Source organism: Candidatus Methanomethylophilus sp. 1R26 (assembly GCF_001481295.1).
In the GTDB taxonomy this organism is placed as follows: domain Archaea; phylum Thermoplasmatota; class Thermoplasmata; order Methanomassiliicoccales; family Methanomethylophilaceae; genus Methanomethylophilus.
On sequence record NZ_LOPS01000049.1, the window covers coordinates 1 to 57,671 of the forward strand.

Consider the following 57,671-nt stretch of genomic DNA (forward strand, 5'->3'; position numbering starts at 1 on the left):
GCCTCCCTGCCGCAACCTTCCCCGGAGGCCTGCCGAGGCGCCAATCTTTATCTCAGGTCGGCGATATTCCTCTCGGCCTGCGGTTTTTGTTGCAACTATGAATCAGCAGGTCGCTTTTGAATGGGGCGGTCTTTTCTAAGAGTTGTACATATCATCCAACTATGAAGATGAGAATCGTCGTCCTGTCGCTGCAGACGGCCGACGCGAAGGTGCTTGCATCCCCGGCGGAGAAGCTCAGGGAGCTGGGGATTGAGCCCGACGTCTATGCGATCAACGCGGAGGAGGCGGATGACGATGTCCTCGCCTACAAGGAACTGGAGGACCGCACGGAGCAGGCGGACTTCGTCTACTTCCGGTGCATGTCGGACACCTGCCGCTTCAAACGCTTCGACCGCTACAGGAAAGCTCTGGAGAAATGCCCCGGCTGGGTGCTGCTGTTCAGCGGCAACGCCGAGGTCACGCTGATGAACCGCGGCCTCTTCAGGGGAAGCGACGGTGAGTATCGGGAGATCTGCCGGTACGCGGCCTCCCGCGGGCCGGAGAACGACTGGGGCATGGTGCTGTACGCCGCGCACGGCCTCGGTAAGACAGATTCCGTTCCCCCGGAGCCCAAGTCCCAGAGGAAGGACGGGATCTACCATAAGGGGATGGACAGGAACATCCCGAAGGAGGAGTACCTGAAGACCCTCGACCCTTCGAAGATGACCGTGGGGATCCTGTTCGCCAGCACCCTCTGGGTCTATGACAATCTCGCTGCGATAGACGCCCTCACAGATGAGATCGAGCGCAGGGGGATGAACGCGCTCCCCGTCTTCTTCTCGGCGGTCTCCTACAAGACCGAGGGCGAGGAAGGCACCAAGGCGACGTTCAGGAAGTACTTCCTCAGGGATGACGGCAGCCCGATGCCCGACACCGTCCTGGTCCACACCTCATTCTCCGTGATGTACAACTCCAGGGACGGGGAGGGGGTCAGGATCGCCGATGCGACAACTATTACGCCTCGCTGCTGGGCGTCCCCATGATCCACACCATGACGATAACGGGGGACTACGCCGACTACGAGACGGAGAAGGTCGGCCTCGGCAAGCACGAGATAACCAACAACGTCGCCTTCCCGGAGATCGACGGCGACATCATCGCTGTGCCGATAGCCTACACGCCGAAGAAGAGCGGGATGAAACGGAACATCCCCATCCCCGACCGCATCGAGGCTGCAGTGGACCTTGCATACCGCTGGGCGCGCCTCAGGCACATCCCCGAGAAGGACAAGAGGGTGGCCATCCTCCTCTGGCAGTCGCGCGCGAACTCAGGGGTCATCGGGAACGCCGCCGGCCTCGACTCCGTGGAGAGCATCGCCGGGCTCCTCCGGAGGATGAAGGATGAGGGGTACACCGTCGAGAACGTCCCGGAGAACGGGAAGGCGCTCATCTCCGAGATTCTGGACAACGTCACCAACGACCTCGATTCCATGTCCTTGGAGACGGTCAGGAAGAAGGCCGCGGCCCTCATGGACAGGGATGACTACCTCAAGGAATACTCCGAAGTGCCGGAATGGGACCGCTCCATGATGGAGAAGGACTGGGGAGCGCCTCCAGGGGAGATCTGCACCGACGGCAGGAAGATCATCATCCCCGGGCTCGTCAAAGGCAACGTCTTCATCGGCTACCAGCCCCTCCGCGGCATGGCCGACAAGTTCGAGCAGAGCATCCACGACCCGCTGCTGTTCGCCCAGCACCAGTATCTGGCATATTACCGCTGGATCAGGGACGTGTTCAAAGCGGACATCATCATCCACGTCGGGACCCACGGGACCCTGGAATGGCTCCCCGGGAAGAACGTCGGGCTCTCGGCCAAATGCGACCCAGATATCGTGCTCGGGAATGTGCCGAACCTCTACATCTACATCATCGATGACCCGGGCGAGGGGATCCAATGCAAGCGCCGCGCCGAGTCGGTGCTCGACGGGCACATGCCGCCGTCGATGGCGCGCGCCGGCAGATACGACGACATAGCCAAGGTGGAGGTCCCGCTGCAGGAGTACTTCCGGAACAAGGGCACGAACGACGCCGAGCGCCGCCGGGAGATGGTGAAGAACATCTACGAGGCCGCCAGGGACGCCAAGATGCTGAACGACCTGGGCCTTGCCGATTCGGATCCGGGGCCGGAAGGCTTTGAACCGTACATCGTGAAGCTCCACGACTACATCTCGGAGGTGAAGGACGCCCTGGTGAGGGCAGACCTGCACGTACTCGGGAAGGCCCCTGAGGGGAAGCACTTCCTGGAGACCGTCTACTCGCTGATGAGGCTCGACAACGGGGACGTCAGGAGCCTCCGCGACGCCTTCGCGGAGGACGAGGGCACGGATATCCAGAAATGCATCTCGGATCCTTCCGGAAGCCTCCCCTCGGGAGAATTGAACTCCGCTGCGTCGACAGGATCGACGCCGAAGTGCAGGGCTTCATATCCTTCTGCGATTCGGTCTCGTTCGATGAGGATCAGTGCCTGGCACATCTCAGGGAGCTGCACGGGAAGGTATCGGATGATCTGAAGGGCTCGGTGCATTTCATGTGCTCCTCGGCGGTCCCCAACGTCCGCCGCATGAGCGATGAGATGCAGTGCCTCCTCGACGGCATGGACGGGAAGTACATCCTGCCGGGCCCTTCTGGTGCTCCGACCCGCGGCAATGCCGACATCCTCCCGACCGGGAGGAACTATTACTCCCTGGACCCGGACACCGTCCCGACGAAGGCGTCCTGGGAGATCGGGAAGCGGATGGCCGACGAGATGATCGACAAGTACGTCGCCGAGAAGGGGGAGTATCCCCGGGAGGTCGGCTTCATCATCTGGGCGACGGACACCATGAAGACCGGCGGGGATGATATGGCGTACATCCTCTGGCTCATGGGCGTGAAGCCCGTCTGGTCATCCGCCGGCGGGCAGGTCGTCGGCCTGGAGCCGGTGCCCCTGTCCGAGCTCGGAAGGCCCAGGATCGACGTTACTGTGAACATCACCGGGCTCTTCCGCGACACCTTCCCCAATCTCATCGACATGATCGACGATGCGGTGAAGATCGTGGCCGCCCTCGACGAGGATGACGAGGACAATGCCCTCGCCGCCAACCTGAGGAAGGACATCGTGGACGGCATCGCCGCCGGCCTGACGCCGGACGAGGCCCGGCGCAGGAACTCGGTGAGGATCTTCGGCGCTCCGCCGGGAGGCTACGGCACGGGAGTGAACAAATCCATCGAGACCGGCGCATGGAAGGATGTCAAGGACCTTGCCGACGTCTACATCGATTGGTGCTCCAACGGCTACGAGAAAGGCAATTACGGGCAGAAGATGAGGGACGAGTTCGTGAAGAGGTTCTCCAAGGTCGGCGTAACAGTGAAGAACATGCCTGACAGGGAGATAGATCTCCTGGACTGCGACGACGTCTACGAATACCTGGGAGGGATGAACGCCTTCGTCCGCGCCTACGGGCGGAAGGATGCTGTGACCTTCATGGGCGACGGCTCCGACCCTAAGAGGACCAAGGTCCGCAGCACCAAGGACGAGCTTAGGTTCGTCTTCCGCTCGAAGGTGCTCAACCCGAAGTTCATAAACGGGCTGAAGGAGCACGGGTACAGGGGAGCGGCCGAGATGGCGAACATTACCGAGTACACCATGGCCTGGGGAGCAACATCGGATGTTGCCGAGGACTGGATGTACGAGGGCCTTACCGACAAGTTCCTGGACGAGGACACCAGGAAATGGATGGAAGAGGTCAATCCGTACGCCGAGATGAACATCCTGAACAGGCTGCAGGAGGCCATCGACAGAGGCCTGTGGAACGCTTCCGAGGAATACCGCCAGAAGATCAAGGACCTCTACCTCGAATCCGAGGAGAGGATCGAGGAACTGACCGACAGATGAGTGCGCTTCGAGAGAAACACATCGTCGAGATTCCCTCCGGAACAGAGGCCGGCGGCCGGGCACGCTTCACGGCCGTTTGTTCCAGTCCTCTTTCTCTTCGTCGGAGAGCTTATCGCCGTACCTGCGGCGGTACTCGTCCGAAGCGGACCCGCGGTAGACGAAGACCGCGAAGATCAGGGTGAAGAACACCAGCGCGGTCGATACCGAGTACATGCCCATCATCCTGGTATCCTCATCGTCCGTCGCCATGTACACCGCGACTATGGCCAGCACCATCAGCAGGTAGACCCCGAACCCGATGGCCAGCAGCTTCTTCTGGCGGGAGTCCATGGGCTCCGCCTTCTCCGGTTCTTTGCTCTTATCGATCCTTTTTCCGTCCGCCATGTTGAGCCTCCATTGCAAAAACTCATAAGAAGGATGCCTATACTGGATTATTAATCCAATCGATATAGGTCGTTGAAATGTCCCAGGAACCTTCAGTATTCCCATTCACTAGGATCGTCGGCCAGGAGAGCATGAAAAGGGCGCTGCTGCTCAATGTGGTCGATCCGGGCATCGGCGGCGTCCTCATCAAAGGCGAGAAAGGAACAGCGAAGTCCACCACAGTCAGGTCGCTGGACGCCGTCCTCCCTTACCGCACCGTCGTGGAAGGCTGCCCTTTCCGCTGCGAATACGGCCGGCCGGAACGCTACTGCCCCTACTGCCGCGAGAGGCTGGAGCGCGGGGAGGAGCTGAAGCCCGTGCAGAGCCGCATGAGGGTCATCGACCTGCCCCTGTCCGCCACCGAGGACAGGGTCGCCGGGACGCTCGACCTCGAGCATGTCCTCAAGACCGGGGAGCGGCGGTTCGAGCCCGGGGTACTGGCCTCTGCCAACGGCAACATCCTGTACGTGGACGAGGTCAACCTGCTGGACGATCACCTGGTGGACCTGCTCCTGGACTCCGCGGCCATGGGCGTGAACTACGTGGAGAGGGAAGGCGTGTCCTTCTCCCACCCGGCGAGGTTCGTTCTCGTCGGAACTATGAACCCCGAGGAAGGCGACCTCAGGCCCCAGCTCCTGGACAGATTCGGCCTTTCGGTGGACATCAAAGGCGAGAGGGACGTGAAGAACCGCGCCGAGGTCGTCAAACGCAGGGTGAAATACGACTCGGACCCCGAGAAGTACATTGAATCGTGCAGACAGGAGCTTGACGATACATGTACCAGGCTCACCCGCGCCAGGGAGATCCTCCCCGAAGTCGAAGCAGGGGACAGCATCGTCGACATGGTCGTCTCTGTGATGATCCATTTCGGAGTCGACGGGCACCGCGCCGACATCACCCTCCTGAAGGCCGCCAAGGCCAATGCGGCCCTCGAAGGCAGGAAGTCCGTGTCCAAGGACGACATCCGCGCCACAGCCGAGCTGGTGCTGGCGCACCGCCTCAAGAGGCGCCCCTTCGAAGAAGCAGGTCTCGACACTGCGGAGCTCGAGAAATGCCTTCAGGACCTGTGAACGGCCTCCCGTTCACCGCCGTCGTCGGGATGGACGACGCCAAGCGCGCGCTGGAATGCGCGATCGTCAGCCCGAGCATCCGCACCGTCCTGCTCAGGGGCGGCGAGGGGACCGCCAAGACCGTTCTGGCCAGGGCGGCCGCCGGGCTCACGGGGAAGAAGATCGTCAACTGCCCCCTGAACGTCACCGAAGAGCAGCTGTTCGGAGGGCTGGACGTCGAGGAAACGGTCAGGACGGGAGTACCGGCCATGGAGAAGGGCCTCCTCTCCCGCGCCGACGGGAACATCCTGTACATCGATGACATCAACCTGATGGACAGGGGCATGCTGGCCGGCATCATGGACGCCGTCCTCACCGGGACGGTGCGCGTCGAGAGAGGGCCCGTTTCCGGATCCTATCCCTGCGCCACGACCCTGATAGCCACCATGAACCCGGACGACAGCGACCTGTCGGACCATGCGCTCGACCGCTTCGACCTCTGCGCCTACTCGGCGAACTGCACCGGGGGAGGAAAGGAGGCTCATCGTCTCCAGGAACGCAGAGCTTGCGTCGGACCCCGAGGGCCTGGCACAGCGCTTCGCGAAGTCCCAGGAGGAAGAGAGGGAGAAGGTCTCGAGGGCCGCCCTCATCCTGCCGATGGTGACGGTATCGGATGAGCTCATCTCCGTCGTATGCGAACTGTGCCAGAAGGTCGGGGCCGAAGGTTCCCGCGGGGACATCGCCATGGTGGAATGCGCCGAGGCCATCGCCGCTCTCAACGGGCGCGACTCGGTCATGAAGAAGGACGTCGAGGAGGCGGCAGTCCTCTGCCTCCCCCACAGGCGCAGCTACGGCCGGCCTCCCCCCGAACCTCCCCGGGATCAGCAAAATGAAGATACCCGGCAGGACGACGGGAAGAATAATGACGAACAGAACGAGAGCGAAGATCGGAACGGTCAGAAGAACAGCGGGGAACCTCCGCAGGGCAGCGGGGAACAGCCCCCGAACCGGCAGGATCAGGACACCCGGCAGGACGATGGGGAGGACAGGGACAAGAACGAACCTCCTCAGAACGGCATGCCTGACATCGGCGAGATGCTCTTCGAGATCGGCAGGCAGTTCCGTGTCATAGATTATCTTGATTCGCGCGAACGCGTACCTTCGCGTACGAAGGCCCGCAAGGGGCGCCGCGCCGTGGCCGTCTCCGCCGACGGAACCGGAAGGTACGCACGTGCCAAGATCCCATCCGGGCATCCGTCCGATATCGCGTTCGATGCCACCATCCGCGCAGCCGCGCCCTACCAGAGTGAGAGGCACAAAGACGGGCTGTGATAGCCATCGAGGACCGCGACATCCGCGAGAAGGTGCGCGAGAGAAGGAGCGGGGCCACCCTCCTGTTCCTGGTCGATGCCAGCGGCTCCCTCGGGGTCAGGAAGAGGATGGCCGCCGTCAAGGGGGCAGTGCTCTCCATGCTGCGCGACAGCTACGTCAGGAGGGACAGGATCGGCCTGATGGCCTTCCGCAGGAGCTCAGCCGAGATGGTGCTCCCGCCGACGAGATCGGTGGAGTACAGCTACAGGAAGCTCGAGGACCTCCCGACCGGTGGGAAGACCCCGCTCGGGGAAGCGCTCGTCCGCGCCGGGGAGTACATGACCTCGTACGCCAGGACCCACATAGGTGAGAGATGCTTCATCGTCCTCGTGACGGACGGGCGCGCGAACGTCCCGGTGGCTCAGGGAGCGGACGCGAACGCCGAAGCGCTTAAGACCGCCGAGAACCTGAGAATCCCCGGCGTGAGGTGGATCGTAGTGGACGCCGGTGCCGGCTTCCCGCACTTCGACAACGCCGAGAAGCTCGCCGCGGCCCTGGAAGCACGCTATTTCCGCCTGGAGGACCTTGACGCCGACAGGCTGGCGGAAGGTGTCAGGGCTGCCGTGGACAGATGAGAAGATCTTCTCTCTTCGCTGCCGACCATATTATTGAGTATGGAGAAGAATATATCCCAATATAGTTGACATATTCATTTCGATATCTATACAGAGCATTCTTGTCAAATAATTCTAGTCTGTTTTATCTACTGCAATTGCCCTCTGTTCACTCATGTCAGCATTCGTCGGAAGAGAAAAGGAGCTGGGTGAGCTCGGGGACATCTACAGGTCCGACCGCAGGATATGCCTTGTCACCGGAGAATCGCGCACCGGGACTTCGAGCCTGGTGCGCCGCTTCTGCACCGGGAAGGAATGCATAAGGGTGCAGCTCCCGGAGGGGAGCCCCTCGGAGACCGTCTCCTGCATCACTGAGGCCATCCGCGCCTGCACCGGAGAGAGCGTTCCCGAGGCGGCGACGCTCGCGCAGGCGTTCGATCAGTTGTCCACATATCTTGACGGCGCCCGCGTGATCGCCATCGACGGTATCGGCAACCCCAAGGCCGAATGGTTCGCCCCGGAGCTGGCCAAATTCGCAGAGAAGGCGGCCGAGAAAGGCGACATGCTCATCCTCTGCGGATGGCCGGCCCATGCGGCCGAGCGCACCGCGAAACTCGCTGTGAAAGACATCAGGGTCATCACCATCTGGCCTCTCGGCCGCGAGGACGCCGCTTCCCTCCATCCCAAGATGGAGCCTCTCGACTCGTGCATGACCTATCTGACTGTGGGGGGCGTGCCCGTCTACAGCGCGCTGATGAACAAAGGCACCTATGAGGCGTCTGTCGAGAAATGCTTCCTGGGCCCGTACCCCAGGCTGTGCATGGAGGCGGAGAACCTCGTCAGGAGGTCGTCCGTCCCCTATGATTACTGCTCCGCCATACTCTCCGACATAGCTCACGGCGAGGGAAGGCCGATCGACATCGCAGAGGACGAGGGCATCTCGAGGCAGCTCTGCGACATATACATCAAGAAGATGGAAGCGGAGCATCTCGTTTCCAGGATTGTCCCCATGGGAAGCGCCCCGAAGAAGCCTGTTTACATGGTAACCAGCAGCCTGCTCGCCTTCTACCACGGTGTCATAAGGAACAATCCCAACCTCATATACGCGGACAACCCGGACTTCAGGAACATTTCCGCCGAGACGGGCATGTTCCTCGAGCTCAGGTTCCGCACATTCTGCGCCAAATACCTCAAGCACAAGATGGGCTGCACCAAGACCGGCGGATGGTGGATCGTCGGGGAGGATACCGCGAACATCACCCTTGTCGGGACCGACGGAGAGACCAACTACATCTGCGACTGCAAGTTCAGGAACGGGAAGGTCGACTCCGGCGCTCTCGACATGCTCATAGAACGGTCCGAGCGCATGCGCGGCCTGAAGAACAAGAAGATGACGCTGTTCTCGATTTCCGGATTCGACAGCGAACTGGTGAAAAGGGCCAAGAAGGAAGGAGTAATCCTCATCGGGCCCAAAGAACTGCTCGTCTGAGAAAACATGACCGGCGGAAGGCCCGGCCGCCGGATCAATCCTTGTTTATCGCTGTGTGCTTATTTAGCCGGTCCTGCGAACGCTGTGATTCGGGCACTGCAGCACCGCTCCCAGACAGCCGTCCGGACCCTATTTCGGCTGTCTCCGAGCCTGTTCTCCGGCTGTTCGCGGTCCGCTTTAAGGTCCCCGCGCCTAGGTTGTTATACCGAGGTGCGGGAAATGGCAGACAGCATCGATAAATTCGAGCAGAGGACGGCCGAGACCCCGAGGGAGGTCGCGGACAGGATGCTCCCGGAGGACCCCGTCTACCGGGAACTGGCCGAGAAGGTGGTGTTCTTCAAGATCAGAGAGATCGAGGGAGCATCCGAGAAAGCGCTGGAGACCAAGGCCCCCGCCGACGTCATCAACCTGGGGCTGGTGGCCGGCATGCAGATCGTGGCCAAGCTCTATGCCCAGCGCATATACTACCTGCCGGAGGTCATCATGGCCTCCAGGACCATGACCAAGGGGATCGCGGTCGCCGAGGCGAAGATGCCGGGCGGGAGAGAATCCCGCGGGAGGGTCATCATGCATGCGGTCGAGGGCGATCCCCACGACATAGGGAAGAACATCGCCGCGGTGATGATGAGGGCCGCAGGCTACGAGGTCATCGACCTCGGCAAGGACGTCCCGGCGGCCGAGGCGGTGGCCAAGGCCGCGGAGGTGAGGCCGCTCTTCATGAGCGGCACCGCCCTGATGACCACGACCATGGACGCCCTCCCCAAAGAGGCGACCATGCTGAAGGAGAAGGGCATCGGCGTCCCCCTGATGGGGTGCGGGAGCGCAGTCACCAGGGAGTTCGCCAACTCATACGACCTCGGGATATACTCCGAGAAGGCCCCTCAGACGCCGCCCATCGCGGACAGGCTGCTGGAGGGCTGGGACTGGAAGAGGATACGCTCCGAATGGGACGATATCGTGAAGGAGGCGCAGCGATGGAGGACGGCCGCGACGCGATGTCGCACGGTGAGAGGATCAGGTGCGCGATCGACCTGAAGGAACCTGACCGGGTGCCGATGTTCGACACCATGAACTGGTCGATCAACCTGGCGGGGGACAACCTGTCCCGCATGGGGAAGAAGGAGAAGGATGTGAGCTACCCGCAGTGGGTCAGGAACACCGACGTGTTCGTCGAGTCGCAGATACGCGCGCTCGACCGCTTCGGCCATGACTTCGTTCACTCGAGGATGAGCGCCCACATCATGGCGGAACCGCTGGGCTGCAAGGAGCATGAGACCTACTGGGGGGTGCCTGTCGTGGACCCCTGCATCGACGACCCGAAGAAGTGGCGCGACCTGCGCTTCCCGGACCCCGAGAAGGACGGGAAGATGCCGCAGCAGCTGGAGGCGATCCGCAAGCTCGATAAGAAGCTCCACGACGAACGGAAGGACGATGTCTTCATCACCGGCTTCACCCGCGGCCCGCTGACGCTGGCCGGCGTGGTCCTTGGGGTGGAGGACATGATGGCATTCATGTTCGAGGAGCCGGACGAGGTCAAGGAGCTGATAAGCTTCTGCTGCGACGCCGCGATAGAGTTCGACAAGGCGCAGATCGATGCAGGCGCGGACCACATCTACACGCCCGATCCCACCTGTTCCGGCGACATGATCTCTCCGGAGACCTTCAGGGAGTTCGGGCTCCCTTACGCCAAGAGGCAGTCGGAGGCCATCAGGAGGTACAAGGACAGGTATGCACACCACTACCACATCTGCGGGCTCACCATGGACCGCCTCGACGACCTCTGCGAGATCGGCGCGAGCTACATCAGCCTGGACTACGCGGACGACCTGGGCGAGGTCAAGAAGAGGATCGGGAAGAGGCAGTGCATCGCCGGGAACATCAACCCCGCAGGCACCCTGCTGCAGGGGACGCCTGAGAAGATCGAACGCGAAGGGAAGAAGGCGATAAAGGATGCCGCGCCGGGCGGCGGGTACATCTACTGGACCGGCTGCGACTGGCCGCTCGACGTCCCCCTGGCCAATGTGGAGGCGTTCTTCGATACGGCCAAGAAGTACGGCAGGTATCCGATAAACATACCCGAAGAGCGATGAGAACAGAGCGGCGCCTTCTTCGGGAAGAGGGCGCCGTCATATTATTATTTCACACGATAGGTATAATATCAATATATGCGATTGAATCTGCATATGATTTTCACAACCGCTAACGAGATCCCCGGCAGGAACTACGAGATCATCGGCCTGGCCATGGGCAACACCATACAGACCAGGAACATCGGGCGCGACATCACCCAGGGCCTGAGGTCCGTCGTAGGGAAAGAGCTGGTCGCCTACAATGAGATGCTCACCAAGGCCCGCGAGATCGCCGTGGAGAGGATGGGGCAGGATGCGATGGCCAAAGGCGCCGATGCCGTCATCGCCATGCGCATCACCACTTCGATGGTCATGGCGGGGGCCGCCGAGATCCTGGCCTACGGAACGGCGGTCAGGTTCGTCTGAACCGTCCCGGTACAGCCCTCCCCTTCGGATGGAACTTGTCAAAATATTTTGGATATTCCATCCGATTACTATTTCCAGCAGTTCGGCCATTCATGTCCGGATGATCGTAACTACAACCAAAGAGGTTCCGGGGAGGAACTACATGATCATCGGCATAGCGAAAGGAACCGGCGGAGGAGAGGAACGCAAGAAGTCCGTCTCCGAATACTGCGATGAGGCCATTTCCGATCTCGAGGACTGCGCCCGGCAGATGTATGCCGACGCGGTGGTGGCGGTGAGCTTCTCCGTCACCGAGACCGGAGGGGAGAAGCATCGCCGCTGCCAGGTGCTGGCCTACGGCACCGCCGTGTCCTTCCTCGACCGATAAACTTCTTAGAAGAACGTCCGGTTCAGCGGGCTGCGGCCCGGCCAGAAGAAAGATCCGGCCTCGGAGGGCCGGGAAAAGATTTCAGTCCTTCCTCTCTGAAGTCTGCTTCTTCACAAGGGCGATGAAGTCCTCGGTCCTGAACGACCCGAGGTCTCCCTTGTCGCGGCTCCTGACGGCGACGGATGTGCCTTCCTCGGCCTCCTTCTCGCCGATGATCACCATGTAGGGGACCTTCTGGAGCTGAGCCTCGCGGATCTTGTAGCCGATCTTCTCGTCGCGGGCGTCGTTCTCGATGCGGATGCCGGCGGCCTGCAGCTGCGAAGCGACCTTCGCGGCATAGTCCCTGCTCTTCTCGGAGACCGAGAGGACCTTGACCTGCACGGGCGCCAGCCAAACGGGGAACTTCCCCGCGTAGTGCTCGATGAGGATTCCCATGAACCTCTCGACGCTCCCGAAGACGACACGGTGGATCATGATCGGGCAGTGCTTCTGACCGTCGGCGCGACGTACTCCAGATTGAACCTCTGAGGCAGCTGGAAGTCCAGCTGGATGGTTCCGCACTGCCAGGTCCTCCCGATGGAGTCCTCCAGGTGGAAGTCGATCTTGGGGCCGTAGAACGCGCCGTCGCCCTCGTTGACAACGTAGGGCAGGTGCATGTCGTCCAGGGCATGCCTGAGGCCGTTGGTCGCGTTCTCCCAGTCCTCGTCGGAGCCCATCGAGTTCTCGGGGCGGGTGGACAGCTCGACGTGGTACTTGAAGCCGAACTGCTTGTACACCTTGTCGATGATCTTCACGATGGCGGAGATCTCGTCCTCGATCTGCTCGGGGGTGACGTAGATATGGGTATCGTCCTGAGTGAAGCACCTGACGCGGAACAGCCCATGGAGCTCTCCGGACTTCTCATGCCTGTGCACCACACCGAACTCCGCCAGGCGGAGCGGGAGGTCGCGGTACGAGCGGGACTCGCTGGCGAAGACGATGGTGCTGCCGGGGCAGTTCATCGGCTTGATGGCGTAATCCTCGTCGTCGATCTTGGTGGTGTACATGTTCTCCTTGTAGTGGTCCCAGTGGCCGGACTGCTCCCACAGGTGGCGGTTGAGGATCTGCGGGGTGGAGATCTCCTTGTAGCCGGCGGGGATGTGGATCTCCCTCCAGTAGGACATGAGGGTGTTCTTGAGCGTGACGCCGTTCGGCAGGAAGAACGGGAACCCGGGCCCCTCTTCGGACATCATGAAGATGCCGAGCTCCTTGCCGAGCTTGCGGTGGTCCCTCTTCTTGGCCTCCTCCATCATGGCGAGGTACTTGTCGAGGTCCTCCTTGTTCTCGAAGGCGGTGCCGTAGATGCGGGTGAGCATCTTGTTGTGCTCGTCGCCGCGCCAGTACGCGCCTGCGACGGAGGTGAGCTTGAACGCCTTGCACTGCTTCGTGTAGAGCACGTGAGGCCCGGCGCAGAGGTCGGTGAACTCGCCCTGCTTGTAGAAGCTGATGACGGCATCCTCGGGGAGGTCCTTGATGAGCTGGACCTTGTAGTCCTCGTGCCTGTCCTCCATGAACTTGATCGCTTCGGCCCGCGGGAGGGTGAAGGTCTCGAGCTTGAGGTTCTCCTTCACGATCTTCTTCATCTCGGCCTCGATCTTGGTCAGGTCGTCTGCGGTGAAGCCGCCTTCGCGGTCCATGTCGTAGTAGAATCCGTCGCTGATCGAGGGACCGATGGCCAGTTTGGTCTCGGGCCAGAGCCTTTTGACGGCCTGCGCGAGGATGTGCGAGGTGGTGTGCCTCAGCACGGAGAGGCCGTCCTCGGCCTCCTTCACGGTGCCGTCGCTGTATAACGCTTTCATTTGGGTATTCCCTTCCCGCCCATACAACAGGCGTTGGTCTCGGCTATCGGAAGGGCCCATATATTATCTTCGGGGCTGCCGCTCAGATGATTCCCGTGTCCCATCCGCCTAACCGCACAGGCTGGGATACGGCCTCCTCCGCGAACATGCCTCAGGCACCGACCCGATCAGAATGACTTTAACAAGAAAAAGGGCCGGATCCCTCTTCTCCGAGGGAAAAACCTCCGGATTTCCATGCCTGGCTCTGCTGAGGCCGTGATGGATCCAGCCGGCACAGCAGACCGTTTGGGCTCCCGGCCGATTGGGATTGCGAGGGAGAGAATCTCAAAATCGTGTATCGAACCCACTTAGGTTTTTATCTTCGTATTAAAAATTCCAGCGATATTTTCGCATTGTTTATACTTGTATTAAAAATTCGAAAAGCCTTAAGGATGTGTTCGACTATACATGACTGTGGAACCGGAAATGAAACTGATTCAGCGCCCCCTGTACATGGACAGGCTGGCGGCGCACGCATGGAACGGGTTTGCCAAAGTATTGGTGGGCATCCGCAGATGCGGGAAATCATCTGCGCTCAAGCTGTACGCATCCGGGCTGAAAGACTGCAACGTCATCTACATAAACACCGAACTGGCTGAAAACTACGACCTGCGGGATTGGAAGAAATTCCTCGGGGAAGTGAATTCGAGGATCGACGGAAAAGGCAGGAACGTCCTCATCGTAGATGAAATACAGAACATCGAAGGCTGGGACCTGGCACTCAGAGACCTGATAGCCCGCGGAGCATGCGACATCTACGTGACCGGATCGAACTCGAGCCTGCTTTCATCCGATTATTCGACCCATATGGGAGGGAGGTTCAATTCGATCCGCATGTACCCTCTCTCATTCAGGGAATGCCTGGATTTCCGCAGGGAATTCGGCGGAACCGGCGATGTTCTCGAACGTTCATGAGGGTCGGCGGGATGCCGTCCCTCTGGCGCATGCCGGAGGGCATCGATGAATCGATGGGCATCATCAGGGACATCGTGAGCACCTCGATCGCCAACGATATAGAGGAAAGATATTCCCTGAGGGGAAGATCGGCCCTGACCGAAGTGCTGCGTTTCGTGCTTTCCACCATCGGGAGCTATGTTTCGGCAAACAACATCTACAAGTCCATGAAATCGGCCGGCAGCTCGGTTTCGGTGTCCACTGTATACACCTATCTCGAATACCTCGAGAACGCCAACATCCTGATACGTGCCAGCGTATACGATCTGAGGGGGCACCGCATCATCGGGTCCAAGTACAAGTATTATGCCACGGACATCGGCATCAAGCACGCCCTCATCGGATACCGCGTTAACGATACCCCCCGGCCACATGGAGAACATAATCTTCACTGATCTCCTCAGCAGAGGATTCGATGTTTACGTAGGGGATCCCGGCGGAAAGGAGATAGATTTCGTCGCCGTGAAGGATGACCGCCGGATATACATCCAGGTCTGCCAGACGATCCAGTCCGAGGAAACCATGGCGCGCGAGTTCTCCTCCCTGGATTCCGTTGACGATTCGTTCCCCAAATACCTGGTTCTGCTGGAGCCCGGTCCGTACAGCGGATTCACGGACAAAGGGGTAAGATGCTGCGGGCTCGAGGAGTTCCTCTCCAAGGACGACCTGTTCGTCCAATGATTCCGCAATCGATTTCCGATGGAAAGGGCATGGCGCTGCATGGAGAAGCGCGACCTGTCGGCAGCAGCGGCCCTGATGTTCGCCGCGGTGATCCTGGTGGGCGTCTTCATATCGTACGCCGGCGGAGACAATGGAGGAGACGATGATGCGGAGCTCGGCGATGAACGCATCTCGGTGACGGTGAACGGGACTGAGTTCACGGCGACTCTCTATGATAACGAGGCCGCAGGATCTCTCCTGTCCATGCTGCGGGAGCAGCCGATGGAACTGAGCATGGAGGAGCTGAACAGCAGCGGGAAGTATTGCTGCCTGGAAACGGACCTCCCTGTCAGCGACATCCGGCCCGGAACGATCCATGCCGGGGACATCTCGCTGTATCGCGGAAATTGCCTTATGATCTTCTACGCGGACCATGCCAATACCGGGATGCACAGCTATACCCAGATAGGCAGGATCGATGATCTGTCGGGCCTTGCCGAGGCGCTCGGGGATGGCACCGCCTCTGTTGTCCTGGCGCCGATTGCTGTCTGAAAATGAACCTGGATTTGATCATCAGGGTCGGGATCGCTCCGGATTCCTGATGAAATCCTTTACCCTCCACATCAGGTAAAGGGGGACGGAGCGGAGCTTCCCTTCGCCGCCGAGGTTCCTGAACGACGCCAGCACAGCGACGCGCGGATTGTAGAGGGATATGTACTGCTCCATGCTGCGCAGGCGCGGGACACGCCCGGATTTCACTTCTATGGGGATCGTCTCCCCGTCCATATCCAGCAGGAAGTCCACTTCCGAGATGCCCCTGTCGTTCTTCCAGTAATCATACGGTTTCTCGGTCCCGTACGATGATATCATCTCCGTGAGGACGAAGTTCTCCGCCAGGGCTCCTCTGAAAAGGCCGTAGGCTTCCTCCTCTTTCCCGACCGCCTTCGCCGGCACTCCGGACTTGAAGGTCATCAGACCCACGTCGGCCATGTACAGCTTGAAGATGTTCCTGTCCTCCCTGTCGGTGAGCGGAACATCCGGGCTCGATACCCTTGTGCAGCGGTAGACGAGCCCCGCATCGATGAGCCATTGCAGCGCATCCTTGAGCTGTCCCGCCCTCGAGCCTTCGACGGCCTCGTTGAAGAAGAAACGCTCGTTCCCCTTGGCGTTCTGCCTGGCTATGGAATTCCATATGGCGCTGAGCTTGGGGAAATCCTCCGGGGCATGGTTGGAGAAGTCCATGAGGTACGACATGTCGATGTCTTTCTGCACCTTCCTCACCGCCTCGATATCCCTGGTTTCCTTCCAGACCGCGACCGACTCCGGCATGCCTCCCACAAGCCAATACTCGCGGACAGCCTCCTCAAGAACAGACATCGCAGCGTCTGGCACAGTCTCTCCCGCGGATATGTTCTCTGCGAGATCTCCGTACAGGTCCCCTCTGGTCTCGCGTAGGAACTCGGCGAAGTTCATAGGGTGCATGTTCATGAACCGGACCTTCCCGACAGGGAACGAATAATCGCCTGACCTTCCCTCCGTGGATTCGTGAAGTTTGACCCCAAGCAGAGAACCTGCGCAGACAATGTAGTACTCCGGAGCCTCCTCGCAGAAGTATTTGAGCGAGGCGATCGCCCTCATGCAATATTGAATCTCATCGAAGATTATCAGCGTGTCCGGCGTGATCCTCTTCCCGCGTACGTATGAAAGATCGTCGATTATCCTGCTGGTATCGAGCCCTTTCTCGAAGATGCCCTTCAATCTGCCTCCTTCGTCCGATTCGAAGTTGAAATATGCATAATCTGGGAATTCTCTGCGGCCGAGCTCCTTCATCGAGTAGGTCTTCCCGCATTGGCGGACGCCTAATATCATCAGAGGCTTGCGCCTGTGGGAGTCCTTCCACTCCTTCAGGCTCTTCTCGATCAAGCGTCTCATAAAAACGTTATTTGATTTTAAGTTATAAAAATGTTAGAATCGTTGCAAAATATGGTTATGATTTTGTAAGTTTGATATCATTTTTCGAAGTTAAATTAAATTGAGCCTAAAATCGGAGGGGCGTTTCCCCCTCCGTCAGGACCGCCGCTCACTCCTGAGCGAACTTCCCGGCCAGTTCGGCCAGGGGGACCTCGGACTGCTCTCCGGTCTTCATATCCCTGAGGACGACACAGCCCCTGTCGAGCTCTTTCCTGCCCACGATGACGGCACATCTGGCTCTCACCGAGTCCGCGTACTTCAGGGCCTTCGCCATCTTCCTGCCCATGATGTCCACGTCGGCGGAGGCGCCGGCCTCCCTGATGGCGGTGACGATGCCGGCGGCGTCCGCGCGGACATCGTCGGAGACGGGGATGACGTAAGCATCGATCCCCTCCGGCTCGTAGGCGATGCCCTCCCTCTCCATTGCCAGCAGGATCCTGTCGAAGCCGATGGCGAACCCGGTGGAGAACACCTTCTCCCCGCCGAAAAGCTCCGATAGGGAATACGAGCCGCCGCCGCAGATCTGCTTCTCGGCGCCCAGCGAGGGGGCCTCGGCCTCGAAGACCATCCCCGTGTAGTAGTCGAGCCCGCGGACGACGCCGAGGTCGATCTCCACGTCCTTCACGCCCATCTTCTCCAGGATGGATGTCAGGGAGCGGAGGTAGTCCCCGGCCTCTCCGGGGACCTTGGAGAGGACCTCGGTCCCGCCGACGGTCTCGGTCAGCTCGAACAGGCCCGAGATGTCCTCATCCTTCACACCCATGGACTGCAGGAGCGGCCTGCACTCATCATAGTTCTTCTTGTCGAGCTTCTGGAGCACCTCGGCGGTCTTCTCGGCCGGCACACCGATGTCCGCGATCCTCTGCCTCAGGACCCCGATGTGCCCGATGCGGAGCTTGTAATCCTTGAGACCCAGCGCTTTGATCATGGATGCCGCCATGGCGATGGACTCGGCATCGGTCTCGACAGTGGCCGCGCCGATGATCTCCGATCCGAACTGGAAGAACTCGCGGTACCTCCCGGCCTGGGGGCGCTCGTACCTGAAGCACTGGCCGAAGTAGAACAGCTTTATCGGCTTGGGATAGGAGCCCATGCCGTTGACGAAGGCGCGGATGACCGGAGCGGTCATCTCGGGCCTGAGGGCGATCTCGCGGTCTCCCTTGTCCTTGAACGCGTACAGTTCCTTCATCACATTGGGGCCGGACCTGAGTATGAAGAGCTCGGCCTCCTCGAAGATGGGGGTCTCGATCTCGCGGTACCCGAACCTCCGCGCCACTCCGCGCAGTACCGATTCGTAGTGCCTTCTCTTCTCAAGCTCGTCCGGCAGGAAATCCCTCGTGCCGCGGGGACACTGTATCATAGGGCGTCGCACGCCCCACACCGATTAAATAATTGCGCAGGAAGAGAGAAGGGCGGGGCACCGGGCCCCTTCCCTTCAGTACTCCTTCTTCCTGAACGCCAGGTACCCCAGCGCCCAGGCCGCCAGCCCCCATATGACCATCACGGCGGCCGAACGCATCAGATCCACGTCGCGGACGTATTGGGTCCCCATCATGTCGAAGGTGCCGTCGATCGCGAAGACGATATCGTCGGAGCAGTACTCCAGAAGGTACCACGGATCTTCTATCCCTCCGATCTCGAAGACGTTGGTCAGGACGCCGGCGATCAGGGTCAGGAAGATGATGGTCATCACCACCGCGGTGCTCGACCTCCTGAGGACGACACTGAACAGCATGGCTATGCCCACGGACGCGGCGCAGTATGCCAGGGCCAGTCCCATGGAGGCCCAGTGGTTCCCGGTGACCCCTCCGCAGATGGCCGCCGAGAGCACCGCGGAGACGCAGTAGTAGACGGCGGTGAACACCATGGTGACCAGGAGTGCGGCCGCGGTCTTTCCCAGGAATATCGACATCTTGCCGATGGGCCTGGTGAACAGTATCAGCGCTGTGCGGTCCTCGTACTCGCCGGCGACGGCCGGCGCGGCGAAGAGGGCGGCGGCAATTATGACCACCAGATAGGCGAAGGTGGCGAAGGCCGTGCTCACGAACGAGGCGCTCGTATTGTCGGAGAACGCGGCGATGGCATAGGTCATCAGGGCCACGACCGCCGCGACCATCGCGGCGAACAGCAGCAGCTTCTTCCCGCGGAGGAACTTCCGCATCTCGTTGGCGGACACCACGGCCGCCTGCCTCAGACTGTCCCAGATGTCGGACCCCGATACATGCCCGGACAGGGACTTGAATTCAGCCGCCATCATCCCGACTCCTGGATCATCTCGAGGTACCTGTTCTCGAGAGCATTCTCATCCTCGGACACGGAGCAGGGGCGCAGCCGCGGGCCACCAGGGCTGCGATGAGATCCGCTGCGGAGTCATCGTTCCCGCGCATGACCGCCTCGATGGCGGTCCCGCTGACCTCGGCCGATTCTATGCACACTTCGGAGCGCACAGCCTCCAGGGCCTCCGGGGAGGCCCCGCCGGCCAGCCTGATGCTCAGGCGGTGCTCGTCGCCGGAGCCTCCGATGACCTTCTCTTTGTCGTCGTGCACCAGGAGCCTCCCGCGGTTCACCATGGCTATGCGGTCGCATAGATCGGTGACCTCGTGCATCATGTGCGATGACATCAGCACCGTGAGCCCGGGCTTGCCGTTCCTGATGTTCTTCAGGATCTCCCTCATCTCCGCCATGCCGCGGGGATCGAGCCCGGAAGTGGGCTCGTCGAGGATGATCACATTCGGATCGTTCAAAAGTGCCAGCGCGATGGAGATGCGCTGCCTCATCCCCTTGGAGAAGGTCCCTATTCTCTTGTCCTCCCACTCGGACATCTTGACCTCTTCCAGCAGGGCATCGGTCTGGGCTGCGACCGATTCCCTGCGCATGCCGATGACCCCGCCGATGTAGGAGAACGTCTCCCTGGGCGTCAGGTAGGCATAGTATTCCGGGGTCTCGATCACGGTCCCGACGTCTTTGAGCGCTTTCCTGTGCTCAGAGGCCACATCGAAACCGTTCAGCAGCACGCGGCCGGACGTCGGGGGCACCAGCCCGGAGGCGATCTTGAGCGTGGTGCTCTTCCCGGCCCCGTTCGGGCCCAGGAGCCCGGTGAAGCTCCCCTTCCTGACGTCCAGGCTGAGCCCGTCGACGGCTGTGAAGCCGTTCCTGTATGATTTGCGCAGATCCTGAATGGATATCGGCGCTTCCGTTTCGGTCATGAGACCACTTCCTTTCCATGCGGACATCAAGTGAAAGTGTTTATTTAAGGATGCATAAATTACAATAATACAATTCTGTTCTGCACGTTTCCGATGCCTTAGCAGCCGCCCAGATTCGGCCGGACAGGGGGTTCCGCCGACTGTTCCCGCAACAGTATGCGCGATGCGCACACTTTATAGCTTTTCTTATCTGGCACATCATAAGGTGGATTGTAATTCCGTGCATCCTGCCGATTACCATATATATCCAAGCCGAATACGAACACACATTGTCCGTAACACGGGACGCGACCCTGCTGCGGAGGTACATCAATGCTGGTCAGCCTTCATATCACGCATTCTTCCGCCGGGGGGGATGGAGTGCCTTACCGAGATCATACCCGGGCTTGAGGAAGCGGTCACGAAGGACCTCGAGAACGATCCCGATGTATCGGAATATGTGGTCATACGCACGTGCAACCGCCTGGAGGCATACGCCGCGGCAGACGACAACCACGCCGTCCGCCTGCGCATGGAGGAGACGGTCAGGAAGGCCATCCCCTATGAGCATAGGGACTTCTGGTACATCCTGCAGGACGACGAGTGCATAAAGCACCTCTTCACCGTGGTCTGCGGGATCGACTCGCTCATAGTCGGAGAGGACCAGATCCAGCACCAGGTGAAGGACTCATTCGCCAAGGCCCAGAAGGAAGGCCATGTCGGGCGCGTGCTCTATTCTCTGTTCAACAACGCCATCGTCGTCGGCAAGAAGGTCAGGACCGAGACGGAGCTGAACAAGGGGGCTGTGTCGGTCGGGTACGCTTCCATAGAGCTCGCTGAGAAGAAGATCGGCTCCCTCGAGGGGAAGAACATCGCGATCATCGGAGCGGGCGACATGGCCGGGCTCATCGCCAAGAACCTGGCCGGCAAAGGCCCCCGCACGGTCTTCGTCTCCAACAGGACCTTCGAGAGGGCCCGCGAGCTCGCGAAGGAACTGGGAGGGACCGCGGTCGGCATGGACCGCCTGACCGAGATGATAGCCGGCAGCGACCTCGTGCTCGTGGCCACCTCTGCCCACCATGACGTCGTCAGCAGGGAGATGGTGGAGAATGCCATGGCCTCGAGGCCGGACCGCCCCCTGCTCCTGATCGACGTCTCCGTCCCGACGAACGTCGCGAAGGACGCCGGCAGCGTTCCCAACGTCACGCTCTCCACCATGGCATCCCTCGACGCCATCGCGGCGGAGAACGTCGCGCGCAGGAAGAAGGAGATCTCCGCGGCCGAGAAGATCATCCAGCAGGAGATGGCGAAGATCGCCGAGGACCGGAAGACCGAGGCGGCCGATGCGGTCATCCGCGGCATCGGCATGATGTCCGAGCGCATCAGGCAGACCGAGGCCGAGAAGGCCAAGCATGCGCTGTCCAACGGGGCCGATCCAGACGAGACCGTGGACGCTCTCACGCGCGCGATAATAAAACAGTTAAGTGCGGACATCATCAAGAACCTCAGGAAGGCGGCACTGAACGGGGAGGACGACGTTGTGGACGCCGCCTCGAAGCTCTTCTCACCGTCCGGCAAGGAGTGAATCACAATGTTCCCTATCAACAGAGGAAGAAGGCTCAGACAGACACCGGAGATCAGATCGCTCGTGAGGGAGACCAGGCTCGACCCCTCGAACCTCATTCTGCCTATATTCTTCGATGCGAACATAAACGAGATCAAATACACCGCATCGATGCCGGGCGTTCCCACCTACCCGCTCTCCGGGTACAGGGAGATACTCGACGACATCCTCGGCAGCGGCGTCACCTCGGTCCTGGTGTTCGGGGTCCCCGCGAAGAAGGACTCCGTCGGCTCGGACGCTTACTCCGACACCGGAGTGGTGCAGACCGCCATCCGCGGCCTCAGGGCCGCCCAGAAAGAGGGTGAGGGGCTGGTCATCATCGCCGACCTCTGCATGTGCGAGTACACCGACCACGGCCACTGCGGCGTCCTCCGCGAGGACGGGGACGTCGACAACGACCCCACCGTCGAGCTCTACGGGAAGATCGCAGTGTCCCAGGCGAAGGCGGGAGCGGACATCATCGCCCCCTCCGGGATGATGGACGGGCAGATCGACGCCATCAGGAACGCGCTCGACTGCGCCGGGTTCCAGAACACCCCCATAATGGCCTACTCCGCGAAGTACCAGAGCGCCTACTACGGCCCGTTCAGGGACATCGCCAACTCCGCGCCGTCCTGCGCCTGCCACGCCAGGAAGGACCGCGCCACATACCAGATGGACCCTGCCAACAGGCGCGAGGCGCTGAGGGAGATCTCCGAGGACCTCGACGAGGGCGCGGACATCATCATGGTGAAGCCCGCCGGCCCCTACCTTGACGTCGTCCGCGAAGCGGCCGATACGTTCCCCGTCCCCATCTGCGCTTACCAGGTATCGGGAGAGTTCGCCATGATCAAGGCGGCCGCCGCCAACGGATGGATCGATGAGGAGAGGATCATGATGGAATCCCTCATCGGCATCAAGCGCGCCGGCGCCGACATGATCATCACCTACTACGCCAAAGACGCCGCCAGGATGCTCAAGGGGATCCAATGAGGACGTCCAACTCCGAGACCGAGTACGCCCTGCTGAAGAGGATAACCCCCGGGGGCGTCTCGTCCCCCGTCAGGGCGTTCAAGCCCTATCCCATCGTCATGGAGAGCGGCCGGGGATGCCGCATCACCGACATCGACGGCAACACGTACATCGACCTCTGCATGGCGTACGGCCCCCTCATCCTGGGGCACTCCGACCCCCGCGTGGCCAAGGCGGTGCGCGACCAGACCAAGAAGGGCTCCGTGTTCGGATGCCCCTCGCACCCGGAGACCCAGCTCCTCGAGAGGATCACCTCGGCCGTCCCCAGCGCGGCCATGTGCAGGCTGCAGAACTCGGGGACCGAGGCGACGATGCATGCCATACGCACCGCCCGCGGGTTCACCGGGAAGAACGGCATCGTCAAGCTGAACGGCGGGTTCCACGGGGCGCACAACACCGTCCTCGTGGCGGCCGGCTCGGGATCGGCGGAGAACATGCCGAGCTCTTTGGGAGTGCCCCCGGAGGACGTGAAGAACACCTACCTCGTCGAGTACAACGACGCCGGGCAGTTCGAATCGCTCCTCGATAAGAACGAGGACATCGCCGGGATCATCATGGAGCCCGTCATGGGCAACGTCGGCGTCGTCACCCCCGAGAAAGGGTACCTCCAGGACATGCGCAGGATCACCAAGGAGCACGGCGCCGTCCTCATCTTCGATGAGGTCATCACCGGGTTCAGGCTGGGCCCGAAGAGCGCCCAGGGCAGGTACGGGGTCACTCCCGACATGACCACCATGGGGAAGATCATCGGCGGAGGCTATCCGGCAGGAGCGTTCATGGGCAGGGAGGACATCATGTCCATGGTCGCTCCGCAGGGACCGGTCTACGTCGCCGGGACGTTCTCCGGCAACCCCATATCCGCGGCCGCAGGCCTGGAGACCATCACGCTCATGTCCGAGCGCGGGAGGTACGACAGCCTGGAGAAGACGACCCAGGGCCTGGTCGCCTCGATGAGGGACAGGCTCGAGGACAGCGGCGTCCGCGGATGCATCAACTCCGTGGCGTCCATGTTCTCAGTGTTCTTCGGGGTCGACGAGGTCAGGAACGGCGCGGAGGCCCAGAAGATCGACCGCGCCATGTTCGGGAAGATGTTCGAGTTCATGCTCCGCCGCGGCATCTACATGGCGCCGGGCGCCATGGAGGTCTCGTTCCTCTCCACCGCGCATGACGAAGAAGCGTGCAATAAGATCTCCGAGTGCTTCGGCGACTTCCTCGGTAAGGTGAAATCAGAATGAAAGCAGGGAGCAGGACCAGCAGCCTGGCCATGGCCCAGGCAGAAGAGTTCAAAGCGGCCTTCGAGAAGGCCTGCGCAGAAGTGTGCCAGATCGTCGGGATAACCTCCCACGGCGACAAGGACGTGACCACCCACCTGGCCAACATGGGCGGGATCGGCGTCTTCGTCAAGGAGCTGGAGGAGGCCCTGGCCGCCGGGGAGATAGACTGCACGGTCAACTCCCTAAAGGACATACCCGCGAAGATAGACCCCAGGTTCACCGTGGCCGCCGTCCTCCCGAGGGCGGACGTGCGCGATGCCACTATCCCCCTGCCTCTGGACAAGATGGTCTGCGGGACCATCCTCGGGACCAGCAGCGTCCGCAGGGAGAGGATGATCAGGGCGTTCAACCCCACGATCAGGATCAAGACCCTCCGCGGGAACATGAACACCAGGATCTCGAAGCTGGAGGCCGGCGAGTACAACGCCATCGTCATGGCCAAGGCCGGCCTGGACAGGCTCGGCATATCGTACCAGGTGAACCCCGTCGACAAGCGCATCCTCGTCCCGGCCGCCGGGCAGGGCGCCATCGGCATCGAGTGCCGCGCGGACGATGCTGCGACCATCGAGAAGCTCAGGAAGCTCGACGACGCCAGACCCGCACCGAGGTCGGCATCGAGAGGAGCATCCTCCGCGCGATGGGTGCCGGATGCTCCTCGCCCGTGGGCATCAACGCCGAGCTGAACGGCAGCACGGTGTCCCTCATCGCCGTCTCGTTCATACCGGACGTCCCGGTCAGGGTGATGACGTCGTTCGATGTCTCCGAATCCGAAGCGAAGATCGCGGAGATAGCCGCCAGGCTCAAGGGGAATGCATGATGGCGTCCGGCAGGGTCTACCTCATCGGCGCAGGCCCCGGCGACCCCGGGCTCATCACCGTCAAAGGGCTGCAGGCGCTCCGCGAGGCCGACGTCGTCATGTACGACGCCCTCGACACCGAGCAGCTCCTGAAGGAGTGCCGCTGCGATGCCGAGCTCATCGATGCCGGCAAGAGGGCTACGGACCACCACCTGAAGCAATGGCAGACCAACGACCTGCTGGTGGAATATGCCAATCAGGGCAAGACCGTCGTCCGCCTGAAAGGAGGCGATCCCTTCCTCTTCGGCAGGGGAGCGGAAGAAGCGGAGAAGCTAAGGAAGGCCGGCGTGGAGGTCCACGTCATCCCCGGGGTCACCTCCGCCATATCCGTCCCCGAGCTGGCCGGCATACCGGTGACCCACAGGGACCATGCTTCGCTGGTCACCTTCATCACCGGCCACGAGAAGGCCGACCGCGATAAGGACAGGATCGACTGGACCGCGCTCTCCGAAGGGCACGGGACCCTGGTCATCCTGATGGGGCTCGACAATGCGGGGAACATCTCCCGCGGGCTCATCGAGGGAGGGACCTCCCCGGACACCCCGGCGGCGGTCATCTCCAAAGGGTCCCACCCCGACCAGAAGGTGTTCGTCACCACTGTCGGGAAACTCGAGGACACCATAAAGACCCAGCATGCGGAAACTCCGGGGATAATCGTCGTCGGGTCCGTGGTCGAGCTGAGGTCCGTCCTCGGTGACCTCGCATGACGTCGGTCGGTTTCACCCGCCCGAGGGCGAGGCTGCCCGAAGGGGAGAAGGCCGTCCGCGATGCGGGGTTCGAGCCCTTCGGGGCGCCCTCCCTCGATCCCGTCCCGGGAGACCCGGAGGTCTTCGCCGAGGTCGAGAAGGAGCTCGGCTCCGGACAGGTGTACTTCGCAGTTTTCGCATCGGTCACCGCCGCCGAGCAGATGGCCGGCCGCTACGGGGCGGATGGCCTGAAGGCCCTGCTGTCCAAGACCAACGTCGCCTGCACCGGGAGCACCACCGAGGAGGCCCTCCTGAGGCTCTCCGGCAGGGAGACCGACCTCGTGCCCGAGGTCTATTCGGGCGAGGGCGTCGCCCGCGAACTGGCCGACGAGGTCTCCTGCAAGAAGGTCATGCTCCTCCGCTCGTCGGACGGCGGGAAGGGGATCTCCAAGATCCTGAAAGATGCCGGGGCAGAGGTCCTGGACGAACCTGTTTACAGCATGGTCCCGGCGCCGGTGGAGAGATGCACCGAGAGGCTCCTGGACAAAGCATCGTCCGGCACGCTCGACGCCCTCCTCATGACCAGCCCCGAATCGTTCAGGGTTTTCCTCAGCGAGCTTGAGAACTGGTGCGGGAAGGACAGGGCCGCCGAAGCGCTGAACGGCACTTTCAAGGTGGCAATCGGCAGGCCGACGGCGGAATCCATGCGCAGGCAGGGGTTCGCGCCCGACGCGATCCCGGAGAAATCCACATTCGCCGGAATGCTGGATGCTGTTGCAGGCCGCTTCGCCGGCAGCGACTGATACCGGTTTCTTGAAAACAGCGGCCGGCGGCGGCCTTTCCGCCGCCTGTCCGGCCGGAAAATCCCAGATCCGTCTCAGGACCTCTTGACTATGATGCAGAGGATGTCCTCATCCTCCACGACATGATCCATTCCGACGGTCTGCCCGGGGAACTTAGCGCTCTTGCCCCAGACCATGGCATAACGGAACGCGTTCCTGAAGTCCCTGTGGATCAGCTCGCAGACATCGCCGACCGTGTTCCCCCTCTTGACGATGAGGGGCTCCTTCATGTCGGCCTCTTGGCCCTGCGGCTTGAGGTAGATCCTGATCATATCGATCTGGTCATAGATCTCCTGCTTCAGGGCATCGATGTTGTAGCCGGTGGCCGCGGAGACGCCGACGCTCTTGTACGCCTTGTGCATCTCCATGACCGCCTCGAGCTGGCCCGGTTTGGCAAGATCGACCTTGTTGATGGCCATGACCGCCTTGATGTAAACACGGTTGCCGGCGAGGACGTCCAGCATCTGCTCCACATCGATGTCCTCGCGGACGACGACGTGGCGTTGATGTGGCCGTAGGCCGCCACCATGTCCTTGATGGTGTCGACGTCGATCTTGGTCAGCTTGAGCGTCGGCTTGACGATGATGCCTCCGGACTGGGACGTCGTGATGTTGACGTCCGGGGGATACTGGTTGAGCCTGATGGCGGAGTTGTATAGCTCCTTCATCAGCACGCTCAGGTCCGGGTTGAAGATGTCCACGACGAGCAGGATGATATCGGCGGAACGGGCGGCCGCGATTACTTCCCTTCCCCTTCCCTTCCCGCGGGACGCATCCTTGATCAGCCCTGGCATATCCAGGATCTGGATCTTCGCGTGGTTGTACTCCATGACTCCGGGCACGACATCCAGGGTGGTGAAGTGGTATGCCCCCACCTCCGAGTGCGCTCCGGTCAGCTGGTTGAGCAGCGTGGACTTTCCCACGGACGGGAACCCGACCAGCGCGACCGTCGCGTTGCCGGCCTTCTTGACGTAGAAACCCCTGGTCCCTCCGCCTGCCCTCGACTGCTCCAGCCTGTGCTCCCTCTCCATGGAGAGCTTGGCTATCTTCGCCTTCAGCTTGCCTATGTGCGCTTCGGTGGCCTTGTTCTTCTTGGTGTTTGAGATCTCCTTCTCGAGCTCATCGATCTGTTCTTCGATCGTCGCCATCCGTCACGCCTCCTGCCCTGCTGATTGATATCGCATATTAAGGGATTATCGTTTTTAATCATCCGCCGCATATCATGCACCGATATGCCAGAACTTCCGGAGATCGAGACGGTCAGGAGGAACGTCGCCCCTCTGGCCGAGGGACGCCGGATCGTCTCCGTGGAGGCCGACGGCACCCGCATCCTGAAGAACAGGACGCCTGAGGACATGCGGATGCTGGAAGGGAGCACCGTGACGGGGATAGACAGGCGCGGGAAGGCGCTCATCATCCGCCATGACAGCGGGATACGCTCGGTGGTCCGCTTCGGAATGACCGGCCAGCTGTACGTCTGCCCGGCCGGAGACCCGGCCGAGAAGCACACGCACATCGCGGTCACCTTCGATAACGGTTCGCAGATGCGCTTCGTGGACCCCCGGCGCTTCGGGGCCGTCTGGGTCTTCGGGAAGGGAGAGGACGACAGCTGCTCCGGAATCGGATCAATGGGCCCGGAACCGGACAGCCCCTCCCTCAACAGGGACTACCTATACAGGACGCTGTCCGGGAAGAGCATGCCTGTAAAGGCCGCCCTCATGGACCAGTCCGTAGTAGCCGGCCTCGGCAACATATGGTCGGGGGAGGCCCTGTTCCTCGCCGGGATCTGCCCCCTGACCCCGTGCTCCGAGCTGGACCGGGAAGATTGGGACAACCTCGCCCGCTGCATCGCCAGGACCGTGGAGTTCGCCGTGGCCCAGAACGCGGTCACGGCCGAGGAATATGCCGAAGGGAAGGGGCGGAAGTACTACGACGTCGATTATCTGAAGGTCTACGGGCGGGAGGGAGAGCCGTGCACCGTGTGCGGAACGCCCCTGGTGAGTTCCCGCATCTGCGGCAGGAGCTCTTTCTGGTGCCCCAAATGCCAGCCCCGGAGGCCCCGATACCGCCGGCCCGGAGCCGGTCGGGTATCTTTATATGAACAGGGGGGATAACTCCCGACCATGGCAGATAAAAAGGGAGGGAGCATCGATTGGAACAAAACGGTGTTCCGCTCGATCACCACCAAGCAGTTCGTGGCGATGATCATCGCCTTCGCGCTGGGCCTGATAATCCTCTGCATCGGACTGGGAGGATCGGTCATCGGATGGCTGCTGACCGCCGTCATCCTCTACATCTTCCCCAGGCTGACCAAGGTCAGGGCCAGGGACATCGCGGCCTTCGGGGCCGTGTTCGCCGTCGTCGGGATCGTCGTGGGAGGCCTGTCGGTCGCTCCCGAGTTCATCGACGCTAACAGCGACAAGACCCCGAGCGACCACGGCGCATTCTCCAATGTGACGTACACCTATACCGATGACGGGATCTACACCGTCGAGTTCGATTACGATATCGACGGATACGACGGCGACTCCATCATCATGTACACGGCCCACATCAACCAGATCCTGTTCACCTACCCCAGGGCGGATTCGGCCGACGCCTATGTCATCATGACCATCAAGGACGGCGCTGTCGCGCCTGCGAGCAGCAACACGATGACCGTCACCGACAAGACCGCCACCACCGGGCACATTGTCTTCACCCTCAACGAGAAGGCCCTCGGCACCGACACCCTCTGGGAGCTCGACCTGATCGTCGGGACCAGCTTCGATGCGGACGAGACCGCCGGGACCTACACCTACCGGGAAAGCACCTCGGACTGGACCTTCGACAGCAGCTCGGTGTCCACCGCGAGCCTCACCGGCTACACGGGCGCGGACAAGAACGGCCCCAGCTTCGTCGGCTGCGCCGATGCCATGCTGTACGTCATGATCATGTTCTTCCTCATAGTCGGAATGGTCTGGCTCATCAGGGACAGGGTCAACAAGACCAGGACCAAGATGGAGAAGGAAGGCAGGCTGTACCCCCAGGGATACGGCAGGTGCGACAACTGCGGCGCGCTGATCCTCCCGGGAGAGATCAAATGCAGGAAGTGCGGGACCTACATCAACCGCCCCGAATCCATGAAGCCGAAGAAGACCGACTTCTTCCAGTGCTCCGAATGCGGCGCCGAGGTCCCCTCCGATGCCAAGGTCTGCCCCAAGTGCGGAGCCAAGTTCGACGGCGAGGAGCAGGACATCGTGAAGTCCGACGGCAGCATCGAGAAAGTATCCGAGAGGGCTGTCTGCCCCGGATGCGGATGCGAGCTGCCTGACGGCGCAGAGGTCTGCCCCAAGTGCGGCAGGAAGCTCTGAAGCTGCAAAACGGGGGGAGTTTCCTCCCCCCCCCGAAACCCTTTGGCCCCGAACAGGGGCGGTTTTCATTGTTCTATGCTGAGATCTGATGAACAGGGCCCCAGCCCCTCAGCCTCATTACGATGCACGCATCACAGATGGCAGACACCGTTGAATGTGCCTGCCCCGTCGACCGCAAACACCCGCACCATGCGCAGATTTGAAACGATTGCCGGCACACGGCCGTATGCTGGTCCTGCAAGGGTGCACAGCCGGCCATACAGAAGAATGCGGAATGCGGATGCGATGGAAAGATACTGTATGCTCAGAGTGTCGGAGAGCCCTGACTGTCACCCGATCTAACAGCCCTCTGAAGGCACTGCAAGCGCGGATAGGAGGAACAGCCGTGGATAAAGGCACAGAAGACGTCGGTGAAGCACAGCACTGCAGATGGGATTCCTATTAGGGGGGCCGATCGGCGCAGACTTGCTTCCGGAGTATACCCGGCATCACAGAATTATAGAGAAGAAGAAAAAGAGGTTGGGCGCCGAGGGCGCCCGTTTTCAGTTTAAATCGGTTTCACATTCCGAACTTGGCCTTAACGTCAGCGTCGAACATCCAAACGAGCATGCAGATGTAGACGATGAAGTTGAGGATACCGACGATCAGGGAGATGATGAGCCCGACGCCGTCGCCGCCGAACATGCTCAGCAGAGCCGAGATGATGCAGATGATGAAGACGACGATGAGGACGACCCACATGACCTTGTCGAAGGTGGTGACGTTGCCGTCGGTGATCTTCTTGTAGACCCAGAGGATGATGATGCCGATGATCAGGTCGATGATTCCGGTAACGATGCTTCCTCCGATGTCGTCGAATCCGAAGGACCCGATGATGTAGAAGATACCGATAACAACGGTGGTGTATCCGACAACGTGGACGAGCTGGGTCAGGACTCCGAATTTGGAGGAGGTGTCCTCGCCGGAGGTGACTTCGAGCTTGTCGATGATCTTGTTGTGGACCTGCTTTCCACCGCGAATCTGCTGTCCGAATGCGAAGTAGATAATGGCGCAGATGAGCTCTCCGACTCCGAGGATAACCCAGCCAACAACCTCGTCGTTCATGTCGTCATCGACGAATGCTCCGACGAAGAGGATGATGGCTGCGATGATCTCGAGGATACCGATAGCCCATATTGCCGTTCCTACGGTTTTAGTGTCGTCAAGGAATGACATGAGTACGGGATTGCTTTTCCTATATGAATATTGTTGGTCTTACTGATTCCGAAAATGTAGAAGCGCCAATTCTCTGGGTATTATATTCGTACAATTTGATTCCCTGAAAACAGCGTCTGATTGTGGCATGTTCAATTGCACTTCTGGCTATCGCCGCAGGGTTCCTGCATGCCCTCTCTTCTCTGCCCCGTATCGGCCGCAGGCAGACTCCGCCGTATGCTGGCATATGCCATGCCGAAACAATGTGCCAGATGATATACCGCTGATATCCTGGGCAACGATAATAAACTTCAATCCCATTGGAGGTCCGATGGGAAACGACACCGGGACGGCAAAGGCGTCCAGGACTCGGAGGGCTACCGCGGAGGAGCTCGCCGACAAACAGCATGAGATCTCCGTCACCGAATTTTTCGAGAAGAACAAGCAAATCCTCGGATTCGACTCGCGCGCCAAATCGCTCCTGATGGGAGTGAAGGAGGCGGTCGACAATTCGTTGGATGCCTGCGAGGAGGCCGAGATCCTCCCTGACGTGATTGTCAAGATATCGAAGGTCGGCGACGAGGATTTCCATGTCTCGATCGAGGACAACGGGCCCGGCATCGTGCACCGCGCCATGCCGAACGTCTTCGGGCGCCTGCTCTACGGCTCCCGCTTCCACGCCATGAGGCAGTCCAGGGGGCAGCAGGGAATAGGCATCTCCGCGACCGTCATGTACGCCAACGTATCGACGGGGAGGCCCGCCCACATCGCATCCAGGATCGAGGGCGACGACGAGGTCGCCTGGGAGATGGACATCGCAGTCGATACGAAGACCAACCGCCCGATCGTGACCAACGACCACCCGTTCCCCTGGGTGGACAAGGCCCACGGGACGCTCATTGAGTACACGACCAAAGGCCGCTACATCACCGGCAAGCAGTCCATCTTCGAATACCTGAAGGAGACCGCCATCGTCAACCCCCACGCCAGGATCGAGTTCCACGACCCCGACGGCAAAATCTACACCTTCGAGAGGGCGACCGACATCATGCCGCCGAAGGCGTCGAGATCAAGCCCCACCCGAAAGGCATGGAGATAGGCGACATGATGACCTATTCCTCCCTTTCGGAGCAGCCCACGGTCAGGGAGTTCCTGAAGAACGACTTCTGCAGGATGACCGCCCGCATCGCCAACGACATCTGCAAGAAAGCGGGCGTCGACCCCGCATCGAAACCGGCGGACCTCGGCCGCGAGGGCAGCATGAAGCTCATCTCGGCCATCGCGGACACTAAGATCATGGAGCCGCCCGCCGACTGCCTCTCGCCTATCGGCGACATACTGATCAAGAAGGGGCTCATGCACATCCTCGACGGACTGCGCCCCGAATACTACGCGACCCCGGTCACCCGCCCCGCCCATGCGGTGTCCGGGAACCCGTTCACCGTCGAAGCAGGCATCGTCTACGGAGGCGAGATCCCCTCGGACGGGCAGGTGACCATCATGAGGTTCGCCAACCGCGTCCCCCTGCTCTACCAGCAGGGCGCGGACGCATAACCAAGGCCGTCCAGGACTTCGACTGGCGCAGGTACGGCCTGGAGCAGAGAGGCGGGAAGGGCATGCCGTTCGGCCCCGCCATCATCCTCGTACACGTCGCATCCACCAAAGTGCCGTTCACCTCCGAGGGCAAGGAGGCCATCGCCAACATCCCGGAGATCTACGACGAGATCATCAACGCCCTCAGACTGGTCGCCAGGAACCTCAAGTCGCACCTGAACAAGATGGAGCGCAAGAGCAAGACCCATGAGAAGTTCGACATCGTCCAGAAGATCCTCCCGGACCTGGCGAACAAGATCTCCGCCCAGCTCGGCAGGCCGGTGCCTGACCTCAGCCGCACCATCACGAAGATCATGAACGTGGTATGGATAGAGCCGAAGAAGGAGAAAACCGAGAAGGGGTACGCGATCAGCTACACCATCTACAACTACACGGTCCGCCCCCACACCTTCATGCTCCATGCCGCGCTCCCAGCCGACTGCGTCAACGAGCGCGTGACCGGATCGCCGTTCTACGACTCCTCGAACGAGGAAGGGAAGACGCAGTGGGTGGTGAGGGACCTGGAATCCTCCAAGTCCGTGCAGATCTCCTTCGAGCTCACCGGGGAGATGGCCGACACCTTCGACCCGGACGACATCTACGTCTCCGGGATCAATCCTGTCATAGTCATGGGCGCCGAGGCCCTGCCCGGAGATTGGGGCATCAAGGGCATGGAGATAACCGAGACCGAGGAGGATATCCCGGCGGACGACTCCGAGGAAGATACCGAGAAAGAGGAGGAACTGGAAGAAGAGGAATTCGAGAAAGAGGAGGGAGACGAATGAACGACAGGCAGAAGGACGCGATGGAGAAGCTCACGGGGGTCGCCACCGGTGTGTACGATGCCCTGGACAGAGGGGACATCCCCACGATGACCCTCCCGCTGAGGTCGAAGAGGAACATCGAGTTCGACCCCATGACCCAGGTCTGGAAGTACGGCAGCATGAAGACCGTCAGGACCGCGAAGACGACCCAGGGCGCCACGACCATGCTGAGGACGGCCTACACCACCGACTTCATCAACGAGATGATCAGGGAGAACAAGTCCTCCACCCTAAGGGAGATGTACTACATCTCCGAGGGCTGGTACGCGGCCAAGTTCCACACACAGGACGAAGGCAACCTCCTGGCCGAGGACCTGGAGACCATGACCCACTGCATGAGGGAGGACTTCAAGCTCAGGCCCGAGGAGTCCGGCGCGCACGTCTACGGGAACGTCACCTTCCGCACCATGACGAAGAAGGGCATGAAGGACATCAACTGCATGGACGATGTGTCCGAACAGGGCTTCGCCGTGCCCTACAGCGTCGAGAACGAGACCTTCCAGATCAAGAGCCAGGACGTCAAGTTCGTGATGGCCCTGGAGACAGGAGGTATGTACGCCAGGCTGATCGAGAACGGTTTCCCCGAGAGGGCGAACTGCTGCCTCGTCCACCTCTCCGGACAGCCCGCCAGGTCCACCAGGAGGCTCATAAAGAGACTGAACGAGGAGAACGGCCTCCCGGTCGTGGTCTTCACCGACGGCGACCCATGGTCGTTCAGGATCTTCGCCTCCGTCGCCTACGGGGCCATCAAGACCGCGCATATCTCGGATTACCTGGCCACCCCCACCGCCCAGTTCATCGGCATCACCGCGTCGGACATCCTCAACTACGACCTCCCGACCGACAAGCTGAACGACAAGGATATCGGGGCCCTCCATGCGGAGCTCTCCGACCCCAGGTTCAACGACGAGTTCTGGGACAGCGAGATCCACGCCATGCTCGACATGGGGAAGAAAGCTGAGCAGCAGGCGCTGGCGAAGTACGGGCTGGATTACGTAACCGATACGTACCTCCCCGAGAAGCTGAGCGCCCTCGGTCTGCTGTGACGGTGGATGCGGCCGTCCGCTGATATCGGACGGCCGTCATGTCCCGGCATGACCGCCTGACAGACATACAGGCCTTATTTCGGACACCCGCGGGCGATCCACGTCCGCGCATGCTTCGGATGAAATGAGAAAAAAATCGGGGGACCCGGTCCCCCGGGGCCGCTCAGTTGTAAGCGGCTGATTGAACCTATTTATGACGAACTGCTTGTCCATCGAGGCCAGGAAGGGACCGAGCCTCGGCCCCCTGTCCTTGCCGATGATGAGGTTGTAGATGACCTTGTAAGCGTTCTTCATGCCGATGGGCGAGGCCTTCCCGCACTCGGATATGATGTTGACGATGGTGTCAGAATCCCAGTTGCAGTCGTTCATCCTCGCCACCAGGGACTGCAGGAATCCCTTGTCGTTCATCATGAGCTTGGTGCCTGCGGGGATGGTCTTCTGGATCGAGAACTTGACCACGTCGGGAGCGAAGGCCATCAGCCAGAACTCGAGGCACTGGCACCTGACCTTCAGCCTTGCGATGTCGTCGGCAGAGGCATCGGAGAGGTCGACGGTCCTCTTCACGATCTCGAGCTGCTTCTCGAAGTCGCCGGGGGCCATCTGGACGACGTTGCACAGGTGCTTCATGGACACCTCGACGGGCTGCCTCTTGGGAACGTGGTTGTGCTGAGCGATCTCGTAGGCGCGGACGGCGTTCTCCTCCGCCTCGGAGTATTGCTTGGTGAAGTAGGCGACCTCCATGCGGTCGTACTCGTCGGCCATGTCGAGGAGGCCCAGGCCGGAGTCGTAATCGATGGCCCTGGACGGCAGGACCCTGAGGAACAGGTAGTTGAGGACCTCGGGAGGGGTCATCTTGATGGCGTCGAGGCCAGTGACGGACGAGCCGGTGGACTTGTGCATCTGCCCGACGCCCTTGAGCTGGACGAACTCATAGGGCACGGGGTACGGGGGCTCGCATCCGAAGATCTCCTTGACGATCCTCTTCCCGGTGTCGTAGGACCCTCCAGCGGCGGCGTGGTCCTTCCCGAAGGGCTCGGCGGAGGTGCCGAAGATCATCCACTTGGCCGGCCACTCGCATCTCCACGTCAGCTTGCCGTCGTCCGTGCGGATGTCAGCCTTGCCGTGGAACCCGCAGCTGCACTGGTACTCGACGTACGGGTACTCGTACGTGTCGAAGATGGGCTTGGTGTACCTGCCGCACTTCGAGCAGATGGGGTTGTACGGGGCGTAGTTGGGGTCGGCGGGCTTGCCGGAGACCTCGTGCAGGATCTGGATGATCTGCTGCCTCTTCTTGAACGTCAGGTCGATGGCCTTGTCGAACTTGCCCTCCCTGTAGAGGTCGGAGGTCCAGATGATCTCGCAGTGGACCCCGAGGTCGTTGACTGCATCGAGGAAAGGCTGCACGAAGTGGTGGGCGTAGTTCTTGTGCTTCCCGCAGGGGCAGGGTATCCTGCAGATGGGCATCCCGACGTATTTCTCGTACTCCGCCGGAAGGAAATCGTACCTCTTCCTGAGAGGATCGAAGGAATCGATGAGGTAGATGAGCCTGACGTCCTTCCCGAGCCCCTCGACGGCGCTCCTGATGGATTCTCCGGTGATTGCCTCCCTGAGGCTGCCTACATGAATGATGCCGGTGGGACTGATGCCGGTGGCGATGAGGGGATGCTCCGCCTTCTCGGCGATGTCCTTGGCGATTACGTCTGCCCAGTGCATTGCGATCGTGCGCGTCTAGGTGTATCTTATAAAAATTATTTGCCCAAATCCGGGCGTCCGGGAGGATCCGTTTCCGCGCCTATAAGGGAATATATTAAATACGGTCCTATGATACGAAAGCGCAATGGCAAAAGAAGACAAGGGCCAATCCTTCTCATCGTCCGCAGGGCTGATGAGGTACTTCGACTCCGAAGATCAGAAAGGAATCAAGGTAGGCCCCAGGACGGTCGTCGCCCTCGCGATAGCCTTCACCATCCTCATCATCGTCCTGCCTGTGTTCATCCCTGTGAACTGAGCGGGACTGGGGCATCGCCCCTATTTTCCTAAAGAACCGGCGGATGCGCGAAGCATCCGCTGCAATAATTACCATCGGCCTGTTATCTTGCTGGGTCTGTTCCGCCGGAACCTATTCCTTGCGGCTGAAAAAGAAAATAAAAATGTTCCGGGCCGTTAGGCCCGGCGCCCCTTCATCAGATGGGGCAGTTGTTGTCCGTCTCCAGCTCCATGGCCTCGGGCGGGTACTTCTTCGCGTACAGCTTCGAGAGGATCGGAGGCGCGATTATGGTGGTGGCGACCGCCATCAGCACGATGACCGTGTACAGGGAGTTGGAAAGCGCAGGCGCGCCGTCCACGATGGTGTTCAGGCCGATGGAGGCGACGATTATGCCCACCTCTCCCCTGGGGATCATGCCCACGCCGACGATGTTGACAGAGCTCTTGGACAGGCTCCTGTCCGCGGCCTTGGCGCCGAGCCCGCAGCCGACGTACTTGCCGATCACCGCGAGTATTATGACCACCACCGCCTCGATGATGACCTCGGTGTCCTTCAAGTCGCTGATGTTGACCTGCATCCCGACGTGGAGGAAGAAGAACGAGATCATGAAGGTGGTCAGCACGTCCACCTTGTGGCTGAGGTTCCATTTCTCGGCGTAATCGGCGAACAGCATGCCGGCGAGGAAGGACCCGATGATGGCCGCCAGGCCGATGGACTCCGCCAGCCAGGCCATGAACAGGCAGACGAGGATGGCGATGGCGAACACATCGACTCCCTGGGTCTTCTCCTTCCTCCTCGCGTAGCCGGCCGCCTTGTCCACTATCTTCGGCATGGCGTACTTGGCGAAGGCGATGGCCACGAGGACGAACACCGCGGCCACGATTATGACCTCGGCCACTGCTCCGACGGATATGCCCCCGTCGGTCCCTGCGACCCCTTTGACGATCGCGAGGACGATCATGCCGAGAACATCATCGATGACGGCGGCGCCGATGATGATCCTCGATTCGAGCTTGTTCATCATCCCCATCTCCTTGATGACGCGGGCGGTGATGCCCACGGAGGTGGCGACCATGGCGGCGGCGAGGAACATCGCATGGTGGAAGTTCCCGTCGTTGAGCTCGATGTAGGCGTATCCGAGGATGAACGGGACGATGACACCCAGCACCGCGACGTACATGGCGCTCTTGCCCACTTTCAGCAGGTCGTTGACCTTGGTCTCCAGGCCTACCGAGAACAGCAGGAAGATGACGCCGAGCTCGCTCAGAGCATAGAGCACGGAATAATTGGTGTTCGTGGAGTCCTCCCCGGGCTCCGGCATGATCAGTTCCAGGCCGTCCTCGAGCAGCGACCAGTCCCCGAATGTCAGGTTGGCGATGATTATGCCGACGATTATCTCCCCGATAAGGCCGGGGATGCCGAAGTGCTCAACGACACGGTTTCCGATGCGTGCCAAGAAGAAGAGCACTACCAGCATCAGAAGGATCGGAAGCAGTTCCATGGGGAAGAGATATCTGGATTGGGCTTATAAAACGCACGAGTCCGCGCGCGCGGAATGACGGAAAAGAAACAGCGGAAGATGTTTCCGGGCCGGGGAGGCCCGGCAGGTTCAGTGCCTCAGGGACCTCAGGTCGCCGGTGAAGCGGTAGGGGACGTACCCCATCTTCATCAGGACCGGGGGGACCTGGACTGCGGCGCGGGGAGCCTCCCTGGGCTGGGGCTTCATCCTGATCTTGAACCTGCGGTCATAGCCCTCGAGGCCGTCCTCGGGGAGCTCCGAGTCATCGTCGGAGGTGCAGTCCATGGAGAGGATCTCGTCGCTGAGCATGTCGCCCCTGGCCGTGAACAGCAGGTCGCGGTCGAGGTCGACGATCTCGGTGACGGTCCTGGTCCTGACGCCGGACACGGTGCCGGTCATCCTGGTCTCGGCGACATTGAGCGGCGAGGAGGGGACGATGTAGTCTATGTCCTCTCCGGCCGCGATGCCTTCGGAGGACGGCTCCGGGAAGGGCTGGCGCTCGGACGCCTCCGCCTCGAGCTCCTCGAGGGTCTTCTTGGGCAGCCTGGGAACGGCCACCACGGTGCTGGTGACCGGCGCGGATGCGGAAGGAGCGGGCAGGACAGGCACCTCGGCCGCCGCGGCGATGGCAGGCGCGGAGGCTGCAGGCGCACCGAGGGCCTCGACGGAGACCGCGGCAGGAAGTGCCAGCATGCCGGTCTCCGGGATCCTGTACGGATGTGCGGGCTGCTCCGGCTCGGAAGGCGCCTCAGCGGCGGCGGGGACCTCTGCTGCGGGAACCGCCTCAGCGGCCTCGCTGAGGAGGGCCGCGTCTACGCTGCTCTCCTCGTACTCAGACTGCTCGGCCGCGATGGCCTCGGGGCGGACGAAGGCGCTTGCCTCTTCGATCGCGGCATGGAGGGCCTCTGCGTCGGTGCTTGCGATGGCCAGCTGGAACATGATGTCGTCAGTGCTGATCTCGGGCTCGGCAGAGTCCTCTGCAGGTGCCTCGGGGACCTCCGCTGCAGGCTCGGCGGGAACGGATACCTCAGCAATCTCAGGGACCTCCGCCTCGGGAACAGCGGCAGCCTCGGCAGGAGCTTCCGATGCTGCTGCCGCAGGAACGGCGGGGGCCTCCTCGGTCAGGTCGGAGACACTGACAGCCGCTGGAACCTCGGGAATCTCTGTGACGGGAGCCGCCTCAGGCTCTGCAGGCACCTCCTCGATGACGGCGACAGGGGCCTCGGGAACCTCTGCGGAAACCTCGGCAGCGGGCGCTTCCTCGGTCAGATCGGAAACAACGGCAGCGACAGGGACCTCCGGGACCTCCGCTGCAGGGGCTGCCTCGGCGGGCGCGGTCTTCCCTATGTCCATGAGACCGTCGGGGACAGCATCATCGCTGTACTGGTTGATCGGCTCGCCTGTGATGACCTCGGTCTTGGTATAATCGACGCGCTTGTACTCGGGCCTCTTCCTCTGGAACATAAAGGGCATGTCCTCATCGGTCTCGGCGGCGGGGGCCTCGGTGGTCTCGAAGCCCTTCATCTGGTCGTCGTAGACCGGCCTGTACACGGGCGTGTACTCCGGTGTTCCGCCGAAGTCCGCGTCCTCGGACTGCTTCCTGATGTAGACGGGCGAGCCGTTCCCGTCCTTCCCCTCATAGCCTGCTCCGAGCCCGCGGGCCGAAGGAGACGATATGCGGGCCGTGCGCTGAGAGCTGAAGTCCCTGGGCTCGAGCTCCTCGTCCTCGTTCTCGACGGAGAGCCTGATGCGCCGCCCCAGAGTCTTAAGCTTGCCGGCTATCTTCGAAAAAACAGCGCTGACGCTGTCCGCTAATGCATTTCCCGAGTGCATTTGAATCCATCCGCCAACTCTATCGGAAAGTCGATATTTAATAGATTCTCCGAGCATGTGCCGGACGGAGCGCGACGGCCGCGCGGACGGGAAGCCATCGCTTGTGAAAAATTGACATCTGGCTATGTTCTCGGAGGGTCACCCGCTCACGAATCTGACGTAGTCCGCCTTCCCTGTGCGCTCTATCTCCCGGAGCATCTCCTTGAGGTCCTCGGCGTCGCAGGAGATCACCATCACCTCGAGGCATTTCTTATTCTTCAGGTGGGAGTGGAGCTGCGTCTTGATAGCGTCCTGGTGCTTCGCCTGGATTATGCTCATCCACGGGTCCGAATGGTCGCGGCGGATGGTGATGAGGACGCCCTCCGTCAGGCCTTCCAGGTTCTCCATGTCGTCCATCTTCTCTATCTCGGAGGCGATGGCCGCGCGGACCGCTTCCGAACGCCCGCTGAATCCGAATGTATCCTGTATCTTGTCCAATTCAGCAATGTTCTCCTCGCTGAGGGAGACGCTCACGATCGCCATGGCTGCGCTACGCAGATGTAAGTTATTAAGAGGTTGCAATGCAGTTAATAAGAAAGATACTTCACGGAAGCGATTGTTAATAATAAGCCAATCATCTTTTAATAATAAAATCGGAGAATGGGCGGAACATGGACAACGACACTGCGATCATCGTGTTCGCATTGGTCATATTCGCGATCACCCTGGCGGCCGCGAGGATCCCTTTCATAATCGGAAGGGAGAAGCACAGGGACCTGCACCGCTTGATAACATTCAGCGCGGGCGTGATGGTCGGAGTGCTGTTCCTCATGCTGCTCCCGGAAGCCCTCGAGAGGAGCTGGGACAACGGCGTCTCCGAGGACACCATGGCCATCGCCATGCTCTGCGGGTTCCTCCTGCTGTTCGCGGCGGACTTCCTGGTGAAGAAATACCTGATGAAGGAGGATGCCTGCGAGGAGACCGAGCATGACATCACATCGCTCTCGGCCTTCATCGGCCTCGCGATCCACTCCTTCTTCGACGGCCTTGCCCTGGCGGCGGCGTTCATCGCCGGCGAGGATGTCGGCATCATGGTGCTCATCGCCCTGTGCCTCCACAAGTCCGTGGTGGTGTTCTCCCTGTCCTCCACCATGCTCATGTCCCACGGCCACGGCCGCGCCTGGGCCTACCTCGTCGTTTTCAGCGCCATATCCCCGCTGGCGGCCGTCGCGTCGTACTTCGCCATGGATACCGGCGGGCTCGATACCGCCGGCATCGCGCTGTGCTTCTCCGTCGGCATCTTCGCTTCGTGACCATGTGCGACATGATCCCGGAGGCGTTCAGGCATGAGAAGAGGGACAACGCCCAGCTCCTGATCTTCCTGGTCGGGATCGCCGTCTGCTTCGCCGTCGCCCTGCTCAGCAAATCGCTGATGGGCGATGTCGACATCTGAACGGAAGAAAGGGGCTCAGGCCCCTCTCCCGCTGTCTTCTTCTATACGCCGTTCGTCCGGCCGGGCCTTCTTCACGGACCCCCACGCCTCGCATCTTCTCAGGAAGCGGTAGGGGACCTCGGGATTGGAATAATAATAGAGATGGGGGAACCCGACCGATATGTTCCCCTCCTCATGGCCGCAGTCGTAGACCTTGCCGGACGTTTTCACGCCCTTCCACGAGCTGCCGCAGTTGGAACTGTCCCAGTAATGGAACTCATGGCCTTTGACCCCGCCGGCGATGATGGAGTCCGGATCGTCCGATGTGAGGGTGACGTAGCCGAACCTCTTCAGATGCCCCGTGTTCCTCACCTCGCCCTTCACGATGCCGGCCATCGGCCACACCTTCCCGTCGCGTCCTCCATCCTCTCGTGGAGGTACATGAAGCCGCCGCACTCGGCGAGGACCGGCATCCCGGCTCCGATCTTCCTGCGCATGTCCTCCAGCATGGAGGTGTTGCCGCTGAGCTCGGCGCCGTGCAGCTCCGGATACCCTCCGGAGAGGATTATGCCCTCCGCCCCGTCCGGGATGCGGGCGTCCCTCATGGGCGAGAAGGGGACGATCTCGGCCCCGCACTCCTGCAGGAGCAGGATGTTGTCGGCATAGGTGAAGCAGAACGCCTCGTCGGAGGCCAGGCCGATCCTCACCGGCCTGTCCAGCTTCCCGTGGGCGGGGGCTTCGCCGTCGATCTCCGGCGCGGTCCCGGCGATCTCGATGATCCTCCCGATGTCCAGGGACTCCTCGAGGATAGCGGCCAGCCTGTTCAGGCCGTCCCTGAGCTCCTCCACCTCGTCCGGGAGGACCAGGCCCAGGTGCCGGCTGCTGAGCACCATATCTTTCAATCTGGGTATGTACCCGATGACCTCCACTCCAGCCTCCTTCTCGATGACCGGCTTCAGCGCGGCGTAGGTCTGGGCGCTGACGTTGTTCAGTATGCATCCTTTGATGAGGTTGCTCCTGAATTCCTTGAACCCTTTGACCACGGCGGCGATGGAGATTGCCGCCCCGCGGCCGTTGACCAGCAGGACCACCGGGGTCTGGGTCTTCTCGGATATCTCGTAGGACGAGCCGATCACGGAGTCCGTCGACCTGCCGTCGTAGAACCCCATGACCGCCTCGATGACAGAGATGTCCGTCCCTTCGGACCCGCGCACGAACAGGTAGCGGAGCGTCCCGTCATCGGTGAAGAAGCTGTCGAGGTTCCTGGACTTGGTCCCGATGACCTTCTCATGGAACATCGGGTCGATGTAATCGGGCCCGCACTTGAACGACGAGACCTTCATCTTCCGGTTGACCAGCGCCTGCAGGATCCCGCAGACGGCGGTGGTCTTCCCGCTCCCGGACGAGGGGGCGGCGATCATCACGCGGGGACGGACGCTCAGTTCGCGCGCCCCCTGAAGACCGCGATGTACACGGGGTTCTGAGCTGTCATGAGGTTATAGCGGCCGAGGTGCCTAGAGCCCGCGGCGTTGATGCAGACTATCTCCTCCTGGTCGGCCGCGCATGCCTTGGGTATCTCCAGGATCTCGGAGAGGGTCTCGAGGGTGACGGCATTGACCGCGATCCGGCAGGACGGGTTCTTGGCCAGGATGCAGGAGACGATCTCCTTCAGGTTCCCGGACGACCCGCCGATGAACGCGTGGGTGGGGGCCGGGAGGCCTTCCAGGGCCTCGGGGGCGAACCCTTCGACGATCTCGACGTTGGGCGCTCCCAGCTTCTTCCGGTTGGCATCGATGAGCTCCGCCGCCGCTTCCTCCTTCTCCACCGCATAGACCCTGCCGCGGTAGGCCGCCAGGGCCATCTCGACCGATACGGAGCCGGTGCCCGCCCCCACATCGTAGACGACGGAATCCGGAGACAGCCTCAGCTTGGCCACGGACAGCGCCCTGACCTCGGATTTGGTCATGGGGGCGTCGCCCCTGGTGAACTCCGAATCGGGGAGGCCGATAGGGTCCCTGGTGTCGGGCTTGGGATTGAACACCAGCGCGCAGCACAGGCTCCCCAGCTCAGCTTTCATGATGTCGGCGGGACGGCCGCTCACGAACATCTCCTCCGGGTATCCGAGGTCGCAGCCGACATCGACCGATACGTGCTCCAGCCCGTAATCGATCAGCTGCCTGCAGACCTCCCTGGTCCCCTCGGCGCCGTTCAGTATCAGGAAGGAGACGGCATGGGTCCTGACCTCTCCGGCCGCGTTCGCGTCCCTGCCGTGGGCGCTGACCAGGTTCACGTCCTGCCACGGGATGCCCGCGCGGGCGCACATGTACTGCACGGACGAGATGCCGCAGTGGGCCTCGGTCTCGAACTCCTCCGGGTCCGCCTGCTCGATCATCTGCCGGGCGGCGCTGTAGAACCCGACGTCCCCGGAGCACAGCAGGGCCGTCTTCCTGTACTCGGGATGGTCCTTCAGATATGCCAGTATCTTCGGGGCGGCGTATTCCTCGAGCTTCGGCTTGCCTTCGGCCTCCGGTATGGCCAGCATGCGCCCGGCCCCGACGACGAGGTCGCTGGAGCGGACGGCCTCGGCCGCGGCGGAGGTCAGGCCGGTCCCGGGGCCCACGCCGATGCCGACGACGGCGATGCGGCGCTTGGGCATCCGCAGCGTGACTCCGAGCTTCTCCTCCAGGATGCGGACGGTCTCCGCGAAGCCCTGCCCCGGCTGCTCCGGGGGCCTGCCGACGAGGACGACCCTGGCCCCCGCGCGGGAGGCGGCGCGCATCTTCTCGCCGAAGCCGCCGGGGGCGCCGGAGTCCTTGGTCACCAGCCATTTGGCCCCGGTCTGCAGTAGCATACCGTAGTCGAGCTCCTCGCAGAACGGGCCCTGCATCAGGAAGATGTTCTTCCCCTCGAACCCCAGGGCCGCGCACTCCTCGGCCACCTTGGGGAGCGAGAGGACGCGGGCGAACACCCTGTTCCGGTAATCGGGTATGGCCGTGTACTCGGCAAGCTCCTTGGAACCGGTCGTGGCGAGGATGTTTCCCTCCTTATCCTTCAGGTACTCGGCGGCCTCCTTCACCGACCCCACGATGACGGCGTCCCCGGTATCGGACCCGGGGCGGACCAGCCTTATGTAGTCGGCGCCCGCCTCCGCGCAGGCCTCCTTCACATGCGCGGATATCCTCGAGGCATACGGGTGGGTGGCATCCACCACCACGGGGTACTCCTTCATCAGAGCGAGCATCTCATCATGTGCCAGAGGGTGCGCGGAGACTTCGATCCCCTCCGCCTTCCGGACGGATGTCCTGCCGTATTCGGTGGCCACGCAGGCATGCACCTTCACGCCCGCTGCGGCCAGAACCTCTGCTATGTCCCCGCCCTCGGTGGTGCCTGCGAAGACCAGTGCCTTTGCCATGCCCCGGCATATGGGCTATCCCGTTAATAGGATAACGCGCGGAATGCTGGGTTGGATTGATTCTGCGGCCCCTGTCGGCGCTTCCCGAAGGACGGGGAGATCTCCTTTTCGGCAACGGCGACGGTGACCCCGTTGCCCGCCTGCTTCCGCAGGAGGAGCTTCCCGCCTCCGGCGAGCCTAACCGCCGACCTCTCGCAGACGCAGTCCACCCCGATGACCGATCTGACGAACCCGGAGGACGAGAACTCCCCCGGGACCTCCTTCAGCTCCTCCGCGGTGTAGCAGACCAGGGGGAGCCCCCTCCTGGCGGCCAGGGATATCAGGCCCTCCTCGTCCTTCTTCAGATCGATGGTGGCGAACCCGCAGGCGGACTCCGGCGGGAGCCCAATCTTCGCGAAAGCCTCGGAGACCGCGGCGGCGATCGCCTCCTCCGGCGTCCCCCGGCGGCAGCCGATGCCAACGGCGCAGGTCCTCGGGACCAGCCTCAGCGTGGCCGGGAAGGGCTTCGCGGACGTGTCGTAGCCGATGTACACGCCCACGGGCGCATCCTTCCCGCCGGAGAGCTCCGGAGGGACCGCCCCGCCGACGGGGATGTCCGATACCAGGCCGACCGGGGAGCCGGAGAGCACCGCGGACGAGACGTCCTTGATGGCGCCGAGGTTCTGGACCGCCAGGCCGTTGGAGACCGCCCAGGCGTCGATGGATATCTTCCCGTTGATGTCGGTGGCAGTGGTCACGACCGGCACGGCTCCGATCTTCCGAGAGATCTCCAACGCGTACCCGTTGGCGCCCCCGATGTGGCCCGACAGGAGGGGCACGCAGTAATGACCCAGCTCATCGATCCCGATGACCGCCGGGTCTAGGTCCTTCCTCTTCACGAACGGGGCGATCTCCCTGACGGCGATGCCGATCGCCCCCACGAAGACGAGGACGTCGTTCTCCGCGAACGCCTGCTCCGTCCACCTGCGCATGCTGCATTCGACCCTGGGGACCCCCAGGGTGTCCATGGACGTCTTCGCATGCACTTCGGCGGTCCTTCGGGGAACGCCGCCGCCACCTTCTTCGCGGTATCGCAGCCTTTGGTGCTGAACGCTATTATGCTCGCCTTCATTCCTTCGCCTCCACTTTGGCCAGGAGCTCCTTCGCGGACGGGGTCTCCCCGAGTATGCCGAACTCGGAGGAGAACACGACGGCCGCCGTCGCGATTGATCCCCTGACGCGGTGCTGCATGTGGAACTCGATCTTGGGGATCATGATGTCCATAGTGGGCTTGATAAGGCCCTTCTCCGCGAGCGCCTCCAGGGCGTCGTCGGTCGAGATGCATCCCATGATGCGCTTCGCCGTCTCCGCGTCCGCGCCGGCCATGACCGCGTTGGACGCGAGGATCTCCATCCTGGCGTCCGCGTTCCGGGAATGGGTGTTCATGATGCCGCCGGCGACCTTCACCAGTTTTCCCAGGTTGCCCACGAGGAGGACCCCCTCCGCGCCCATCTCGACGGCCATGTCCAGGAAGTCCCCTATGAAATTGCTGCATTCGACCGGCATATCCCCTTCCAGGCCGGGGTACGCCTTGGCGAAGTCCTTGCCGTAGTTCCCCGGCACCGTCAGCAGGTACTTCCTGCCCTGGGCCATGAAGACCTTCATCTCCGCCTTTATGGACCCGAGGAGCGCGGTCTCGCTCATGGGCTCCACGATCCCGGACGTCCCCAGGATCGATATGCCCCCGACGATGCCCAGGCGGGGGTTGAACGTCTTCTTCGCTATGGCCTCCCCTTCCGGCACGTTTATGACCGCCCTCAGCCCGCCGCTGTAGCCGGCATCGGCCGCGGCCTTCCTGAGCGCATCCTCGATCATCTGCCTCGGCACATGATTGATGGCCGCGTTCCCCTCGGGCTGGTCAAGCCCCCTGCGGGTGACACGCCCGACCCCCTTTCCACCGTCGACCTCGAAACCCTCCGGGATGCGGGAGACTCGGCGCAGATCTCCGCCCCGTTGGTGTCGTCGGCGTCATCGCCCCCGTCCTTGCGGACGGATGCACGCGCGCAGCCCGGGGCCGTCTCCGCCGATACTACTTCGACGGTCACGTCTATGCCCTTCGGCGTCGATATGCGCATGTAGGGCGGGGCGTCACCCGTGAGGAGGAGGCGTGCGGCAGCGCCCGCCGCCGCAGCGGCCGATGTCCCGGTCGTGTAGCCCCTTCTGAGCTTCCTGCCCTCCACGTATACGAACGCCTGATCCTCGCCGATAGGTTCCATTGATGGCCTCTGCAGAGGGTATCGGTCCGGCTCATTAATCTTATTCGCAGACCGCCGATTGTTGGATTGATTCAGTGTCCGTCGGAGTCAGCTGTCGTCTTCTCCGCGGTAGATGGCTATGTATGACTCGGGGTCGCGGTAGACGCTTGGGTTCGAGACGATATCATAGACGTCCGGGAGGTTGAACATCATCTGGAAGCTAGTGCGCTTCCTGGGCTTTATGAAATCGCATTTTCTCGGGTCCGCCGCATGGCCGAGGACCCAGCACATCTTCTCGTAATCGTCGAAGAAGTACTCCTGCAGGAGGGGGATGATGTTCTTGGTAAACACCTTGGCCAGGTCATCCATGTTCCTGATGTGTATGAAATAAGCATGACCCAGCGTATGCTCCCTGTCGTACAGGGCCTCGATGCGCTTGTTGATGGTCCTCAGCAGCCGGGAGAGGTCCACGTCCATGATCCTCATGCCCTTTAGCACGTCCGGGTCCGGCATCATCTCGACGAACTGGAACCTCCTCCTGAGAGCGGTGTCGAGCGCGGTCAGGGACCTGTCCGCGGTGTTCATGGTTCCGAGCACGTACACCTTCTGCGGAACTGAGAACTTGACCTTCAGCTGGGGGAGGAAGACCTCGAGGCACTCGGGCATGCCCTGCCTCCTCGAGGATTCGAGCAGGGTGATCAGCTCTCCGAAGATCCTCGAGATGTTGCCTCTGTTTATCTCGTCGATGATGAAGACGCAGTTCCCCGTGTCCTCGAAGACCGGGTACTCCTTCTCCATGGAGGCGAGGAAATCCGAGGCAGTGCAGCTCAGCCGGGCCGGTGCATCGGATTCGATGCCGCACAGCGGGCCCTGCTCCCTCACGATCGCCCATTCGACGGAGGCAGCGGTGCCGGCTACATCCTTCACGATCCCCACTGCATCGGACGAGCCGCGAGAGAACATGGAGATGACGATGTCCCCCCGGCCTTATCCCTTCCGGAAGGCATCCGGCCGGAAGGCTGCCGTCCGAGAGTGCCTTCTCCCTGGCCGGATTGGCGCCGAACCCTCCTGGGGACACCGCCCATACAGCGGCGTCCGGATCGGCGGACAGCAGGTCCTTGGGCACGCCGTCCCCGACATGCACCGGTTTCTTGGAATCGTGGCAGAAGGAATAGAACACTCCGGGGACCGGCGAGTAGATGAGCGACCCGTCGTCGCGGACCTCAGGCCTAATCCCCTCGATGAAGTCGTCGTAGCTGAGGGACTGGTGGAAGGTCATGAAGTCGATCCTCCTGATCTTCGTGTACCGGTCGTACTTCCTCAGTGCCAGGTCGTAGCCGCCGGCGATGACGTCCTTCAGGGGCCTGCCTTCGATGATGGCCACGGCGTAGTTGACGACGTTGTACGTCTTGCCTGTGCCCGGGGGCCCGTAGAGCAGGAGGTTGTTGGAGATCGCTTCCTTCACGTCAGCGCTCATGCTCCGCTCTCCTCGGTCCGGACCTCCTCTGAGGCGGGCACATCCTGCGGATCGAATATCATTTCAGCGTCGATAGGCCCGTCGGAGATGACCGTCTTCCCGCTGTCGTCGATGATGAGATCGAACTTGGCGTCGAGGACCGCCTTCTTCCCGCTGAACTGATAAGAGATAGTAACATCGAACCTCCCGTCGCACAGCGAGGTCTCCTTGAACCTGAACTTGTAGACGCTGTACCCCGGGACGGACTTGGAGCAGACCGTGAGGATAGGCAGGGTGCGGCCGTCTTTCAGGCTCAGATTGACCTCCACCTCGAAGGGGTTGGAGCCGAACAGGCTGTTGATGTAGATCTCCCCGCTGTAGATGTACCCGTCGCCGGTGAGCTTCGAGAAGCCGACCTGGCGGTCCCTGACGTACGGGTTGCCGGCGGTCGCGAATCCCTGGGACTCATAGTACCTGTCCACCGTCTTGGACAGCGATATGGCGGACACGGTCAGCGCGGCCGTCACGGCCCACATGATCACAGCGGCTATGAACAGGGGATCGGACAGGTCTGAGAAGGCAGCCGCCGCGAACGCTGTGGCCGCGGTGGCGAGGACCAGGCAGACGGCTAACGCCGCCCTGAAGGCAACAGGGAGGCCGTTGAGATGGTTCCTTCTCGGGCAGTCGCGCTCGTCTGTGGTGACCGCCCCCTCCGATTTGTATAAGCCCACTCCGCTCTCGTTCTCCCTCCGGTACAGCAGGACGCTGTCTCCCGGAGTTATGTCCAATGCATCCATCACGCCGTTCTCGAGGACGACCCTGTTGAAGTCGTCTACCCTGCTCGTTCCAAGTATCTTCAGCATATCTCCGCCTCCGTTGCGCGGTCTGCAGCCGTCATGATCATACCCTCCTGGTCTGGAGGAGCACGAAAGCAAGTGCCAGCACCGCGATCACTACTCCCAGCATCCCGACGCAAGGGCCGCCGGGTCTATCCCGCTGCCGCTGTCCTCAGGCTCTGCGCTGTACGCGGCCACGACGGCCTTGCCGTCCATGTCGGCGGTCACAGGCAGGGTGCATACCGCATCCGTCCCGACCAGGCTGCCGTCCAGCATCCAGCCGCTGAACCTGAAGCCGGTCATGTCGGGGGCCTCAAGGCGTATCTCCGACCCGGTCTTCGCGCTTATCTCCTGCACCGGAATCAGGTCCACGGATGTCGGGGCCTGGTCTTCGGTTGCGGCCGTCACCGCCATGAACCTGGCATGCACGACCACGCTCGTCTCGGTATCCACCAGCCCGTACAGATTCACGGAAAGGAACCCGTCGAACGGGTCGGAGGCCTCGGACACCCGGTCCGTTACCGTGTAATCCCCGTAGACGTACTTCAGGCCGGCGGTCAGGGGCAGGCTGGCGGTGGCCCTGCCGTCCGACCCGGTGCTGACCTTGGCATACTGGGTTCCGTCGCAGTAGACGGTCAGCGAGATGTTCGGTACGGTGTTGTTCCTCGTCAGGGCACCGCCTTGTGAGGCGTAGGTCACGATCTGCTTCTTCACTATCGCATGCGCAGTGTAATCCGCCCCCGAGGCCGACATATAGTACCCTTCGGAGGAGACGGACAGGCCGGTCACCGCATCGCCCTCCCATCCCAGGATGCTGAACCGCAGGCTGCCGCCGTCGGAGGTGAAGGAAGCCCTGTGGCCGGCGCCTGAGACAGTGTAAGCGAACAGGGCCTCTGCTCCGGACGGGAGCCCCGAGACCGTGTACGCTCCGATGGCTGAGGGGACCGCCCTCTCGAAGGACGAGGGGACCGCGGACACCTCTGAGGAATACGTGAAGTCCGCGAAGGCGGCAGCCGTCGTGAAACGGTCGTTGCTGAAAGCATACCCATCGACGGTTGCCCAGGTGACGGTCGCCGACGTTCCGGCCTTCACATAGAAGGAGAAGGTGCCGTCGGACGCCGGAACGATGAGGTCCGCCATGCTGGACTGCGATGCCCCGTACGATACGGCTGCGGATGCTCCCTGCGGCATGGTGCCGGCGAGGGTGCCGGAGCATTTGTATGCCGCATCATCCGATGCCAATGCGACCCCTGTGAAGGTCCCGGAGAGGACGGCGGTGCCGTTCTTCCCGGAGGCCAGGTCGGGTATGCCGGACGGCGAGGAGTCAGCAGCTTTTATGTCGGCGACCGAGAACGAGTACACGTCCCTGGGGGACCCGGCCGTGAACCCGGCGAACGAGATGACGAGGTATGCTGCGCATCCTGACGGCAGGCCGCTCGGGACCTTGTAGACCACCGAGGTCAGGCCGCCGGCGCCGGTCGGCCCGACAGCGGCGGCATGGCCGGCGGCGATGGCAGTCGATATGGTTGATGGATCATCGGTTATCGCATACGGGCTGCCGCTCCCCGTCTGATAGTACCAGACAGCCGATACCGTCGCATCCCTGAGAGGGCGTCCATTGGAAGATTCCGCGGAGACGGATACAGACGACTCAACGGCGGTCAGGGCAATCTCTGCGGAGGACGAAGGCGACCACAGAACGTTCCCCTCGAGAAGGCTCGACGGGAACGGGCTGCCCTCAGTCTTCGGAAGGCCGTCGAGGATCCCTCCGTCGCCGTCGTTGGCCTGGAAAGTATAGATGCTTCCGCTCACGGCGCGGACATAAAGGTACACCGTATCCCCCTTCGGGACGGTGTACGATATCCCGGCCCTGCCGGAGCTGTCGGTGGCGGATATCACAGAGCACATGCCGGATACGGCCGACTTGTTGTACATCGACGGGTCGTCGGAGGACGCGTTCTGTATGAGCCATACGGCATTGATTTCCACGCCTGCCGCCGGAACGCCCCCTGCATCCGAGACAGTGACCCAGAGGGTCTTCTCGGAAGCGCGCACCTCGGGAAGCGCAGTGTCCGAGATCGCCGTGCCGGGCTGCGGGATGTATGGGAACGTGTACCCGCTGCAGGACACTGAGGTCAGAGATACCGTCGATCCCTTCGGCACTCTGAACGAGAAGGATCCGTCCGATGCTGTGCTGACGGTGCCGGTATCGGTCCTTCCCCCGGCCGATGCGTAGGAAACGGATGCGCCTTCGATCGCGCTCCCGGAGGCATCGGCGACGGTCCCCGATACTTTGACGAAGTCCCTCGCGAAGAATGTCTGGGCCGAGATCGAATATCCTCCGGACTCCACTTCTGCGGAATAGGTGCCGGAGACCGAGCCTGTGCGGATATCGCAGCTCTCCGATGAACCGACCGTGAATATGCATGCATGCTGCATGGCAGTAGACAGGGGTATCCCCCCGCCGACGGTCACGGAGGCACGGTCACTGCCTGAGATCTCCGTCTGCACCCCGTCCTTCTCGACGGCTACTGTCGCGGATGCTCCGTACGACGATGTGAACATTACCTGGAGGATCGCGAACCCGTCGGAGCTTCCGAGACCCAGGCGGGCGCGTATGTCCCCCCTGATGTCCGACAGGGATGCGCCGGTCTCAGAGTAGGTGAGGATGCTGCCCGCCGAGGAACCGGATGACAGGCCGTACCAGAACCCCTGATCGGATAACGTCCACTCCTCGGGCTCCAGCGACCTTGGCAGCTTCTCGTTCATGTAGGCGAGGGACCCATAGTCCTCCGAGTCCTGGTCGTAGACATCGACTGACAGCCCGCCTACGGCGGCCGCCTCCGATCCCTCCGCCGGGAAGAGCGCCAGGACCAAGGCCGCCGATGCGATGACGACCGCGGCCGCAACGGCCGCGCGCTTCCATGCTGCTGACATATGGTTCTGCATCTGCATCACACCTCAGGACCTCATCCTCGCGACGATTACCGCCGCGCACACGAACACTGCCAGCACGCCGGCCAGCACCCAGATCAGGCTCTGGTCGACCTTCTCGAACTCCGGGGATATCACTATGTCCGAGTTCACCGTGCCGCTGGTGCGGTTCCAGCCCTCGAAGTGGTACCCGTCCTTGGACAGGGATGCCCCGTCCCAGTCGGAAAGTATCTCCTTCAGGTCCGATGAGCCGTCGACCGTCTTGGTGTAGACTCCGTCAGCGACCGTCCAGTCGGAGGGGGCGCCGGAGACGGAGACCCCGGACAGGTCCAGGCTCACTCTGCACTGGCCGGCCTTCCATACGGCGTAGAAGGTGATTATCCCTCCTGCATCCGCATTGGACGCCAGCCCCTCGGTGAACTTCGTCACCGATATGGCGGAGTTGCTGTCGCCGCGCTCCAGGGACCAGCCGACCGCCGACTTGTTGCCCATCTTTCCGAGAACGGAACTGTCGGCCAGGGATATCTGGTCGCCCACAGTGTAGACGCTGCTGTCCACAGGCGGGTCGGCCGTTCCCCCGTTGGCGTCGTAGACGATCGTGTAGCTGATCGGGGTCCAGACGGCATCGAACCTGACCGTCTCGCCGCCGGACACGGACAGGTTCTTGAAGTACGTGCCGTAGGCGAGCGACAGGTCGCCGATCCTGTTCCAGCTGGACCCGTCCGTGCTGACCATGGGCACAGCGGAGGACCCGGCGCCGGTTATGGACCATCCGGCGAACTCGTAACCGCTCCTGGTCCCGGGGACCAGCATGGTCGGCTCGTCGTACTGGGCGGTGATGGACCTGTAGCTCTGGGTGTCCCTGTCCCTGTACTCGATGGTGTAGCTCGCCGGGGTCCAGGAGGCGTAGAGGACGAACTTGTCCCCCGAAGAGGGCGCCATCTCGCGGGTGAACGCCGTTCCGTCCCTCAGGACGGCGGTGTCGCCGACGTTCAGGACCCAGCCTGCGAAGGCGTACCCGACCCTGGAGGAATCGGAAGCGACCGGCAGGGTGAGGGTCTGGCCGAGGGAGATCATGGTCTGCCTCAGCGTGTAGGTGCCCTCTCCGCCGTTCCAGTCGACGGTGATCGCATAGGTGGCGCGGGACCATGTGGCCGTCAGCTTGACCGTCTTCCCGGGATCGTCGGTGAGGTTGAGGAACACGGTCGCTGCGACCGCGCCGCCGGACCATCCGCGGAACCCGGACTCGGTCTTGTACTGAGCGTGCACGGAGAGGTCGGACGAGGTCCATCCGGCGAACACGTACCCGCTCCTGGACGGAGCGTCTATGTGGACCTCGGAGGCGTACTCCGCGGTCCTGGGGGTGCTGCTGCCCGCAGTACCGTTGTTCAGGTCGTACTCTATGCCGTACGTCTGCCTGTCCCAGACAGCGTACATCACGATCTTCCCGTCGTTCCCGTGCCCTGCGACGGCAAGGGAGTCGTCGAGGGTCGTCCCGGTCCAGGGGGCGCCGCCCTCGTAGTACGACCATCCGCCGAAGGTGTATCCTGCCCTCACGATCTCGGACTCGCCCGGGGCCCACAGGGTTATCGGGTCCCCGTAGGCGTAGTAGGAGGTGTTGGGCATGGTGCCGATCACCATTCCGCCCGAGAGGTTGTAGCTCAGGGCGAAGGAGATCTCGTTCCAGATCATGGAGAACGCGATGACGTCGCTGTTGGCGTCGCCCACGGCCGCGAGCTCCGCGCCCACGGTGAACGCGGCGCCGCTGGCTATGGTCTGGCCGCCGGCGGTCCAGCCGCCGAACCTGGTGTGGATGTTGAGGGTATAGTCCCCGATGCTCCAGATGGATGTTCCAGGCTGGCCGTACACGGCCTCCATGTCGGGGTAGTTCGCCTTCACGGCGTTGGCCTGGGTCTCGCTCATGCCTGTAGTGTCGACGGAGACGGTGTAGGTCTTGGAGACCCAGCTTACGGAGAGGATCAGCACCCTGTCCGATGCGAAGCTGTCGATCATCTGCTTGGTGAGCCTGAAGTCGGAGACGTAATGCTCGTCGCCGACCGAGCCTGAGATCCCGGTCCAGTACCAGTAGCCGACCTTGTGGCCGGTCGGGGCCGATACGGCCGGGAGCTTGACGCCGTGCTCGTCGCTGTCCACGATGACGCCGGTCAGGTCCGCAGGGGCCTCTCCGGTGTAATCCTCGCCGAGGCTGAACCTGACGGTGTACTCCACCGGCTTCCAGGACCCTTCCATGGTCAGGTAGCACATGTCGGCCGCAGCCGCCATCTCATCTGTCAGCTGGTACTGGTAGTTGGGCATGAACAGGCCGTCGATCCCGAGGATCCTGTAGCCTTCGAACGTGTACCCAGTCTTCGTGTAGGTGCTCAGGAAGGGCACCACGGTGAAGTAGCCTCCCACCCTGCAGGATGTGGTCGCCGGAACCTTGTTCCCGGCGTCGTCGTTGATGCTGTAGGATATCCAGTATATCCCGCTGTTCATCAGGAAGGTTATCTCCGCATCGCTCGACGAATCGCTGAAGATCGCGTACGTCACAGAGGTTATGGCCGTCCCTCCGCAGAACGCCTTGTTGAGGGAGTACATGCTGTGCAGGGGCGTGGGCACCGCGAATCCGGCGGCGACCGCCGAATACGGGATGCTGTCGATGACGTCCCCGTCCATGTACTTGTTGTCCGGGATCTGCGTTCCGGCGCGCTTGTGGATGCCGTACTGGGTCCATCCGTTCATCTCGAACTCCGTCCCGGAGATGGTGGCGCCCGAATCGGAGAACCTGACGGTGATCGAGAACTGCCTCTCCTCGAACGTGACCTCCACCGAGATGTTCTTGGTAAACGTCTGGCCGGTGGCCAGCTCGGTGAAGTCGGTGGTGTTGAAGTAGCCGATCACCTTGTAGCCGACGGTCTTCAGGGAGATGTCCCTCCCGGAAGGATAGGTGTCGTCGGCGCACACGAGCGTGAGCCCTGAGGCCGGGTCGCTGCCGACGGTGAACGTGAACGGCCCTCTCACCGTCACGGGGCCGGCACCCTGGATGTGGTCCCCTGTGAAGGTAATCGTGTACTCGATGGAGCTGAACTTGGCGGTGTAGGTCTGGCCGGCCACGAACTTGGACGTTCCGGGCACGGCCTTGATGCCGTTGCTGTCGTACCAGCCTTCGAAGCTGTATCCGTCGGCGGGCACCTCCATGCTCTTGAACAGGTTGTAATCGGCAGGGTTCTTGAAAGAGGACCTCTCGCCGAACACGTGGTCGTAGTAGACGCTGACGGCCGTGCCGGGGGAATCTCCCTTCGCGATGGTCACGGTGACCTCCATGTCCTCGGAGACGAGCTCGAACCTGTCGAAGATGTACCCGGCGCGGACCGAGGAGGCGGACGCGTCGAGATAGAACACCTCGCTTCCCCTGTAGATGGCCACGCTGAGCACCACGAGCTTGTCGTTGTCGAACTCGGGAACCGCCATCAGAGATCCGTAATGGGCCGTCTGGGACAGCGGCGAGGTGCCCTCGCTGGACGTGATGGTGAAGGTAGCATCGCCGGCGTCCGAGACATTGCCGGTGAACACCACCGGGACGTTCTTGGACAGGGGGTAGACGGGGACGGCCATACCGGACCTGGCCGTGATGCCGCTGCTGAAGTCGCTGTCCGAAGCGTACACCTTGATCGTGCTGCTCGCTCCGACCATGGTGAAATAGTAGTCGGCGGACGCGCCGTACGGCAGCACGATCATGCCGCCGTAGATGGCCTTGTAAGTCTCCTGCCCGGCGGGCAGGAGGACGGACACAGTGGAGCTGACCTCCTGCACGAAGGTGAAGGACCCGGAGAATGCGGACCTGCTGTCGGAATCGGCATGCACGGTGACGGACATCCCCGGGCACGGCACGATCGAGGCCGCCATAGCGGAGTTCGCAGTGCCGTTGAACCAGAACGCCGCCGACGCGGTACCGGGTATGCCGGTGTAATCGAACGCCCCCTCTCCTATGGAGGTCACGGACGCAGCGATGTAGACGGTGCTGAGAGGCGAGTTCCGGAAGGCATAGGCGCCGATCGACGTGAGAGAGTCGGGAATCACAGCAGACCTCAGGGAACCGCATCCCTCGAAGGCGCTCTCGCCAAGATAGGATGTTCTGGGGCCGAGGGTCACCGAGCGCAGCGCAGTACTCTCGAACGCATGACCGCCGACAGAGGTTATCCTGATGAATGGGTTCAGGCCGGTCCCGGAGTTCAGCGATGAGAGCGTGACGCATCCGGAGAACGCATAATCGCCTACGGAGGTTGCAACCGGGGCGCTGACAGATGCCAGAGCCCTGCATCCGTAGAACTGGTACGGAGCGATGGCCTTCGCCGCGGGCATCTCGGCCGAGACCAGGGACGTGCATCCGTAGAACGTGCCGTCGCGAACGTCTCAGCAGAGGTCATGACGACCGAGGTCAGCGCGGTGCACCCGTGCAAGTCTGCGAGGAACGAGACGGCCGCAGGGACGCTGATGCTCTGGAGCATCGGCACCTTGCAGGGATCGGAAGACGCCGAGCTGTTGAAGAGGTTCGCAGGCAGGGACTTCAGCGAGGGCGACGAGAAGGCCGTCAGGGAAGTGCATCCATAGAACGCATAATTCCCGACGGACTCTATGCCGCCCGATGTCCCGACGGTCACCGTCTTCGCGCCGGTCTCGGCGAACGCATAGCTGCCAATGTACTCGGCCGAAGAGAGCGCGTATGCTCCGGAAGCGTTGACCGATGTCAGAACGGAGCACCCGTAGAACGCGAAGTCTCCCACCAACTTGAGGGCCGGCATAGTGACCGACCCGAGGTTGATGCACCCGCCGAAGACGGCGTACTTCGATGCATCGGAAGCCGAGACAGGAACGGAGACCTCCGTTCCGATGCTCTCAGCCGATTCCAGGGTGAGGGATACGAGCGCGGTGCATCCGGAGAATGCCAGCGCGCCCACCGACACCGCGGATCCGGCCGTCACCGACGAGAGCACGGAGCATCCGGAGAACGATCCCTCCGGTATGCCGGTGAGCCCGGCGGCGGAGAAGGATTCCAGGGAAGCGCAGCCGCTGAAGGCGTAAGCTCCGAGGGATACGGTCCTGTCGGAGAAGGCTGCAGACTGCAGCGAGGCGCAGCCGTCGAAGACATATGTCCCGAAGGACGCAGCCAGCGGCATTGTTCCAGACGTGATGGATGTCAGACCCGACCCCGCGAAGGCCCTGTTCCCGACGGTCGCGGCGGCAGGGGCGGAGAAGGACGTGAGCGAGGCGCAGCCCTCGAAAGCGCTGGGCGAGATGTATTCGCTGATGCCCAGCACCACGTTGTTGAGGGAAGAGCACCCGTAGAACTCGCGCCCGTTCTGGAGCAGGAGGTTGGCCCTGTCGAGGTTGATGGTCTCCAGCGACCTGCAGCCCTCGAACATCGATGCAGGCAGGGTCA

49 protein-coding genes and 4 pseudogenes (1 of these 53 running past the window's edge) are annotated in these 57,671 nt (G+C 61.8%); 31 read left to right on the top strand and 22 right to left on the bottom strand.

The features are described 5' to 3' along the window. Positions 1-161: 161 nt before the first annotated feature. The 3 genes from AUQ37_RS13160 to AUQ37_RS13170 are packed head-to-tail and all read left to right on the top strand — an operon-like array spanning position 162 to position 3,912. Positions 162-1,022: a cobaltochelatase subunit CobN gene (locus tag AUQ37_RS13160; RefSeq protein ID WP_201013882.1), complete on the top strand. Its 861-nt coding sequence runs from the start codon at positions 162-164 to the stop codon at positions 1,020-1,022. Beyond that, positions 1,019-2,548 carry a cobaltochelatase subunit CobN gene (locus tag AUQ37_RS13165; RefSeq protein ID WP_255354917.1) on the top strand — a complete coding sequence of 510 codons (1,530 nt, stop codon included), beginning with the start codon at positions 1,019-1,021 and terminating at the stop codon, positions 2,546-2,548. The genes AUQ37_RS13160 and AUQ37_RS13165 overlap by 4 nt, the downstream gene beginning before the upstream one ends. Then, positions 2,449-3,912: a cobaltochelatase subunit CobN gene (locus AUQ37_RS13170; RefSeq protein WP_255354918.1), complete on the top strand. Its 1,464-nt coding sequence runs from the start codon at positions 2,449-2,451 to the stop codon at positions 3,910-3,912. The genes AUQ37_RS13165 and AUQ37_RS13170 overlap by 100 nt, the downstream gene beginning before the upstream one ends. Before the next feature lie 66 nt (positions 3,913-3,978). On the opposite strand, the gene AUQ37_RS08545 is transcribed toward AUQ37_RS13170, so the two are convergent. Continuing rightward, positions 3,979-4,296, bottom strand: coding sequence for a hypothetical protein (locus AUQ37_RS08545; RefSeq protein ID WP_058748239.1), 318 nt, complete (start codon positions 4,294-4,296; stop codon positions 3,979-3,981). Between the two features lie 77 nt (positions 4,297-4,373). On the opposite strand from AUQ37_RS08545, the gene AUQ37_RS08550 reads away from it, so the two are divergent. The 9 genes from AUQ37_RS08550 (at position 4,374) to AUQ37_RS10165 (ending at position 11,660) form a co-directional block, all read left to right on the top strand. Beyond that, positions 4,374-5,405, top strand: a complete 1,032-nt coding sequence (locus AUQ37_RS08550) for an ATP-binding protein (RefSeq protein WP_058748240.1) — start codon at positions 4,374-4,376, stop codon at positions 5,403-5,405. Continuing rightward, positions 5,387-6,061, top strand: coding sequence for an AAA family ATPase (locus AUQ37_RS12670; RefSeq protein ID WP_235585048.1), 675 nt, complete (start codon positions 5,387-5,389; stop codon positions 6,059-6,061). Before AUQ37_RS08550 ends, AUQ37_RS12670 begins: the two co-directional genes overlap by 19 nt. Beyond that, entirely contained in the window at positions 6,042-6,716 is a 675-nt protein-coding gene (locus AUQ37_RS12675) for a hypothetical protein (RefSeq protein WP_235585049.1), read from the top strand. The genes AUQ37_RS12670 and AUQ37_RS12675 overlap by 20 nt, the downstream gene beginning before the upstream one ends. Beyond that, on the top strand, positions 6,713-7,330 hold the full coding sequence (locus tag AUQ37_RS12680) for a VWA domain-containing protein (protein WP_235585050.1): 618 nt from the start codon (positions 6,713-6,715) through the stop codon (positions 7,328-7,330). The genes AUQ37_RS12675 and AUQ37_RS12680 overlap by 4 nt, the downstream gene beginning before the upstream one ends. Positions 7,331-7,484: 154 nt before the next feature. Continuing rightward, the gene (locus tag AUQ37_RS08560) at positions 7,485-8,798 is read left to right on the top strand and encodes an ATP-binding protein (RefSeq protein WP_058748241.1); all 1,314 of its coding nucleotides are present in this window, start codon (positions 7,485-7,487) and stop codon (positions 8,796-8,798) included. Positions 8,799-9,017: 219 nt separating this feature from the next. Then, positions 9,018-9,833: a cobalamin-dependent protein gene (locus AUQ37_RS08565; RefSeq protein WP_082662499.1), complete on the top strand. Its 816-nt coding sequence runs from the start codon at positions 9,018-9,020 to the stop codon at positions 9,831-9,833. Beyond that, on the top strand, positions 9,773-10,888 hold the full coding sequence (locus tag AUQ37_RS08570) for a uroporphyrinogen decarboxylase family protein (RefSeq protein WP_058748242.1): 1,116 nt from the start codon (positions 9,773-9,775) through the stop codon (positions 10,886-10,888). The genes AUQ37_RS08565 and AUQ37_RS08570 overlap by 61 nt, the downstream gene beginning before the upstream one ends. A 93-nt stretch (positions 10,889-10,981) precedes the next feature. Further along, positions 10,982-11,293, top strand: a complete 312-nt coding sequence (locus tag AUQ37_RS08575) for a heavy metal-binding domain-containing protein (protein WP_058748243.1) — start codon at positions 10,982-10,984, stop codon at positions 11,291-11,293. A gap of 100 nt (positions 11,294-11,393) precedes the next feature. Further along, positions 11,394-11,660, top strand: coding sequence for a heavy metal-binding domain-containing protein (locus AUQ37_RS10165; RefSeq protein WP_058748244.1), 267 nt, complete (start codon positions 11,394-11,396; stop codon positions 11,658-11,660). A gap of 81 nt (positions 11,661-11,741) precedes the next feature. Here AUQ37_RS10165 and thrS read toward each other — a convergent pair. After that, positions 11,742-13,498: pseudogene (gene thrS / locus AUQ37_RS08585) on the bottom strand (threonine--tRNA ligase). Between the two features lie 465 nt (positions 13,499-13,963). Here thrS and AUQ37_RS08590 point away from each other — a divergent pair. The 4 genes from AUQ37_RS08590 to AUQ37_RS08605 are packed head-to-tail and all read left to right on the top strand — an operon-like array spanning position 13,964 to position 15,703. Then, entirely contained in the window at positions 13,964-14,452 is a 489-nt protein-coding gene (locus tag AUQ37_RS08590; RefSeq protein WP_058748245.1) for an ATP-binding protein, read from the top strand. 11 nt (positions 14,453-14,463) lie between these two features. Further along, on the top strand, positions 14,464-14,886 hold the full coding sequence (locus tag AUQ37_RS08595; protein ID WP_157844390.1) for a DUF4143 domain-containing protein: 423 nt from the start codon (positions 14,464-14,466) through the stop codon (positions 14,884-14,886). Then, positions 14,864-15,172, top strand: a complete 309-nt coding sequence (locus AUQ37_RS08600; protein WP_058748247.1) for an ATP-binding protein — start codon at positions 14,864-14,866, stop codon at positions 15,170-15,172. Before AUQ37_RS08595 ends, AUQ37_RS08600 begins: the two co-directional genes overlap by 23 nt. An 18-nt stretch (positions 15,173-15,190) precedes the next feature. After that, positions 15,191-15,703 carry a cyclophilin-like fold protein gene (locus tag AUQ37_RS08605; protein ID WP_157844391.1) on the top strand — a complete coding sequence of 171 codons (513 nt, stop codon included), beginning with the start codon at positions 15,191-15,193 and terminating at the stop codon, positions 15,701-15,703. Positions 15,704-15,724: 21 nt separating this feature from the next. Here the strand turns inward: AUQ37_RS08605 and AUQ37_RS08610 are convergent, their stop codons facing one another. From AUQ37_RS08610 to AUQ37_RS08625, 4 genes are all read right to left on the bottom strand, one after another. Further along, on the bottom strand, positions 15,725-17,083 hold the full coding sequence (locus AUQ37_RS08610; RefSeq protein ID WP_082662504.1) for an ATP-binding protein: 1,359 nt from the start codon (positions 17,081-17,083) through the stop codon (positions 15,725-15,727). A gap of 148 nt (positions 17,084-17,231) precedes the next feature. Continuing rightward, positions 17,232-18,482 (bottom strand): histidine--tRNA ligase, encoded by a 1,251-nt coding sequence (hisS, locus tag AUQ37_RS08615; RefSeq protein ID WP_058748250.1) that lies wholly within the window; start codon positions 18,480-18,482, stop codon positions 17,232-17,234. Between the two features lie 75 nt (positions 18,483-18,557). Continuing rightward, the gene (locus AUQ37_RS08620; protein ID WP_157844392.1) at positions 18,558-19,376 is read right to left on the bottom strand and encodes an ABC transporter permease; all 819 of its coding nucleotides are present in this window, start codon (positions 19,374-19,376) and stop codon (positions 18,558-18,560) included. A gap of 16 nt (positions 19,377-19,392) precedes the next feature. Next, positions 19,393-20,328: an ABC transporter ATP-binding protein gene (locus AUQ37_RS08625; RefSeq protein WP_201013886.1), complete on the bottom strand. Its 936-nt coding sequence runs from the start codon at positions 20,326-20,328 to the stop codon at positions 19,393-19,395. Positions 20,329-20,683: 355 nt separating this feature from the next. Between AUQ37_RS08625 and hemA the strand changes: the two genes are divergently transcribed. The 7 genes from hemA to AUQ37_RS08655 are packed head-to-tail and all read left to right on the top strand — an operon-like array spanning position 20,684 to position 26,561. Then, positions 20,684-21,892 (top strand): glutamyl-tRNA reductase, encoded by a 1,209-nt coding sequence (hemA, locus tag AUQ37_RS08630; RefSeq protein WP_058748253.1) that lies wholly within the window; start codon positions 20,684-20,686, stop codon positions 21,890-21,892. Positions 21,893-21,898: 6 nt separating this feature from the next. Further along, positions 21,899-22,903, top strand: coding sequence for a porphobilinogen synthase (gene hemB / locus AUQ37_RS08635; RefSeq protein WP_058748254.1), 1,005 nt, complete (start codon positions 21,899-21,901; stop codon positions 22,901-22,903). Further along, positions 22,900-24,177 carry an aspartate aminotransferase family protein gene (locus AUQ37_RS08640; protein WP_058748255.1) on the top strand — a complete coding sequence of 426 codons (1,278 nt, stop codon included), beginning with the start codon at positions 22,900-22,902 and terminating at the stop codon, positions 24,175-24,177. Before hemB ends, AUQ37_RS08640 begins: the two co-directional genes overlap by 4 nt. Further along, the gene (gene hemC, locus AUQ37_RS08645) at positions 24,174-24,899 is read left to right on the top strand and encodes a hydroxymethylbilane synthase (protein ID WP_201013887.1); all 726 of its coding nucleotides are present in this window, start codon (positions 24,174-24,176) and stop codon (positions 24,897-24,899) included. Before AUQ37_RS08640 ends, hemC begins: the two co-directional genes overlap by 4 nt. Continuing rightward, the gene (locus tag AUQ37_RS11590; RefSeq protein WP_201013888.1) at positions 24,878-25,033 is read left to right on the top strand and encodes a hypothetical protein; all 156 of its coding nucleotides are present in this window, start codon (positions 24,878-24,880) and stop codon (positions 25,031-25,033) included. Before hemC ends, AUQ37_RS11590 begins: the two co-directional genes overlap by 22 nt. Beyond that, positions 25,030-25,779 carry a uroporphyrinogen-III C-methyltransferase gene (gene cobA, locus AUQ37_RS08650; RefSeq protein WP_058748256.1) on the top strand — a complete coding sequence of 250 codons (750 nt, stop codon included), beginning with the start codon at positions 25,030-25,032 and terminating at the stop codon, positions 25,777-25,779. The genes AUQ37_RS11590 and cobA overlap by 4 nt, the downstream gene beginning before the upstream one ends. Beyond that, positions 25,776-26,561, top strand: coding sequence for a uroporphyrinogen-III synthase (locus AUQ37_RS08655; RefSeq protein ID WP_058748257.1), 786 nt, complete (start codon positions 25,776-25,778; stop codon positions 26,559-26,561). The genes cobA and AUQ37_RS08655 overlap by 4 nt, the downstream gene beginning before the upstream one ends. 74 nt (positions 26,562-26,635) lie before the next feature. Here the strand turns inward: AUQ37_RS08655 and AUQ37_RS13790 are convergent. After that, positions 26,636-27,747: pseudogene (locus AUQ37_RS13790) on the bottom strand (OBG GTPase family GTP-binding protein). Between the two features lie 84 nt (positions 27,748-27,831). Between AUQ37_RS13790 and mutM the strand changes: the two are divergent. Both mutM and AUQ37_RS08670 read left to right on the top strand, forming a co-directional pair. Next, positions 27,832-28,713 carry a bifunctional DNA-formamidopyrimidine glycosylase/DNA-(apurinic or apyrimidinic site) lyase gene (gene mutM, locus AUQ37_RS08665; RefSeq protein ID WP_058748258.1) on the top strand — a complete coding sequence of 294 codons (882 nt, stop codon included), beginning with the start codon at positions 27,832-27,834 and terminating at the stop codon, positions 28,711-28,713. Positions 28,714-28,722: 9 nt separating this feature from the next. Next, a complete protein-coding gene (locus AUQ37_RS08670) occupies positions 28,723-29,952 on the top strand; it encodes a zinc ribbon domain-containing protein (protein ID WP_058748259.1) in 1,230 nt (409 codons plus the stop codon). Between the two features lie 558 nt (positions 29,953-30,510). On the opposite strand, the gene AUQ37_RS08675 is transcribed toward AUQ37_RS08670, so the two are convergent. Continuing rightward, entirely contained in the window at positions 30,511-31,167 is a 657-nt protein-coding gene (locus tag AUQ37_RS08675) for a hypothetical protein (protein WP_058748260.1), read from the bottom strand. A gap of 310 nt (positions 31,168-31,477) precedes the next feature. Between AUQ37_RS08675 and AUQ37_RS12695 the strand changes: the two genes are divergently transcribed. The 3 genes and pseudogenes from AUQ37_RS12695 (at position 31,478) to AUQ37_RS08685 (ending at position 34,609) form a co-directional block, all read left to right on the top strand. Next, a complete protein-coding gene (locus AUQ37_RS12695) occupies positions 31,478-32,245 on the top strand; it encodes a DNA topoisomerase VI subunit B (protein ID WP_235585052.1) in 768 nt (255 codons plus the stop codon). A 257-nt stretch (positions 32,246-32,502) separates the two neighbouring features. Then, positions 32,503-33,524, top strand: a pseudogene (locus AUQ37_RS12700) (hypothetical protein). Next, entirely contained in the window at positions 33,521-34,609 is a 1,089-nt protein-coding gene (locus AUQ37_RS08685) for a DNA topoisomerase IV subunit A (protein ID WP_058748261.1), read from the top strand. The pseudogene AUQ37_RS12700 and the gene AUQ37_RS08685 overlap by 4 nt, the downstream one beginning before the upstream one ends. 36 nt (positions 34,610-34,645) lie before the next feature. Here AUQ37_RS08685 and lysS read toward each other — a convergent pair whose 3' ends face one another. Further along, on the bottom strand, positions 34,646-36,322 hold the full coding sequence (gene lysS / locus AUQ37_RS08690; protein WP_082662505.1) for a lysine--tRNA ligase: 1,677 nt from the start codon (positions 36,320-36,322) through the stop codon (positions 34,646-34,648). Positions 36,323-36,446: 124 nt separating this feature from the next. On the opposite strand from lysS, the gene AUQ37_RS08695 reads away from it, so the two are divergent. Further along, on the top strand, positions 36,447-36,617 hold the full coding sequence (locus AUQ37_RS08695) for a preprotein translocase subunit Sec61beta (RefSeq protein WP_058748262.1): 171 nt from the start codon (positions 36,447-36,449) through the stop codon (positions 36,615-36,617). A 175-nt stretch (positions 36,618-36,792) separates the two neighbouring features. Here the strand turns inward: AUQ37_RS08695 and AUQ37_RS08700 are convergent, their stop codons facing one another. From AUQ37_RS08700 to AUQ37_RS08710, 3 genes are all read right to left on the bottom strand, one after another. Beyond that, positions 36,793-38,097, bottom strand: a complete 1,305-nt coding sequence (locus AUQ37_RS08700) for a cation:proton antiporter (RefSeq protein WP_058748263.1) — start codon at positions 38,095-38,097, stop codon at positions 36,793-36,795. Between the two features lie 108 nt (positions 38,098-38,205). Beyond that, positions 38,206-39,948: a hypothetical protein gene (locus tag AUQ37_RS08705; RefSeq protein ID WP_058748264.1), complete on the bottom strand. Its 1,743-nt coding sequence runs from the start codon at positions 39,946-39,948 to the stop codon at positions 38,206-38,208. Positions 39,949-40,086: 138 nt separating this feature from the next. Continuing rightward, the gene (locus AUQ37_RS08710; protein ID WP_058748265.1) at positions 40,087-40,470 is read right to left on the bottom strand and encodes a CopG family ribbon-helix-helix protein; all 384 of its coding nucleotides are present in this window, start codon (positions 40,468-40,470) and stop codon (positions 40,087-40,089) included. Positions 40,471-40,598: 128 nt separating this feature from the next. On the opposite strand from AUQ37_RS08710, the gene AUQ37_RS08715 reads away from it, so the two are divergent. Beyond that, on the top strand, positions 40,599-41,240 hold the full coding sequence (locus tag AUQ37_RS08715; RefSeq protein ID WP_201013889.1) for a ZIP family metal transporter: 642 nt from the start codon (positions 40,599-40,601) through the stop codon (positions 41,238-41,240). Positions 41,241-41,242: 2 nt separating this feature from the next. Then, positions 41,243-41,380, top strand: coding sequence for a hypothetical protein (locus tag AUQ37_RS11595; RefSeq protein WP_201013890.1), 138 nt, complete (start codon positions 41,243-41,245; stop codon positions 41,378-41,380). Positions 41,381-41,395: 15 nt separating this feature from the next. Here the strand turns inward: AUQ37_RS11595 and AUQ37_RS11600 are convergent, their stop codons facing one another. From AUQ37_RS11600 to AUQ37_RS08760, 10 genes and pseudogenes are all read right to left on the bottom strand, one after another. Then, complete coding sequence (locus AUQ37_RS11600; RefSeq protein ID WP_201013891.1) at positions 41,396-41,755, bottom strand: hypothetical protein; 360 nt, start codon at positions 41,753-41,755, stop codon at positions 41,396-41,398. Continuing rightward, the gene (locus tag AUQ37_RS08720) at positions 41,740-42,780 is read right to left on the bottom strand and encodes a cobyrinate a,c-diamide synthase (protein WP_235585053.1); all 1,041 of its coding nucleotides are present in this window, start codon (positions 42,778-42,780) and stop codon (positions 41,740-41,742) included. Before AUQ37_RS08720 ends, AUQ37_RS11600 begins: the two co-directional genes overlap by 16 nt. Before the next feature lie 17 nt (positions 42,781-42,797). Then, on the bottom strand, positions 42,798-44,771 hold the full coding sequence (locus tag AUQ37_RS08725; protein WP_058748266.1) for a bifunctional cobalt-precorrin-7 (C(5))-methyltransferase/cobalt-precorrin-6B (C(15))-methyltransferase: 1,974 nt from the start codon (positions 44,769-44,771) through the stop codon (positions 42,798-42,800). A 23-nt stretch (positions 44,772-44,794) separates the two neighbouring features. Beyond that, positions 44,795-45,796 carry a cobalt-precorrin 5A hydrolase gene (locus AUQ37_RS08730; RefSeq protein ID WP_058748267.1) on the bottom strand — a complete coding sequence of 334 codons (1,002 nt, stop codon included), beginning with the start codon at positions 45,794-45,796 and terminating at the stop codon, positions 44,795-44,797. 82 nt (positions 45,797-45,878) lie between these two features. Then, a pseudogene (gene cbiD / locus AUQ37_RS08735) lies at positions 45,879-47,026 on the bottom strand (cobalt-precorrin-5B (C(1))-methyltransferase CbiD). An 87-nt stretch (positions 47,027-47,113) separates the two neighbouring features. Then, the gene (locus tag AUQ37_RS08740) at positions 47,114-47,968 is read right to left on the bottom strand and encodes an AAA family ATPase (protein ID WP_058748268.1); all 855 of its coding nucleotides are present in this window, start codon (positions 47,966-47,968) and stop codon (positions 47,114-47,116) included. A gap of 510 nt (positions 47,969-48,478) precedes the next feature. Then, a complete protein-coding gene (locus AUQ37_RS08745; RefSeq protein WP_058748269.1) occupies positions 48,479-49,324 on the bottom strand; it encodes a hypothetical protein in 846 nt (281 codons plus the stop codon). A gap of 90 nt (positions 49,325-49,414) precedes the next feature. Beyond that, positions 49,415-52,234, bottom strand: a complete 2,820-nt coding sequence (locus tag AUQ37_RS08750; RefSeq protein WP_157844393.1) for a carboxypeptidase-like regulatory domain-containing protein — start codon at positions 52,232-52,234, stop codon at positions 49,415-49,417. 24 nt (positions 52,235-52,258) lie between these two features. Continuing rightward, entirely contained in the window at positions 52,259-56,593 is a 4,335-nt protein-coding gene (locus AUQ37_RS08755) for a leucine-rich repeat domain-containing protein (protein WP_058748271.1), read from the bottom strand. Next, positions 56,506-57,671, bottom strand: partial view of a leucine-rich repeat domain-containing protein gene (locus AUQ37_RS08760; protein WP_162262219.1) — the 3' portion only. Its footprint extends 1,552 nt past the window's final position; only the last 1,166 of its 2,718 coding nucleotides appear in the window; its start codon lies off the right edge, out of view; the stop codon is at positions 56,506-56,508. The genes AUQ37_RS08755 and AUQ37_RS08760 overlap by 88 nt, the downstream gene beginning before the upstream one ends.

Bases quoted from the DNA above. Each gene is read 5' to 3' on its own strand.
- AUQ37_RS13160 (WP_201013882.1), top strand. From the start codon at position 162: ATGAAGATGAGAATCGTCGTCCTGTCGCTGCAGACGGCCGACGCGAAG.
- AUQ37_RS13165 (WP_255354917.1), top strand. From the start codon at position 1,019: ATGATCCACACCATGACGATAACGGGGGACTACGCCGACTACGAGACG.
- AUQ37_RS08545 (WP_058748239.1), bottom strand. From the start codon at position 4,296: ATGGCGGACGGAAAAAGGATCGATAAGAGCAAAGAACCGGAGAAGGCG.
- AUQ37_RS08550 (WP_058748240.1), top strand. From the start codon at position 4,374: ATGTCCCAGGAACCTTCAGTATTCCCATTCACTAGGATCGTCGGCCAG.
- AUQ37_RS12670 (WP_235585048.1), top strand. From the start codon at position 5,387: ATGCCTTCAGGACCTGTGAACGGCCTCCCGTTCACCGCCGTCGTCGGG.
- AUQ37_RS12675 (WP_235585049.1), top strand. From the start codon at position 6,042: ATGGTGACGGTATCGGATGAGCTCATCTCCGTCGTATGCGAACTGTGC.
- AUQ37_RS08560 (WP_058748241.1), top strand. From the start codon at position 7,485: ATGTCAGCATTCGTCGGAAGAGAAAAGGAGCTGGGTGAGCTCGGGGAC.
- AUQ37_RS08565 (WP_082662499.1), top strand. From the start codon at position 9,018: ATGGCAGACAGCATCGATAAATTCGAGCAGAGGACGGCCGAGACCCCG.
- AUQ37_RS08570 (WP_058748242.1), top strand. From the start codon at position 9,773: ATGGAGGACGGCCGCGACGCGATGTCGCACGGTGAGAGGATCAGGTGC.
- AUQ37_RS08575 (WP_058748243.1), top strand. From the start codon at position 10,982: ATGATTTTCACAACCGCTAACGAGATCCCCGGCAGGAACTACGAGATC.
- AUQ37_RS10165 (WP_058748244.1), top strand. From the start codon at position 11,394: ATGATCGTAACTACAACCAAAGAGGTTCCGGGGAGGAACTACATGATC.
- AUQ37_RS08590 (WP_058748245.1), top strand. From the start codon at position 13,964: ATGAAACTGATTCAGCGCCCCCTGTACATGGACAGGCTGGCGGCGCAC.
- AUQ37_RS08595 (WP_157844390.1), top strand. From the start codon at position 14,464: ATGCCGTCCCTCTGGCGCATGCCGGAGGGCATCGATGAATCGATGGGC.
- AUQ37_RS08600 (WP_058748247.1), top strand. From the start codon at position 14,864: ATGGAGAACATAATCTTCACTGATCTCCTCAGCAGAGGATTCGATGTT.
- AUQ37_RS08605 (WP_157844391.1), top strand. From the start codon at position 15,191: ATGGAAAGGGCATGGCGCTGCATGGAGAAGCGCGACCTGTCGGCAGCA.
- AUQ37_RS08610 (WP_082662504.1), bottom strand. From the start codon at position 17,083: ATGAGACGCTTGATCGAGAAGAGCCTGAAGGAGTGGAAGGACTCCCAC.
- hisS (WP_058748250.1), bottom strand. From the start codon at position 18,482: ATGATACAGTGTCCCCGCGGCACGAGGGATTTCCTGCCGGACGAGCTT.
- AUQ37_RS08620 (WP_157844392.1), bottom strand. From the start codon at position 19,376: ATGGCGGCTGAATTCAAGTCCCTGTCCGGGCATGTATCGGGGTCCGAC.
- AUQ37_RS08625 (WP_201013886.1), bottom strand. From the start codon at position 20,328: ATGACCGAAACGGAAGCGCCGATATCCATTCAGGATCTGCGCAAATCA.
- hemA (WP_058748253.1), top strand. From the start codon at position 20,684: ATGGAGTGCCTTACCGAGATCATACCCGGGCTTGAGGAAGCGGTCACG.
- hemB (WP_058748254.1), top strand. From the start codon at position 21,899: ATGTTCCCTATCAACAGAGGAAGAAGGCTCAGACAGACACCGGAGATC.
- AUQ37_RS08640 (WP_058748255.1), top strand. From the start codon at position 22,900: ATGAGGACGTCCAACTCCGAGACCGAGTACGCCCTGCTGAAGAGGATA.
- hemC (WP_201013887.1), top strand. From the start codon at position 24,174: ATGAAAGCAGGGAGCAGGACCAGCAGCCTGGCCATGGCCCAGGCAGAA.
- cobA (WP_058748256.1), top strand. From the start codon at position 25,030: ATGATGGCGTCCGGCAGGGTCTACCTCATCGGCGCAGGCCCCGGCGAC.
- AUQ37_RS08655 (WP_058748257.1), top strand. From the start codon at position 25,776: ATGACGTCGGTCGGTTTCACCCGCCCGAGGGCGAGGCTGCCCGAAGGG.
- mutM (WP_058748258.1), top strand. From the start codon at position 27,832: ATGCCAGAACTTCCGGAGATCGAGACGGTCAGGAGGAACGTCGCCCCT.
- AUQ37_RS08670 (WP_058748259.1), top strand. From the start codon at position 28,723: ATGGCAGATAAAAAGGGAGGGAGCATCGATTGGAACAAAACGGTGTTC.
- AUQ37_RS08675 (WP_058748260.1), bottom strand. From the start codon at position 31,167: ATGTCATTCCTTGACGACACTAAAACCGTAGGAACGGCAATATGGGCT.
- AUQ37_RS12695 (WP_235585052.1), top strand. From the start codon at position 31,478: ATGGGAAACGACACCGGGACGGCAAAGGCGTCCAGGACTCGGAGGGCT.
- AUQ37_RS08685 (WP_058748261.1), top strand. From the start codon at position 33,521: ATGAACGACAGGCAGAAGGACGCGATGGAGAAGCTCACGGGGGTCGCC.
- lysS (WP_082662505.1), bottom strand. From the start codon at position 36,322: ATGCACTGGGCAGACGTAATCGCCAAGGACATCGCCGAGAAGGCGGAG.
- AUQ37_RS08695 (WP_058748262.1), top strand. From the start codon at position 36,447: ATGGCAAAAGAAGACAAGGGCCAATCCTTCTCATCGTCCGCAGGGCTG.
- AUQ37_RS08700 (WP_058748263.1), bottom strand. From the start codon at position 38,097: ATGGAACTGCTTCCGATCCTTCTGATGCTGGTAGTGCTCTTCTTCTTG.
- AUQ37_RS08705 (WP_058748264.1), bottom strand. From the start codon at position 39,948: ATGCACTCGGGAAATGCATTAGCGGACAGCGTCAGCGCTGTTTTTTCG.
- AUQ37_RS08710 (WP_058748265.1), bottom strand. From the start codon at position 40,470: ATGGCGATCGTGAGCGTCTCCCTCAGCGAGGAGAACATTGCTGAATTG.
- AUQ37_RS08715 (WP_201013889.1), top strand. From the start codon at position 40,599: ATGGACAACGACACTGCGATCATCGTGTTCGCATTGGTCATATTCGCG.
- AUQ37_RS11595 (WP_201013890.1), top strand. From the start codon at position 41,243: ATGTGCGACATGATCCCGGAGGCGTTCAGGCATGAGAAGAGGGACAAC.
- AUQ37_RS11600 (WP_201013891.1), bottom strand. From the start codon at position 41,755: ATGGCCGGCATCGTGAAGGGCGAGGTGAGGAACACGGGGCATCTGAAG.
- AUQ37_RS08720 (WP_235585053.1), bottom strand. From the start codon at position 42,780: ATGATCGCCGCCCCCTCGTCCGGGAGCGGGAAGACCACCGCCGTCTGC.
- AUQ37_RS08725 (WP_058748266.1), bottom strand. From the start codon at position 44,771: ATGGCAAAGGCACTGGTCTTCGCAGGCACCACCGAGGGCGGGGACATA.
- AUQ37_RS08740 (WP_058748268.1), bottom strand. From the start codon at position 47,968: ATGTTCTCTCGCGGCTCGTCCGATGCAGTGGGGATCGTGAAGGATGTA.
- AUQ37_RS08745 (WP_058748269.1), bottom strand. From the start codon at position 49,324: ATGCTGAAGATACTTGGAACGAGCAGGGTAGACGACTTCAACAGGGTC.
- AUQ37_RS08750 (WP_157844393.1), bottom strand. From the start codon at position 52,234: ATGTCAGCAGCATGGAAGCGCGCGGCCGTTGCGGCCGCGGTCGTCATC.
- AUQ37_RS08755 (WP_058748271.1), bottom strand. From the start codon at position 56,593: ATGCCCGCGGCGAAGGCCATCGCTCCGTACCAGTTCTACGGATGCAGG.